The organism is Streptomyces sp. NPDC097617 (assembly GCF_044761485.1).
Lineage (GTDB): Bacteria > Actinomycetota > Actinomycetes > Streptomycetales > Streptomycetaceae > Streptomyces.
Window position 1 is genome coordinate 219,262 of sequence record NZ_JBIWCL010000007.1, and the last position, 55,694, is coordinate 274,955.

Annotated in this window: 53 protein-coding genes and 1 pseudogene (1 of these 54 running past the window's edge); 19 read left to right on the top strand and 35 right to left on the bottom strand. The window is 72.4% G+C overall.

The window, feature by feature from the left end; translation table 11 throughout:
• A protein-coding gene (locus ACIQZO_RS15135; RefSeq protein WP_403625547.1) for an HAD domain-containing protein crosses the window boundary here: on the top strand, positions 1–519 show its 3' portion. Its footprint begins 12 nt before the window's first position; only the last 519 of its 531 coding nucleotides appear in the window; its start codon lies beyond the left edge, outside the window; it ends in the stop codon at positions 517–519.
• Positions 520–539: 20 nt separating this feature from the next.
• Positions 540–932, top strand: a complete 393-nt coding sequence (locus tag ACIQZO_RS15140) for a hypothetical protein (RefSeq protein ID WP_403625550.1) — start codon at positions 540–542, stop codon at positions 930–932.
• Between the two features lie 67 nt (positions 933–999).
• Here the strand turns inward: ACIQZO_RS15140 and argH are convergent, their stop codons facing one another.
• Both argH and ACIQZO_RS15150 read right to left on the bottom strand, forming a co-directional pair.
• On the bottom strand, positions 1,000–2,427 hold the full coding sequence (argH, locus tag ACIQZO_RS15145) for an argininosuccinate lyase (RefSeq protein WP_403625553.1): 1,428 nt from the start codon (positions 2,425–2,427) through the stop codon (positions 1,000–1,002).
• Between the two features lie 83 nt (positions 2,428–2,510).
• The gene (locus ACIQZO_RS15150; protein WP_403625555.1) at positions 2,511–3,704 is read right to left on the bottom strand and encodes an argininosuccinate synthase; all 1,194 of its coding nucleotides are present in this window, start codon (positions 3,702–3,704) and stop codon (positions 2,511–2,513) included.
• 186 nt (positions 3,705–3,890) lie between these two features.
• On the opposite strand from ACIQZO_RS15150, the gene ACIQZO_RS15155 reads away from it, so the two are divergent.
• From ACIQZO_RS15155 to ACIQZO_RS15165, 3 genes are read left to right on the top strand one after another with little or no spacing between them, the layout of a single operon-like run.
• Positions 3,891–5,333, top strand: coding sequence for a hypothetical protein (locus ACIQZO_RS15155; protein WP_403625558.1), 1,443 nt, complete (start codon positions 3,891–3,893; stop codon positions 5,331–5,333).
• Between the two features lie 4 nt (positions 5,334–5,337).
• A complete protein-coding gene (locus tag ACIQZO_RS15160) occupies positions 5,338–5,919 on the top strand; it encodes a pyridoxamine 5'-phosphate oxidase family protein (RefSeq protein WP_403625561.1) in 582 nt (193 codons plus the stop codon).
• Between the two features lie 33 nt (positions 5,920–5,952).
• The gene (locus ACIQZO_RS15165) at positions 5,953–6,618 is read left to right on the top strand and encodes a L,D-transpeptidase (RefSeq protein ID WP_403625768.1); all 666 of its coding nucleotides are present in this window, start codon (positions 5,953–5,955) and stop codon (positions 6,616–6,618) included.
• Between the two features lie 47 nt (positions 6,619–6,665).
• On the opposite strand, the gene ACIQZO_RS15170 is transcribed toward ACIQZO_RS15165, so the two are convergent.
• The 7 genes from ACIQZO_RS15170 to ACIQZO_RS15200 form a co-directional block, all read right to left on the bottom strand.
• Positions 6,666–7,202: an arginine repressor gene (locus tag ACIQZO_RS15170; protein WP_030010023.1), complete on the bottom strand. Its 537-nt coding sequence runs from the start codon at positions 7,200–7,202 to the stop codon at positions 6,666–6,668.
• Positions 7,203–7,209: 7 nt separating this feature from the next.
• Positions 7,210–8,415, bottom strand: a complete 1,206-nt coding sequence (locus ACIQZO_RS15175; protein ID WP_403625565.1) for an acetylornithine transaminase — start codon at positions 8,413–8,415, stop codon at positions 7,210–7,212.
• A complete protein-coding gene (gene argB, locus ACIQZO_RS15180; RefSeq protein ID WP_403625568.1) occupies positions 8,412–9,356 on the bottom strand; it encodes an acetylglutamate kinase in 945 nt (314 codons plus the stop codon). The genes ACIQZO_RS15175 and argB overlap by 4 nt, the downstream gene beginning before the upstream one ends.
• Positions 9,353–10,510 (bottom strand): bifunctional glutamate N-acetyltransferase/amino-acid acetyltransferase ArgJ, encoded by a 1,158-nt coding sequence (argJ, locus tag ACIQZO_RS15185; RefSeq protein ID WP_403625571.1) that lies wholly within the window; start codon positions 10,508–10,510, stop codon positions 9,353–9,355. Before argJ ends, argB begins: the two co-directional genes overlap by 4 nt.
• The gene (gene argC / locus ACIQZO_RS15190) at positions 10,507–11,535 is read right to left on the bottom strand and encodes an N-acetyl-gamma-glutamyl-phosphate reductase (protein WP_403625574.1); all 1,029 of its coding nucleotides are present in this window, start codon (positions 11,533–11,535) and stop codon (positions 10,507–10,509) included. Before argC ends, argJ begins: the two co-directional genes overlap by 4 nt.
• A gap of 261 nt (positions 11,536–11,796) precedes the next feature.
• On the bottom strand, positions 11,797–12,372 hold the full coding sequence (locus ACIQZO_RS15195) for a histidine phosphatase family protein (protein ID WP_403625576.1): 576 nt from the start codon (positions 12,370–12,372) through the stop codon (positions 11,797–11,799).
• A 31-nt stretch (positions 12,373–12,403) separates the two neighbouring features.
• Entirely contained in the window at positions 12,404–13,849 is a 1,446-nt protein-coding gene (locus ACIQZO_RS15200) for a PLP-dependent aminotransferase family protein (RefSeq protein ID WP_403625579.1), read from the bottom strand.
• Here ACIQZO_RS15200 and ACIQZO_RS15205 point away from each other — a divergent pair.
• Positions 13,848–14,753, top strand: coding sequence for a DMT family transporter (locus ACIQZO_RS15205; protein WP_403625582.1), 906 nt, complete (start codon positions 13,848–13,850; stop codon positions 14,751–14,753). The genes ACIQZO_RS15200 and ACIQZO_RS15205 overlap by 2 nt on opposite strands.
• Before the next feature lie 57 nt (positions 14,754–14,810).
• The gene (locus tag ACIQZO_RS15210; protein WP_403625585.1) at positions 14,811–15,008 is read left to right on the top strand and encodes a DUF1918 domain-containing protein; all 198 of its coding nucleotides are present in this window, start codon (positions 14,811–14,813) and stop codon (positions 15,006–15,008) included.
• Position 15,009: 1 nt separating this feature from the next.
• On the opposite strand, the gene ACIQZO_RS15215 is transcribed toward ACIQZO_RS15210, so the two are convergent.
• Positions 15,010–16,254, bottom strand: a complete 1,245-nt coding sequence (locus ACIQZO_RS15215; RefSeq protein ID WP_403625588.1) for a glycoside hydrolase family 10 protein — start codon at positions 16,252–16,254, stop codon at positions 15,010–15,012.
• Positions 16,255–16,393: 139 nt separating this feature from the next.
• Between ACIQZO_RS15215 and ACIQZO_RS15220 the strand changes: the two genes are divergently transcribed.
• The gene (locus tag ACIQZO_RS15220; RefSeq protein ID WP_403625591.1) at positions 16,394–17,287 is read left to right on the top strand and encodes a 3-hydroxybutyryl-CoA dehydrogenase; all 894 of its coding nucleotides are present in this window, start codon (positions 16,394–16,396) and stop codon (positions 17,285–17,287) included.
• A 3-nt stretch (positions 17,288–17,290) separates the two neighbouring features.
• Here the strand turns inward: ACIQZO_RS15220 and ACIQZO_RS15225 are convergent, their stop codons facing one another.
• The 9 genes from ACIQZO_RS15225 to infC form a co-directional block, all read right to left on the bottom strand.
• Complete coding sequence (locus ACIQZO_RS15225) at positions 17,291–17,818, bottom strand: NUDIX hydrolase (RefSeq protein WP_237545486.1); 528 nt, start codon at positions 17,816–17,818, stop codon at positions 17,291–17,293.
• A 62-nt stretch (positions 17,819–17,880) separates the two neighbouring features.
• Positions 17,881–19,221 carry a transcriptional regulator gene (locus ACIQZO_RS15230; RefSeq protein WP_403625593.1) on the bottom strand — a complete coding sequence of 447 codons (1,341 nt, stop codon included), beginning with the start codon at positions 19,219–19,221 and terminating at the stop codon, positions 17,881–17,883.
• 413 nt (positions 19,222–19,634) lie between these two features.
• Positions 19,635–22,178, bottom strand: a complete 2,544-nt coding sequence (gene pheT, locus ACIQZO_RS15235; protein WP_403625596.1) for a phenylalanine--tRNA ligase subunit beta — start codon at positions 22,176–22,178, stop codon at positions 19,635–19,637.
• Positions 22,178–23,305 (bottom strand): phenylalanine--tRNA ligase subunit alpha, encoded by a 1,128-nt coding sequence (pheS, locus tag ACIQZO_RS15240; RefSeq protein WP_403625598.1) that lies wholly within the window; start codon positions 23,303–23,305, stop codon positions 22,178–22,180. The genes pheT and pheS overlap by 1 nt, the downstream gene beginning before the upstream one ends.
• A 151-nt stretch (positions 23,306–23,456) precedes the next feature.
• Positions 23,457–24,707 (bottom strand): ATP-binding protein, encoded by a 1,251-nt coding sequence (locus ACIQZO_RS15245; RefSeq protein WP_403625601.1) that lies wholly within the window; start codon positions 24,705–24,707, stop codon positions 23,457–23,459.
• Positions 24,708–24,762: 55 nt separating this feature from the next.
• Positions 24,763–25,623 (bottom strand): TrmH family RNA methyltransferase, encoded by an 861-nt coding sequence (locus ACIQZO_RS15250; RefSeq protein WP_403625604.1) that lies wholly within the window; start codon positions 25,621–25,623, stop codon positions 24,763–24,765.
• A gap of 153 nt (positions 25,624–25,776) precedes the next feature.
• On the bottom strand, positions 25,777–26,163 hold the full coding sequence (gene rplT, locus ACIQZO_RS15255; protein ID WP_007263143.1) for a 50S ribosomal protein L20: 387 nt from the start codon (positions 26,161–26,163) through the stop codon (positions 25,777–25,779).
• A gap of 102 nt (positions 26,164–26,265) precedes the next feature.
• A complete protein-coding gene (rpmI, locus tag ACIQZO_RS15260) occupies positions 26,266–26,460 on the bottom strand; it encodes a 50S ribosomal protein L35 (protein WP_030387121.1) in 195 nt (64 codons plus the stop codon).
• A 103-nt stretch (positions 26,461–26,563) separates the two neighbouring features.
• Entirely contained in the window at positions 26,564–27,313 is a 750-nt protein-coding gene (gene infC / locus ACIQZO_RS15265; RefSeq protein WP_403625608.1) for a translation initiation factor IF-3, read from the bottom strand.
• A 325-nt stretch (positions 27,314–27,638) separates the two neighbouring features.
• On the opposite strand from infC, the gene ACIQZO_RS15270 reads away from it, so the two are divergent.
• Positions 27,639–28,016, top strand: a complete 378-nt coding sequence (locus ACIQZO_RS15270) for a DUF1844 domain-containing protein (protein ID WP_403625611.1) — start codon at positions 27,639–27,641, stop codon at positions 28,014–28,016.
• A gap of 97 nt (positions 28,017–28,113) precedes the next feature.
• Here ACIQZO_RS15270 and ACIQZO_RS15275 read toward each other — a convergent pair whose 3' ends face one another.
• From ACIQZO_RS15275 to ACIQZO_RS15285, 3 genes are read right to left on the bottom strand one after another with little or no spacing between them, the layout of a single operon-like run.
• Positions 28,114–28,854: an SseB family protein gene (locus ACIQZO_RS15275; RefSeq protein WP_403625614.1), complete on the bottom strand. Its 741-nt coding sequence runs from the start codon at positions 28,852–28,854 to the stop codon at positions 28,114–28,116.
• 21 nt (positions 28,855–28,875) lie between these two features.
• The gene (gene mycP, locus ACIQZO_RS15280) at positions 28,876–30,096 is read right to left on the bottom strand and encodes a type VII secretion-associated serine protease mycosin (RefSeq protein ID WP_403625616.1); all 1,221 of its coding nucleotides are present in this window, start codon (positions 30,094–30,096) and stop codon (positions 28,876–28,878) included.
• Complete coding sequence (locus ACIQZO_RS15285; RefSeq protein ID WP_403625619.1) at positions 30,093–30,926, bottom strand: hypothetical protein; 834 nt, start codon at positions 30,924–30,926, stop codon at positions 30,093–30,095. The genes mycP and ACIQZO_RS15285 overlap by 4 nt, the downstream gene beginning before the upstream one ends.
• A 290-nt stretch (positions 30,927–31,216) precedes the next feature.
• Here ACIQZO_RS15285 and ACIQZO_RS15290 point away from each other — a divergent pair, with 290 nt between their 5' ends.
• Positions 31,217–32,419 carry an amino acid deaminase/aldolase gene (locus ACIQZO_RS15290; RefSeq protein WP_403625621.1) on the top strand — a complete coding sequence of 401 codons (1,203 nt, stop codon included), beginning with the start codon at positions 31,217–31,219 and terminating at the stop codon, positions 32,417–32,419.
• A 35-nt stretch (positions 32,420–32,454) separates the two neighbouring features.
• Here the strand turns inward: ACIQZO_RS15290 and ACIQZO_RS15295 are convergent, their stop codons facing one another.
• The 4 genes from ACIQZO_RS15295 to ACIQZO_RS15310 form a co-directional block, all read right to left on the bottom strand.
• Positions 32,455–33,732 (bottom strand): haloacid dehalogenase-like hydrolase, encoded by a 1,278-nt coding sequence (locus ACIQZO_RS15295; protein ID WP_403625624.1) that lies wholly within the window; start codon positions 33,730–33,732, stop codon positions 32,455–32,457.
• Between the two features lie 112 nt (positions 33,733–33,844).
• A complete protein-coding gene (locus tag ACIQZO_RS15300; protein WP_052877158.1) occupies positions 33,845–34,630 on the bottom strand; it encodes a 3-oxoacyl-ACP reductase in 786 nt (261 codons plus the stop codon).
• A 5-nt stretch (positions 34,631–34,635) separates the two neighbouring features.
• Positions 34,636–36,027, bottom strand: coding sequence for an aldehyde dehydrogenase family protein (locus ACIQZO_RS15305; RefSeq protein WP_403625627.1), 1,392 nt, complete (start codon positions 36,025–36,027; stop codon positions 34,636–34,638).
• Between the two features lie 26 nt (positions 36,028–36,053).
• Complete coding sequence (locus tag ACIQZO_RS15310; RefSeq protein WP_403625629.1) at positions 36,054–37,418, bottom strand: glutamine synthetase family protein; 1,365 nt, start codon at positions 37,416–37,418, stop codon at positions 36,054–36,056.
• Positions 37,419–37,495: 77 nt separating this feature from the next.
• Between ACIQZO_RS15310 and ACIQZO_RS15315 the strand changes: the two genes are divergently transcribed.
• From ACIQZO_RS15315 to ACIQZO_RS15330, 4 genes are all read left to right on the top strand, one after another.
• Entirely contained in the window at positions 37,496–38,242 is a 747-nt protein-coding gene (locus ACIQZO_RS15315) for a FadR/GntR family transcriptional regulator (RefSeq protein WP_403625632.1), read from the top strand.
• Positions 38,243–38,387: 145 nt separating this feature from the next.
• The gene (eat, locus tag ACIQZO_RS15320; protein WP_403625635.1) at positions 38,388–39,866 is read left to right on the top strand and encodes an ethanolamine permease; all 1,479 of its coding nucleotides are present in this window, start codon (positions 38,388–38,390) and stop codon (positions 39,864–39,866) included.
• A 45-nt stretch (positions 39,867–39,911) separates the two neighbouring features.
• Positions 39,912–40,619, top strand: coding sequence for a gamma-glutamyl-gamma-aminobutyrate hydrolase family protein (locus ACIQZO_RS15325; RefSeq protein ID WP_403625638.1), 708 nt, complete (start codon positions 39,912–39,914; stop codon positions 40,617–40,619).
• Positions 40,620–40,740: 121 nt separating this feature from the next.
• Complete coding sequence (locus ACIQZO_RS15330) at positions 40,741–41,553, top strand: hypothetical protein (protein WP_403625641.1); 813 nt, start codon at positions 40,741–40,743, stop codon at positions 41,551–41,553.
• A 37-nt stretch (positions 41,554–41,590) separates the two neighbouring features.
• On the opposite strand, the gene ACIQZO_RS15335 is transcribed toward ACIQZO_RS15330, so the two are convergent.
• Positions 41,591–41,941, bottom strand: coding sequence for a hypothetical protein (locus tag ACIQZO_RS15335; RefSeq protein WP_403625644.1), 351 nt, complete (start codon positions 41,939–41,941; stop codon positions 41,591–41,593).
• A 119-nt stretch (positions 41,942–42,060) separates the two neighbouring features.
• The gene (locus ACIQZO_RS15340; protein WP_403625647.1) at positions 42,061–42,984 is read right to left on the bottom strand and encodes a LysR family transcriptional regulator; all 924 of its coding nucleotides are present in this window, start codon (positions 42,982–42,984) and stop codon (positions 42,061–42,063) included.
• Positions 42,985–43,054: 70 nt separating this feature from the next.
• Between ACIQZO_RS15340 and ACIQZO_RS15345 the strand changes: the two genes are divergently transcribed.
• Positions 43,055–44,179, top strand: coding sequence for a TDT family transporter (locus tag ACIQZO_RS15345; protein WP_403625650.1), 1,125 nt, complete (start codon positions 43,055–43,057; stop codon positions 44,177–44,179).
• Here ACIQZO_RS15345 and ACIQZO_RS15350 read toward each other — a convergent pair.
• The 3 genes from ACIQZO_RS15350 to ACIQZO_RS15360 are packed head-to-tail and all read right to left on the bottom strand — an operon-like array spanning position 44,176 to position 46,232.
• Entirely contained in the window at positions 44,176–44,760 is a 585-nt protein-coding gene (locus ACIQZO_RS15350) for a signal protein (RefSeq protein WP_403625653.1), read from the bottom strand. The genes ACIQZO_RS15345 and ACIQZO_RS15350 overlap by 4 nt on opposite strands.
• A 36-nt stretch (positions 44,761–44,796) precedes the next feature.
• Positions 44,797–45,516, bottom strand: a complete 720-nt coding sequence (locus tag ACIQZO_RS15355) for a helical backbone metal receptor (RefSeq protein ID WP_403625655.1) — start codon at positions 45,514–45,516, stop codon at positions 44,797–44,799.
• A 5-nt stretch (positions 45,517–45,521) separates the two neighbouring features.
• Positions 45,522–46,232 carry a helix-turn-helix domain-containing protein gene (locus ACIQZO_RS15360; RefSeq protein ID WP_403625658.1) on the bottom strand — a complete coding sequence of 237 codons (711 nt, stop codon included), beginning with the start codon at positions 46,230–46,232 and terminating at the stop codon, positions 45,522–45,524.
• A gap of 166 nt (positions 46,233–46,398) precedes the next feature.
• On the opposite strand from ACIQZO_RS15360, the gene ACIQZO_RS15365 reads away from it, so the two are divergent.
• The 4 genes from ACIQZO_RS15365 (at position 46,399) to ACIQZO_RS15380 (ending at position 50,880) form a co-directional block, all read left to right on the top strand.
• A complete protein-coding gene (locus ACIQZO_RS15365; RefSeq protein WP_403625771.1) occupies positions 46,399–47,304 on the top strand; it encodes a 5'-3' exonuclease H3TH domain-containing protein in 906 nt (301 codons plus the stop codon).
• A gap of 48 nt (positions 47,305–47,352) precedes the next feature.
• A complete protein-coding gene (locus tag ACIQZO_RS15370) occupies positions 47,353–48,192 on the top strand; it encodes a siderophore-interacting protein (RefSeq protein WP_403625661.1) in 840 nt (279 codons plus the stop codon).
• A 149-nt stretch (positions 48,193–48,341) separates the two neighbouring features.
• Positions 48,342–49,889, top strand: coding sequence for a serine hydrolase (locus ACIQZO_RS15375; protein ID WP_403625664.1), 1,548 nt, complete (start codon positions 48,342–48,344; stop codon positions 49,887–49,889).
• 19 nt (positions 49,890–49,908) lie between these two features.
• Positions 49,909–50,880: a pseudouridine synthase gene (locus ACIQZO_RS15380; protein ID WP_403625667.1), complete on the top strand. Its 972-nt coding sequence runs from the start codon at positions 49,909–49,911 to the stop codon at positions 50,878–50,880.
• On the opposite strand, the gene ACIQZO_RS15385 is transcribed toward ACIQZO_RS15380, so the two are convergent.
• From ACIQZO_RS15385 to tatC, 4 genes and pseudogenes are all read right to left on the bottom strand, one after another.
• Entirely contained in the window at positions 50,877–51,533 is a 657-nt protein-coding gene (locus ACIQZO_RS15385; RefSeq protein WP_403625670.1) for a helix-turn-helix domain-containing protein, read from the bottom strand. The genes ACIQZO_RS15380 and ACIQZO_RS15385 overlap by 4 nt on opposite strands.
• Before the next feature lie 91 nt (positions 51,534–51,624).
• Positions 51,625–54,465, bottom strand: coding sequence for a DEAD/DEAH box helicase (locus tag ACIQZO_RS15390; protein WP_403625673.1), 2,841 nt, complete (start codon positions 54,463–54,465; stop codon positions 51,625–51,627).
• Positions 54,466–54,589: 124 nt separating this feature from the next.
• Positions 54,590–54,685 (bottom strand): annotated as a pseudogene (locus ACIQZO_RS15395) (sphingosine kinase); the annotation flags it as partial.
• Between the two features lie 36 nt (positions 54,686–54,721).
• Positions 54,722–55,687, bottom strand: coding sequence for a twin-arginine translocase subunit TatC (gene tatC, locus ACIQZO_RS15400; protein ID WP_403625676.1), 966 nt, complete (start codon positions 55,685–55,687; stop codon positions 54,722–54,724).
• Between the last annotated feature and the right edge of the window lie 7 nt (positions 55,688–55,694).

The window sequence follows — 55,694 nt, forward strand, 5'->3', positions numbered from 1 at the left end:
CTGCTGATCGACGTCGACGGCCCGCTTAACCCCTACGCGGCCAAGCCCCAGCGCCGCCCCGAGGGGTACGTCACCCACCGGATGCGCCCGACCGGCTGGACGGAGGCGGAGCGGGCCAAGCCGCTGCGGGTGTGGCTGAATCCCGGCCACGGGGCGGAGCTGCTCGCCCTCGCCGACGCCTACGAGCTGGTCTGGGCCACCACATGGAAGGACGAGGCCAATGAGTGGATAGGCCCGCACCTGGGGCTGCCGGGGCTCCCCTTCATCGACTGGCCGGTGATGCACGGCCGGGCCCCGCGCGGCACGTTCTGGAAGACCCAGTACATCCTCGACTACGCGGGCGCGCGGCCCTTCGCATGGATCGACGACGACATCACGGCCATGGACCGCGAGTACGTCGATCAGCGCCACCCGGCACGGACCCTGCTGCTGCGCATCGATGAGCAGATCGGGCTGGTCCGCGAGGATTTCGACACTCTGGCCACATGGGTCGCACCGCATTCCAATGAACACGGATAGTGATTTGATCATGACTACCCGTGTTCGCCGGGCTGGCACTGACGGTCGGCGGTGTCGTCGCCGTGTCCTCCGCAGCGGCCGAACCGGGTCGGGCACGGCAGGCCGCGGCGACCACCACCGCCCGGGCCAAGGTCAGTGCGAACGGCACGGTACTGGGCGGCTCCGGCATCACCGGGATCAACAGGTTCGGCATCGGCCGCTACAACATCAGCACCGCCGCCAACCTCGCCGAGTGCGCCCTGCTGGGCACGATCAACACCAACGGCGGGAGCGACCCCGGCCCGGGAAGCTCATCCATCCTGGTCGGCAAGGTGAACGCGACCACCCTCTTCATCCGTACCGCGACCCCGTCCCAGCCCGGCAGCCCCGCCGTGGACAGCGACCGGCCGTTCTCGGTCACCGTCGTCTGCTGATCCCGCACACGCCGCAGGGGCGGTGGGAGCCGGCACCGGCTCCCACCGCCCCTGCGGGCACGGCGGACTACTGCTTGTGGGCCGCCCACGCGTGCTGGATGACCAGGTCGGCCTTCAGTTCGGTGAGCTGGATCGCGACCGCCGACGGGGCGGTGCCGCCGCGGCCGTCGCGCGAAGCCAGGGCGCCCTTGACGTTGAGGACCGACCGGACCTGCGGGGTCAGGTGCTCGGAGATCTTCACGAACTGCTCGTCCGTCAACTGGTCGAGCTCGATGCCCTCCCCCTCGCAGACCTTGACGCACTCGCCGGCCACCTCGTGCGCCACCCGGAACGGCACACCCTGCTTGACCAGCCATTCGGCGATGTCGGTGGCGAGCGAGAAGCCCGCCGGGGCCAGCTCCTCCATCCGCTCCCGGTTGACCGTGAGGGTCGCCATCATGCCGGTGAAGGCCGGCAGCAGGACCTCGAGGGTGTCGCAGGAGTCGAAGACCGGCTCCTTGTCCTCCTGGAGGTCCCGGTTGTACGCCAGGGGCAGCGCCTTGAGGGTCGCGAGCAGGCCCGTCAGGTTGCCGATGAGCCGGCCGGACTTGCCGCGTGCCAGCTCCGCGATGTCCGGGTTCTTCTTCTGCGGCATGATCGACGACCCGGTCGAGAAGGCGTCGTGCAGGGTCACGAAGGAGAACTCCTTCGTGTTCCAGATGATGATCTCCTCCGCGATCCGGGACAGGTTGATCCCGATCATCGCGGTGATGAAGGCGAACTCGGCCACGAAGTCACGCGAGGCCGTGCCGTCGATCGAGTTGCCGACCGAGCCCCGCTCGAAGCCGAGGTCGGCCGCGACCTGCTCCGGGTCCAGGCCCAACGAGGAGCCGGCCAGGGCGCCCGAACCGTACGGGGAGACCGCGGTCCGGGTGTCCCACTGCCGCAGCCGCTCCGCGTCCCGGGACAGGGACTGCACATGGGCGAGGACGTGGTGGGCGAAGAGCACCGGCTGCGCGTGCTGGAGGTGGGTCCGGCCCGGCATCGCCACGTCGTGGTGGGTCTCGGCGAGGCCGACCAGCGCGTCCTGGAGGTCCGCGATCAGGCCGCCGATGATCCGGCCGTGGTCGCGCAGGTACATCCGGAAGAGGGTGGCCACCTGGTCGTTGCGGGACCGGCCGGCGCGCAGCTTGCCGCCGAGTTCGGCGCCGAGCCGCTCCAGCAGGCCGCGCTCCAGGGCCGTGTGCACGTCCTCGTCGGCGACGGTGCCGGTGAAGGAGCCGTCGGCGACATCGGCCTCCAGCCGGTCCAGTCCGGCGATCATGCGGTCCAGCTCTTCGGCCGTGAGCAGGCCGGCCTTGTGGAGCACGCGGGCGTGGGCGCGGGAGCCCGCGATGTCGTACGGCGCGAGACGCCAGTCGAAGTGGACCGACGCCGACAGCAGGGCCAGCGCCTCCGACGGACCGTCGGCGAACCGGCCGCCCCAGAGCCGGACGTCACCCTTGTTGCTGCTCACCACTACTGCTCCTCAAGGCTTCGGATGTACAACCGCCTCCCCGCCGCGGAGGTAACGGGGAGGCGGTCCGGACTGCGGGTCGATCAGGCGAGGTCGCGGCGGGCCGCGATCTTCGAGGAGAGACCGAAGATCTCGATGAAACCCTGGGCCTTGGACTGGTCGAAGGTGTCGCCCGAGTCGTAGGTCGCGAGGTTGAAGTCGTAGAGCGACTCGTCCGACTTACGGCCGGTGACGACGGCGCGGCCGCCGTGCAGGGTCATCCGGATGTCACCGGTGACGTGCTGGTTGGCCTCGTTGATGAAGCCGTCCAGCGCCCGCTTGAGCGGGGAGAACCACAGACCGTCGTAGACCATCTCGCCCCAGCGCTGCTCGACCTGCCGCTTGTAGCGGGCCAGCTCGCGCTCGACGGTGACGTTCTCCAGCTCCTGGTGGGCCGTGATCAGCGCGATCGCGCCCGGGGCCTCGTACACCTCACGGGACTTGATGCCCACGAGGCGGTCCTCGACGATGTCGATCCGGCCGATGCCGTGGGCTCCGGCGCGGTCGTTGAGCTGCTGGATCGCCTGGAGCACCGTGACGGGCTTGCCGTCGATGGCGACCGGGACACCCTCCTTGAAGGAGATGACGACCTCGTCGGCCTCGCGCGGCAGGGCCGGGTTCGAGGTGTACTCGTAGATGTCCTCGATCGGGGCGTTCCAGATGTCCTCCAGGAAGCCCGTCTCGACGGCGCGTCCGAAGACGTTCTGGTCGATGGAGTACGGGGACTTCTTGGTGGTGGCGATCGGGAGCTGCTTCTCTTCGCAGAACGCGATCGCCTTGTCCCGGGTCATCGCGTAGTCGCGGACCGGGGCGATGCACTTGAGGTCCGGGGCGAGGGCGACGATGCCCGCCTCGAAGCGGACCTGGTCGTTGCCCTTGCCGGTGCAGCCGTGGGCGACGGTCGTGGCGCCGTGCTTCTTGGCGGCGGCGACGAGGTGCTTGACGATGGCCGGCCGGGAGAGCGCCGAGACCAGCGGGTACCGGTCCATGTAGAGGGCGTTGGCCTTGATCGCCGGAAGGCAGTACTCGTTGGCGAACTCGTCCGAGGCGTCGGCGACCTCGGCCTCGACCGCACCGCAGTCGAGCGCGCGCTTGCGGATGACGTCCAGGTCCTCGCCGCCCTGGCCGACGTCCACGGCGACGGCGATGACCTCGGCGCCCGTCTCCTCGGCGATCCAGCCGATGGCGACGGAGGTGTCCAGGCCGCCCGAGTAGGCGAGTACGACGCGCTCGGTCACGGGTTTCTCCTTACGGTGCATTCAACGACAGGCATAACTATGCACTACTCCGTATGTTTCGTCAATCGACTCGGAGGGTGCTGCCCGCGCGCACCCCGCCTGGCGATCCTGACCTGCGGATATATGGGAGGCGGGTCGGCAGCCCGACTGCCTACGATCAGCCTCGACCACCACAGGGGAGGACGTATGGACACGGACACGAAGACCCGGCTCCCTTCACAGGGGAGCCCGGCGGCCGAGTGGATCGCCTTCGACCACGCGGTCCGGCGAACCACCCACTGGTCGTATACGAGCCCCCTCGAAACGCCGGAGGCCGTGCGGCTGTGCCACGCCAACGGCCGGACCCGCGAGGCGGCCCTGCGGGATCCGATGCCGCTGCTGCTGGAACTCGTCGCGATCCGGTGCGCGGACTGGGTGCCCGCGGTCCGAGAGCAGGCCCGGCGGGTCCTGGCCGCGGCCCTCGGCCGGGACCCCGCGGGCACCCTGCGGCGACTGACCCCGCTCGTCATGCGGCTCGGCCGGCGCGAGCAGGGCGCGTGGGTGCTGGAGCACTTCGAAGCCGTACTGAACGAGGACCGCGCCCTGCTCGGCGAGCTGCGCGAAAGCGCGGACCCGCCGACCCGGCGGTTCGCCGCGCGGCTGACCCTCGATGCCGGACTGCTGGACGTACGGGAGCTGGCCCGGCTGGCCGCCCACGAAGCGGATCCGCCGACGGGCCGGCTGTGGACGGACGCGGCGTTGGCCGCCCTGGCCGCCAACGGCCCGGACGACGAGGCGGTCGACGAGGCGGTCGACGAGGCGGTCGACGAGGCGGTCGACGAGGCGGTCGACGAGGCGGTCGACGAGGCGGTCGACGAGGCGGTCGACACCCTCCTCGGCGGGCGCGGCTCGATGGTGCGCGCCGCCGGGGTCACCGCCCTGCGCGGGGCCGGCCGGGCCGCCGAGGCCGCCGGCCACCTCGCCGACCGCTCCGCAATGGTCCGGGCCTGCGCCCGCCGGCTGGCCCGCCAGGCCGGCGGCGACCCGTACCGACTGTGCCGCGAGGCGCTGGCCGACCCCGCCAAGGTGAGCCCGTACGCGGTGACCGGCTTCGCGGAGTGCGCGCGCCGCGAGGACGCACCGGCGCTGCGCGCGCTGCTGGAGCACCCCGCCGGTCGGGTGCGGGCCGCCGCCGTGGGCGGGCTGCGGCTACTGGACGTCACGGACATCGCGCTGCTGCGGCCGCTGCTGGACGACCCGTCACCCGCGGTGGCCCGTGAGGTCGCCCGGAGCCTGAGCGCCTCCGCCGGACTGCTGCCCGCCGACTGGCTGGCGGCCCGTATCGCGCCCGAGCGGCCGTCACACACCCGCCGGGCCGCCCACCGGCTGCTGTTCGCCCGGGGCGGGGTCGCCGGACTGCGCGCCTCCGTACACCTGCTGGCGGACCACGACCCGGCCCTGCGCACGATCGCCGCGCAGCGGATCCGGAGCATGTGGTCCCCGTACCGGCCGCCGAACCTGCCGGAGCGGGACCCTGAGGTCGGCGCCCTGCTGGACCGGTGCTCGCACCTGTTCAGCGACTACGTCATGGGCCGGATGCGCTCCCGGCTCGGGCTTCCGGCCGGATCCGCCCCGGAAGGCGAATACTGAACCCATGGGAAAGCTCTACGAACGCATAGACGGCCGGCTGCGCAAGTTCATCGAGGAGCAGCCGATCTTCTTCACCGCGACCGCCCCGCTCACGGGTGACGGTCATGTCAACCTGTCCCCCAAGGGCCGCGCCGGAACGCTCGTCGTCATCGACGAGCAGACCCTGGCCTACCTGGACTTCGGGGGCAGCGGCGCCGAGACCATCGCCCACGTCCGGGAGAACGGCCGGATCACCCTGATGTGGTGCGCGTTCTCCGGGCCGCCCAACATCGTGCGCATCCACGGCGAGGGCGAGGCGGTCTTCCGCGACGATCCCCGCTGGGGCGAACTGATCGCCCTGTTCGGCGAGGCCGACGGGCCCTCGGCGCGCGCGGTCATCCTGGTACACGCCCGCCGGATCGCGGATGTCTGCGGGTACGCCGTCCCCCTGATGGAGTACCAGGGCGAGCGGACGCTGCACGCGGAGTACTTCGGCCGCAAGACGGACGAGGAGTTCGCCGCGTACTGCGAGAAGAAGGAGTTCATCGGATCGAGCGTCGACGGCCTGCCTGCGCTGCCGTTGCCCCTTCCGCCCCGTACCGTCTGACATGTGCTGCGTACCGCTGTAGTCACCGTCTCACTGATCGTCACGACCCTGCTCCCGCAGGGCCCCTCGTCCGAGCCCCTGCCCGACCGCCTCGCCGACACCGGCGGCGGAAGCCAGCTCATCACCGCTGTCGCGCCCGAGCCCGGATCCACCACCGGCCGGGTGATCTGGTGGGAGCGGTGGGCCGGGCGCTGGCACCGGTCCGGGAGCGCGCCCGCCCGTTTCGGCGCGAACGGCCTCACCGAGGGCGCGACGCGGACCCAGGGCACCAACACCACGCCCACGGGCCTGTACGAACTCCCCTACGCCTTCGGGATCCGGCGGGCGCCGGCCGGCACGGGCCCCGCGTACCGACGGGTGGGCGCCGACTCCTGGTGGTGCCAGGACAACGCCTCCGCCCAGTACAACCGCTGGGTCGAGCCGCTGCCCGCGGACTGCGCGCCGGGCGAGGCCGAGCACCTGGTGACGTACGAGAAGCAGTACGCGCACGCGCTGGTCATCGCCTTCAACTACGACCGGCCCGTGCGCGGCCGGGGCGCCGGGATCTTCCTGCACGTCAACGGCAAGGGGGCGACGGCCGGTTGCGTGTCCGTGCCCGAGCGGGCGATGCGGGCGATCCTGCGCTGGGCGGACCCGTCCCGCCGTCCGCACATCGCGATCGGCACGGAGTCCGGGGACCTGGCCGTGACCCGGTACTGAGCGGGGGCCGGCACGCACGGTCCCCGGACTCCGGGCCGGGGGACGGTCTAGCTCTCCTTCTGCGCCAGGCGCAGCAGGTGATCGGCGAGGGCCTGGCCGCCCGCCGGGTCCCGGCTGATCAGCATCAGCGTGTCGTCGCCCGCGATCGTGCCGAGGATCGCGCGCAGCTCGGCCTGGTCGATCGCCGAGGCGAGGAACTGCGCCGCGCCCGGCGGGGTGCGCAGGACCACGAGGTTCGCGGAGGCCTCCGCCGAGATCAGCAGCTCCCCGGAGAGGCGCCGCATGCGCTCCTCCTTCGCGGACTCGCCGAGGGGAGCCTGCGGGGTGCGGAAGCCGCCCTCGCTGGGTACCGCGTAGATCAGCTCGCCGCCGGTGTTGCGGATCTTCACCGCGCCCAGCTCGTCGAGGTCGCGCGAGAGCGTCGCCTGCGTGACGCTCAGCCCGTCGTCGGCGAGCAGCTTGGCCAGCTGGCTCTGGGAGCGGACCGGCTGCCGGTTGAGGATGTCCACGATCCGGCGGTGACGCGCGGTGCGGGTCTGCGGGACGGCCTGGCCGCCTTGCTCGTTGTCCTGCGCCTGACTCATCGTCGTCTCATTCTCCGGATCCGTCCCCGCCTGCTGCGTCAAGGATGCCGGGCAGGGCCCGGACGAACGCGTCCGCCTCGGCCTCGGTGAGTACGTACGGGGGCATCAGCCGTACGACGTCGGGGGCGGGCGCGTTGACCAGGAAGCCGGCGTCCTGAGCCGCCTGCTGCACCTGGGCGGCGAGCGGCTCGGTCAGCACGATACCCAGCAGTAGGCCCGAGCCCCGGACGTGGGAGACCAGGGCGTGGCCCGTGCTCTCGATCCCGGTGCGCAGCCGCTCGCCCCGGGCCTTGACCTGGTCGAGCAGCCCGCCCGTGGCGATCGTGTCGATGACGGCGAGGCCGGCGGCGCAGGCGACCGGGTTCCCGCCGAAGGTGGTGCCGTGCTGGCCCGGCCGGAGCAGGTCGCCGACGGGGCCGAAGGCGACCACCGCACCGATGGGCAGTCCGCCGCCCAGCCCCTTGGCGAGGGTGACGATATCGGGCTCGACGTCCTCGTGGGCCTGGTGCTCGAACCACTGGCCGCACCGGCCGATGCCGGTCTGGACCTCGTCGAGGACGAGGAGGGTGCCGGTGGCGCGGGTGATCTCGCGGGCGGCCGTCAGATAGCCGGCGGGGGGCACGACGACGCCGTTCTCGCCCTGGATGGGCTCGATGACGACGAGCGCGGTCTCCTCGGTGACGGCGGCCCGCAGGGCCTCCACGTCACCGAACGGGACGTGCGTGACATCGCCCGGCAGCGGCCGGAAGGGCTCCTGCTTCTTCGGCTGCCCGGTGAGCGCGAGGGCGCCCATGGTCCGGCCGTGGAAGCCGCCGTCGGTCGCGACCATGTGGGTCCGCCCGGTCAGCCGGCCGATCTTGAAGGCGGCTTCGATGGACTCGGCGCCCGAGTTGCAGAAGAAGACCTTGCCGGGGCGGCCGAACAGCTGGAGCAGCCGCTCGCCGAGCGCGACGACCGGCTCGGAGATGAAGAGGTTGGAGACGTGGCCGAGCGTGGAGATCTGCTCGGTCACGGCGGCCACGATCGCCGGGTGGGCGTGGCCGAGGGCGTTGACCGCGATGCCGCCGACGAAGTCGGTGTACTGCTTGCCGTCGGCGTCCCAGACCTGGGCGCCCTCGCCGCGTACGAGCGCCACCGCGGGGGTGCCGTAGTTGTCGGTCAGCGCGCCCTGCCAGCGAGCTCCGTACTCCTGGTTGCCGGTGCCCTTCGTCATTCTGCTCCCCCTGACTGGTGGTCGGGCACAACCATCGTGCCGATGCCGGAGTCCGTGAAGATCTCCAGCAGGATCGAGTGCTCGACCCGTCCGTCCAGCACACGGGCGGTGTTCACGCCGTTGCGCACGGCGTGCAGGCAGCCCTCCATCTTGGGCACCATGCCGCTGGACAGTTCGGGCAGCAGCTTCTCCAGCTCACTGACGGTGAGCTTGCTGATGACCTCGTCGCTGTTCGGCCAGTCCGCGTACAGCCCCTCGACGTCGGTGAGCACCATCAGCGTCTCGGCGCCGAGCGCGGCGGCGAGCGCCGCGGCCGCGGTGTCGGCGTTGACGTTGTAGACGTGGTGGTCGTCGGCGCTGCCCGCGATGGAGGAGATGACCGGGATCCGGCCGTCCTCCAGCAGGGCCTCGATCGCGCCGGTGTCGATGGAGGTGATCTCCCCGACCCGGCCGATGTCGATGACCTCGCCGTCGATCTCCGGGCTGTGCTTGGTCGCGATGATGGTGCGCGCGTCCTCGCCGGTCATACCGACGGCGAGCGGCCCGTGCTGGTTGAGCAGTCCGACCAGCTCGCGCTGGACGTGGCCCGCCAGCACCATCCGTACGACGTCCATGGCCTCCGGGGTCGTCACGCGCAGCCCGGCCTTGAACTCGCTGACCAGGCCCTGCTTGTCGAGCTGGGCGTTGATCTGCGGGCCGCCGCCGTGCACGACGACCGGCTTGAGGCCGGCCTGCCGCAGGAAGACCACGTCCTGGGCGAAGGCCGCCTTGAGGTCCTCGTCGATCATGGCGTTGCCGCCGAACTTGATGACGACGACCTTGCCGTTGTGGCGGGTGAGCCACGGCAGCGCCTCGATGAGGATCTGCGCCTTGGGCAGGGCGGTGTGCTTGCGGGCGGTGCCGCCGGCGGTGCCGGGCTGGCCGGCCTTCTCGTCGCTCATGAGGAGTACGCGCTGTTCTCGTGGACGTAGTCGGCGGTCAGGTCGTTGGCCCAGATGACGGCCGATTCGCTGCCGTTGGAGAGGTCGGCGGTGATGCGCACCTCGCGGTCCTTCATCGAGACCAGGTCGCGGTCCTCGCCCACCGATCCGTTCCTGCAGACCCAGACGCCGTTGATGGCGACATTCAGCCGGTCCGGGTCGAAGCCGGCCTTGGTGGTGCCGATCGCGGAGAGCACCCGGCCCCAGTTCGGGTCCTCGCCGTGGACGGCGCACTTGAGCAGGTTGTTCCGGGCGATGGAGCGGCCGACCTCGACCGCGTCGTCCTCGCTGGCCGCGCCGATGACCTCGATGCGGATGTCCTTGCTGGCGCCCTCGGCGTCGCCGATGAGCTGGCGGGCCAGGTCGTCGCAGACCTTACGCACGGCCTCGGCGAAGTCCTCGTACGCCGGCACCTGGCCGGAGGCTCCGGAGGCGAGCAGCAGCACCGTGTCGTTGGTGGACATGCAGCCGTCGGAGTCGACCCGGTCGAAGGTGGTGCGGGTGGCGGCCCGCAGCGCCTTGTCGAGGGTGGCGCTGTCCAGGTCCGCGTCGGTGGTGATGACGACGAGCATGGTGGCGAGCCCCGGGGCGAGCATGCCCGCGCCCTTGGCCATGCCGCCGACGGTCCAGCCGGCCTGGGAGACGGTGGCCGTCTTGTGGACGGTGTCGGTGGTCTTGATGGCGATGGCGGCGGCCTCGCCGCCGTCCTCGGACAGGGCTGCGGCCGCGCTCTCGATGCCGGGGAGCAGCTTGTCCATGGGGAGCGGGACGCCGATCAGGCCGGTGGAGGCGACCGCGATCTCGCCGGCGTTGAATTCGCCGCCGAGGACCCGCGCGGCCTTCTCCGCGGTGGCGTGGGTGTCCTGGAAGCCCTTGGGGCCGGTGCAGGCGTTGGCGCCGCCGGAGTTGAGGACGACCGCGCTGACGGCGGCGCCCCGCAGGACCTGCTCGGACCAGTGCACGGGTGCGGCCTTGACGCGGTTGGAGGTGAAGACGCCCGCCGCGGCCAGACGCGGCCCGTTGTTGACCACCAGGGCCAGGTCGGGGTTGCCGTTGGCCTTGATTCCGGCGGCGATGCCGGCTGCCGTGAATCCCTGTGCTGCCGTGACACTCACGGTGCGACTCCGATCGTGGAAAGTCCCAGGCTCTCGTGAAGCCCCAAGGCGATGTTCATGCTCTGCACCGCGCCGCCGGCGGTGCCCTTGGTCAGGTTGTCGATGGCGCTGACGGCGATGATCCGGCGGGCGGACTCGTCGTAGGCGACCTGGACGTGGACGGCGTTGGAACCGTGGACGGACTTGGTGGACGGCATCCGGCCCTCGGGCAGCAGGTGGACGAAGGGCTCGTCGGCGTAGGCCTTCTCGTAGGCGGCGCGCAGCGATTCGGCGGTGGTGCCGGGGAGCGCCTTGGCCGAGCACGTGGCGAGGATGCCGCGGGCCATGGGCACGAGGGTCGGCGTGAAGGAGACGGAGACCCGCTCTCCCGCGAGCGGGCTCAGGTTCTGGACCATCTCGGGCGTGTGGCGGTGTCCGCCGCCGACGCCGTAGGGGGTCACCGAGCCCATCACTTCGGCGCCGAGCAGGTGCGGCTTGAGGGCCTTGCCCGCGCCCGAGGTGCCGGTGGCGGCGACGATCACGGCCTCGGGCTCGGCGAGGCCGCCCTGGTAGGCGGGGAAGAGCGCGAGGGTGACGGCGGTGGGGAAGCAGCCGGGGACGGCGATGCGCTTGGTCCCTGCCAGTGCCTCGCGTGCGCCGGGCAGTTCGGGGAGCCCGTAGGGCCAGGTGCCGGCGTGCGGGGCGCCGTAGAAGGCGTCCCAGTCGGCGGAGTCCTCGAGCCGGTGGTCGGCGCCCATGTCGACGACGAGGACCTGGTCGCCGAGCTGGGCGGCGACGGCGGCGGACTGGCCGTGCGGCAGGGCGAGGAAGACCACATCGTGGCCGGCGAGGACCTCGGGAGTGGTGGCCTCCAGGGTGCGACCCGCCAGCGGTACGAGGTGGGGTTGCAGGGAACCGAGGAGCTGTCCGGCGTTGGAGTTGCCCGTCAGGGCGCCGATCTCCACCTCGGGGTGCGAGAGCAGGAGGCGCAGGGCTTCTCCACCCGCGTACCCGCTCGCTCCGGCCACCGCTACACGTACCACCATCGGACCCTCCTCATCGATGGCATGACTATACGTACTTACGCACGTTTATGCAATGTCCGGAGTCTCGACAGGAGGGGTGCGCGCAAGGGGCGGACGACTGCGGCGCCCCTGGAAGATGTCTAGCAGGAAAGCCCGCGCCCCGCGGGCGATTCGGACGCCCGCTTCGATATGCGGGCGCCTGCTTCGATATGCGGGCGACGGGCGGAGTGCCGCCGGGCCTCGGCGGTGCGTCCCGTCGACGAGACGGACCTGTGGCCGCTTCTACTCCGGGGCCTGCAGGGACAGGTGCCAGCTGCCGGACCAGCCGGTCAGGGTCATCGTCGACAGCGGCCGGACGTCCACGTTCCAATAGGTCAGCGGGGGCGCCTTCAGGGCGTACACCAGGGCCGCCCGGACCACCGAGGGCTCCGCCACCGCCACGATCGCGCCGCCGTCGTCGGCGGGGCGGGTGTCCAGCCAGCCGCCGATCCGGGAGATGAAGGCGAGCAGGGACTCGCCGCCGTGCGGGGCGGACCGCGGATCGCTGAGCCACAGGTCCACCGCCCCGGGCTCGTGGGCGGTCACCTCGGCCAGGGTCAGCCCCCGCCAGCGGCCCATGTCGCACTCGCGCAGCGCGGGCTGCGCCAGGGGCGCGTACCCGAGGGCCTCGCCCGTGGCACGGCTGCGCGGTGTCGGAGAGCAGTAGCGCAGCTCGGCCGCGCCCAGGGGTACGAGGCCCCGGGCGGCGGACTCGACCGAGCGCCAGCCGGCCCCGTCCAGCGGGCGGTCGTCGTCGAAGCGCTCGGCGAGCAGCGCGGAGCTACGGGCTGCGGCAACGAGCGAAACCCGAACATGCATGCGGCGATGGTGAGCCGCGTACCGCCTGCGGTCAAGCGTCCGGACCGAGGCCCTCCGCCAGGCCGGTGCGCAGCCGCTGGACCGCCTCGACCAGTTCGCCGGGGCCTGCGACCCCGGCGAAGCTCAGCCGGACGTGCGGTCCCGGGGGTTCGGCGCAGAAGTACGGGCGGCCCGGGGCCACCGCCACCCCGGCGCGCAGGGCCGACGCCGCGAAGGCCGTGTCGTCGCCGCCGCCGGCCGCCCGTACCCACAACTGGTATCCGCCGGACGGCAGATGCGGCAGCTCCAGGGTGGGCAGCTCCCGCCGCAGCGCGCCAGCGAGCACGTCGCGGCGGTGGCGCAGCTCGGCGGCCACCGTCCGCAGGTGGCGCGGCCAGGCCGGTGCGCCGACCAGTTCGAGGGCGGCTTCCTGGAGGGGCCGGGGCACGAAGAAGCTGTCCACGATCTGGATGGCACGCAGCCGGTCGACCACCGGGCCCCGAGCGGCCAGGGCGCCGACCCGCAGGCTGGGCGAGGTGGACTTGGTCAGTGACCGGACGTGCACCACCACCCCGTCCGCGTCCTCGGCGGCCAGGGTCGCAGGCAGCGGACCCGCGTCCTCGTGGGCCAGGGCCCGGGCGTAGTCGTCCTCGACCACGAAGGCCCCGGCGGCCCGCGCGATGCGCAGCACCTCGGCCCGCCGCCCCGGAGCCAGTACGGCCCCGGTCGGGTTCTGGAACAGCGGCTGGCATACGAACACCCGCGCCCCGGTCGCCTCGAAGGCGGCGGCCAGCAGCTCCGGCCGGACCCCCTCGGCGTCCACCGGTACCGGCACGGGCCGGCACCCGGAGGCCCGGGCGATGGCGAGCAGCCCGGGGTAGGTCGGGGACTCGACGAGGATCGGCGCCCCGGGCGGGGCGAGCGCCCGCAGGGCGGTGGCCAGCGCGCTCTGCCCGCCCGCGGTGACCAGCACGTCGGCGGCGACGAGCGCGCCGCCGATCTCCCGGGCGAACCAGTCGCGCAGTTCGGGGAGCCCCTCCAGGGGCGGCCGCCCCCAGGCTCCGGGCCGCCGCCCGGCCCGGGCCAGCGCGGCAGCCATGGCCCGCTCGGGCTGGAGGGAGGGGTGCAGATAGCCGCTGTTGAGCTCGATCACCCCGGGCGGCGGCGCGGCCAGCGAACCCAGGACTCCGGTGGCGTCGACGGAGCGCGGGACGATGTCCCCGGCCCCCTCGGCGCTGAGGGCGACCTCCTGCCAGGAGGTGTCGCCGGCCGCGGGGGCCGCCGTACGGGGGGCCGCGCGGAAGACTCCCGCGCCGGGCCGGGTGAGAACGAGGCCCTCGGCGGCGAGCTGGGCGAGGGCCCGGGAGACGGTGACCGGGCTGACCCGATAGCGCTCCACCAGGGCCCGGCTCGACGGGAGCTTTCCACCTACCGAGTAGCGGTCGAGCTCGGACCGCAGGGATTCAGCCAGCTCCGCCACACTGCTACGCTCATACATGACAGCACAGAATAGCGCTACTCTCCCGACCACGATAGCGGTCAACAACCCGGTGCGCCGGGGCACCGCTCTCGCCCTGCTCGGCGTCGTCGCCTTCTCGCTGACCTTCCCCGCCACCGCATGGGGTCTGGAGAGCTTCGGCCCGTGGTCCCTGGTCGCGCTGCGCAGTGCCCTCGCCGCCGCCATCGCCGGCGTCTTCCTGCTGGCCCGGCGGGTACCGCTGCCCGCCCGCGAGCACTGGGCGGGCCTCGCCGTGGTCGCCGCCGGGGTGGTCGTCGGGTTCCCGATGCTGACCACCCTCGCGCTGACGACCTCCACGACCTCGCACGCCGCCGTGGTGGTCGGCCTGCTGCCGCTCACCACCGCCGCCCTGTCCGCGCTGCGCACCGGGGTCCGCCCCTCGCGCGCCTTCTGGGCCGCGGCCCTCGCCGGGGCCGCCGTCGTACTCGCCTTCACCCTCGCGCAGAGCGGGGGCGCCCTCTCCGCCGGCGACGCCTACCTGTTCGGCGCCCTGCTGGTGTGCGCCGCCGGGTACACCGAGGGCGGCCGCCTCGCCCGGGTGCTGCCCGGCTGGCAGGTGATCGGCTGGGCGCTGGTCCTGTGCCTGCCGCTCAGCCTGGCGGGCTCCGCGATCGGGCTCGCGTACGAGCCGGTGCACCTCAGCGGCCACGGGCTCGCCGGGCTGGTCTGGGCCGCGGCCGGCTCCACCTTCCTCGGCCTGTACGTCTGGTACCGGGGCATGGCCGAGATCGGGGCACCGAGGGCCAGCCAGCTGCAGCTCGCGCAGCCGCTGCTGACCCTCGTCTGGTCGGTGGCCCTGCTGGGCGAGCACCTGTCCCCGGCCGCACCGGCCGCCGCCTGTGCGGTACTCGTCTGCATCGCCGTCACCCAACGGGTCAAATAGCCGCACGACGACCTAAACTGCTAGCACCGGATCGGACCGCCACCGAGGAGGTCAGTTATGCGCGCGACCGAGGGCGACCAGCTGGTGCAGCACGGCAGGATCGTCGGGCAACAGGACAAGGTGGGCGAGATCACCCAGGTTCTGGGCGAGAACGGAACCCCCCCGTACCGGGTCCGCTTCCAGGACGGACACGAGGCACTGATGGCTCCCGGACCCGACTGCACGGTCCGCCACCCGTCAGAACCCGCTCACTGAATCAGCGCGGGGACGCCGCCGACCGGTAGTGGTCGGCGACCACCCGGGCCATCGCCCCGTTGGGGTCCGCGACCACCTGCTTCGCGGAGAAGTAGGCGTGGCCGCGGACCTCCGGGTACCCGCGGGCGAACCGCAGGTGCTTCGACAGCTCCCCGGGATCGCGCCAGGCCTCGGTGGGGCTGTCGGCGTCGCAGCGGTACAGCGCCTCCCCCACGTACAGGTCCACCTCCGTACCGGCGACGGTCCGCGCCCACCAGGGCACGACGTCGGCGTAGTCGGCGGTCGGGTGCCCGATGTGCCAGTACGCCTGCGGCACGATGTAGTCGATCCAGCCCTCCTTGACCCACTTGCGGGTGTCCGCGTAGAGGTCGTCGTAGGTCCCGAGGCCCGCACGGGTCGGCGAACCGGCCGGGTCCCGGTCGGAGTTGCGCCAGACGGCGAACGGGCTGATCCCGAACCGGGGCGCCGGCCGGAGCGCCCGCAGCCGTACGGACATCTCGCGGACCAGGGTGTCGATGTTCGCGCGGCGCCAGGCGGCGCGCGAGGCGAAATCCGTCCCGTACTCCTCGAAGGCTTCGTCGTCGTCGAAGTACTCCCCCTCCGCCGGGTACGGGTAGAAGTAGTCGTCCCAGTGCACCGCGTCCAGCGGGTAGCGGGAGACGGCGTCGAACATGGCGTCCTGGACGAAGCGCCGCACCTCCGGCAGGCCCGGGTTGTAGTAGAGCTTGCCGCCGTACTCCACCGTCCAGCCGGGGTTGCGCCGCGCCGGGTGCGTGGACACCAGGCGGTCGAGGTCGGTGTGGTTGGCCACGCGGAACGGGTTGAACCAGGCGTGCAGCTCCAGCCCGCGGGCGTGCGCCTCCTTGACCGCCGTACCCAGCGGGTCCCAGCCCGGATCCACCCCCTGCTTCCCGGTCAGCCACTGGGACCAGGGCTCCAGCTTCGAGGGCCAGAACGCGTCCGCCGCCGGCCGCACCTGGAGGATCACCGCGCCGAGGCTCCGCCCGACGGCGGCGTCGAGCAGACCGAGCAGCTCCGTGCGCTGCCGCGCGGCGGAGAGACCGCTCTCGGAGGGCCAGTCCACATTGGACACGGAGGCGATCCACATGCCGCGGAAATCGACGGCTCCGGCCCGGTCCGGCTTCTTCGTGCGCCGGGCCGCCGCCTGCGCGGGCGGGCCCGTCGTGGCGGCGGCGATCACCCCCAGGGCTCCGGCCAGCAGCGCCCGTCGACCGATGTACGCCATGTGACATCTCCACTTCACTGAGTGACATTGCAGGATGTCAGCTCAGCATGCCCGCCCCGGCCCGCCGCCCGGCGCAAGGTCGGGAGTAACGTCGGGGGGCGTGGCGGGCGCCGGAATCGTACGGGGGACCCGCCCACGGATGAGCTGCGAAAGGCACGAAGTGACTGACCTCCCTTCCGACATCACACGGGTCGGCGTAGTGGGCTGTGGCCAGATGGGCGCGGGTATCGCCGAGGTGTGCGCCCGCAGTGGCCTTGAGGTCAAGGTCGCCGAGACCACCGGCGAAGCCCTGGAGATCGGCCGTACCCGGCTGCACAACTCCCTGACCAAGGCCGCCGAACGCGGCAAGATCAGCGAGGAGGAGCGGGACGCCACCCTGGCCCGCCTCACCTTCACCACCGACCTCGGCGAGTTCGCCGACCGCGACCTCGTCATCGAGGCCGTCGTCGAGAACGAGCAGGTCAAGACGGAGATCTTCCAGGTCCTCGACCAGGTGATCACCCGCCCGGACGCGATCCTGGCCTCCAACACCTCCTCGATCCCGCTGGTCAAGCTGGCCGTCGCGACCTCGCGCCCCGACCAGGTCATCGGCATCCACTTCTTCAACCCGGCCCCGGTGCAGCAGCTGGTCGAGCTGATCCCGGCGCTGACCACGGGCGAGGAGACGATCAAGCGCTCCGAGGCCCTGGTGCGGGACGTGCTGGGCAAGCACGCCATCCGCGCCCAGGACCGGTCGGGCTTCGTGGTGAACGCGCTGCTCATCCCGTACCTGCTGTCCGCGATCCGGATGTTCGAGTCGGGCATCGCGAGCCGCGAGGACATCGACAACGGGATGGAGCTGGGCTGCGCCCACCCGATGGGCCCGCTGAAGCTGGCGGACCTGATCGGCCTGGACACGGTGGCCTCGGTGGCGGACTCGATGTACGCGGAGTTCAAGGAGCCGCTGTACGCCGCTCCCCCGCTGCTGCAGCGCATGGTCGACGCCGGCCGTCTGGGACGCAAGTCGGGCGCGGGCTTCTACCCGTACGGCTGATCCCTACGGCTGTCCCAGCCGCAGGTGGTGCAGCAGGAGCAGCCCGGCCGCCATGTTGGCGGCCGGGATCTCCCCGCGCGCGATCATGTCCGGCACGAGTTTGAGCGGGACCCACTCCCGGCGCGAGGACTCGAAATCGTCCTCGGGATGGCCGATGTGGGTGGCTCCGTCCGCCCAGTAGAGGTGGTGGCGGGCATCGGTCAGCCCGTTGGACGGCTCGACGGTCATCAGGTGGTGGAGCGGGCCGGGCCGCCAGCCCGACTCCTCCTCCATCTCGCGGGCCGCCGCGACCGCGATGTCCTCGCCGTCCTCGACCACCCCGGCGGGCAGTTCCCAGCCCCAGCTGTCGGTGATGAAGCGGTGCCGCCAGAGCAGCAGCACCTCATTGGCCTCGTTGACGGCCGTGGCGACGGCGACCGGACGCAGCCGGATCACGAAGTGGTCCAGGTGCCGGCCGTCGGGGAGTTCCACATCGGCGAGGTTCACGTCGAACCAACGGTTCTTGTACACAGTCTGCTCACTCAGGTTCATCCACTGCACGGCAGTGCCACCTTCCTTTCGAGTAGGTGGCACTCATGGCAGCAGCTGACCGGTCACAGCGGAACGCGCAGCGCCCCGTCGATGAGCCGCGCGGTCTCTTCCGCGCCCGTACAACCGCTGGTCAGAAGCTGTTCGCGGACCGTCCGCAGCCGGTCGCGCAGCCGCAGCGACTCCATGCCCCTGGCCCGCTCGGTCATCTCGGCCGCGGACGCCGCGGCCCGGTCCGCCTCCCCCTGGCGCAGCTGGATCTCGCACAGCATCGCCAGCCGGTGCACCCGGCCGCGGTCGTGCGCGGGGGTGCCGACGGCGGCGGTCGCCTGGATCCGCGCGGCTTCCAGATCGCCCAGGCTGAGCAGCGCCTCGGCGACCTGGACGTTGACGAGCCCCGGCTGTACGTAGCCCGTCTCGTCCGGCTCGCTGCCCGGGCGGATCCGCTCGGCGGCCGCCTCCGCCTTGCGGATGCAGGCCAGCGCCGCCCGGGTGTCGCCGAGTTGGGCGTACGCCTTGGCCTGCATGGCGTGGAGGTCCGCGGCCAGCGCCGGTGTGGTGTGCCGCCCGGCGGCGCGCAGCGCGGCCTCGGCGAAGGCGACGGCCTGGCGGTACTCCCTCAGGTGCAGGGACTGGTTGACGATCAGCGCGATGACATAGGCCCCGAGCCCGCGGTCCCCGCTCGCCTTGGCCAGGCGCAGTGCCTGGTGGAAGTAGCGCTGGGCCAGCCCGTGGGCGTCCGAGTCGTAGGCGCAGATCCCCGCCACCGCCACCAGGGACCCCGTGGCCCGGTGCAGCCGGCGGCCGAGGTCGTCGGAGTAGCTCCCGCGCAGCATGGGCGCGGTCTCACTGCCGAGGAAGCGGACGATCCGGTCCCGGGTGGCCAGCCCGCCGGCCCGGCGGTACATCAACTCGTAGTGGGCGCGGGCCGACTTCAGAATCTCGATGTGCTCGGGCCCGATCGGGTTCGGGCCCTCGCGGGAGACATCGGCGTCCTCGGGCGGATTCTCCCATTCCCACACCGGGATCACCGCGGGCGTCCCGGTGACCGCCTCGGCGGCGAGCAGTTGGGGACGGGCCTGGCCGTCGGAACGCCACAGTGCGGCGGCCCGGTCCACGAACCCGCTGAGCGGCGAGGCGTGCAGCGGGACCGGCTGGTCCGCCGCGCCGAGCCCGACGTCGTCCAGCCCGAGGGGCCGTCGCAGCCTGCCGCCGAGCACCTCGCAGATCAGGTCGGGGACCTGGCCCCGGGGCCGCTGGCCCTTCAACCACCGCGTCACGGCGGTGTGTTCGTAGCGCAGGGCGAGTCCGCGGGTGCGGCCTGCCTGGTTCACGTACGCGGCGAGTCCGGCATGGGACATGCCCGCCTCGGCGAGGAGGGCCTCGAGCAGGACATTGGGCTGCATGGGCCGCTCCAAGGGCTCGTCACTCTCAGGCTAGTGGGTGCGTGGTTCACACGGGGTGTGAATCGAGTACGCGCATAAATGCGACGCGCACTCTGCCGCACGGCCCCCCGAAGGCGCTTCACTGAAGAGCCTCGCCAAGAGGTAGCTCGGGTCGTCGGCTCCCCCTCGTACAGTGCGACGACCCGTCACCGCGCCGCCCGTTCTGCTGTCTGCCCGACACTCCATGGCAGGCGGGCGGCGCGTTCCGGCTCCGCCGGCGCCCGGTTGGTCGCCGCGCCCCGGCAGGAACCGAGCCGGACGCGCGCCGAGCCCATCCACCGGGCCCGGCGCGCGGGCCCGGCGCCACGTTCTCACCCGAACGAGTGAGGGCCCCTCCGGTGGTCCGGAGGGGCCCTCACTGACGTACGAAGCGGCTACGCGCCCCGGAGCACCGCCCCGGTCCGCTCACCCGCGAGGGCCACCGCCGCGTCACGCGCGGCCGTGGACTCCTCGGCGGTCAGCGTCCGGTCGGCCGCGCGGAAGCGCAGCGCGTAGGCCAGGGACTTCTTGCCCTCGCCGACCTGCTCACCGGTGAACACGTCGAACAGCCGCAGCGATTCGAGGAGTTCGCCCGCGCCCTTGCGCAGGGCCGCCTCGACCGTGGCCGCCGGGACCGACGCGTCGACGATCAGCGCCACGTCCTGGGTCGCCACCGGGAAGGAGGAGATCCGGGGTGCCTGCAGGGCCTCGCCGCCGGCCGCCGCGAGGCGGTCCAGGTCGAGCTCCATGGCGCTGGTGCGGGCCGGCAGGCCCATCGCCTTGACCACGCGCGGGTGCAGCTCACCGGCATGCCCGATGACGTGCTCGACCCCGCCGACGGTGACGACGAGCTCGGCGCAGCGGCCCGGGTGCCAGGGGCCGTAGCGGCCCTGGCGGACGACCAGCTCGGCGCCCGCCTCGTCGGCGAGCGCGCGGGCGGCCTGGACCGCGTCCGCCCAGTCGGCCGGGCGGCCCTTGCCCCACCAGCCGGCCTGCTCGCGCGCACCGGCCAGCACGACCGCGGCGTACCGCGGCTGCGCGGGCAGGGCCGCGTTCAGGGTGGCGATCTCCTCGTCCGTGGGACGCCGGTCGACGGGCAGCCGTACGGCGACACCCGGCCGGTCGGCGGCACGGAAGACCGAACCGGTCTCGAAGAGCGCGAGGTCGTGGCTGCCCCGGCTGTCGTTGCGGCGCAGCGCGGCGAGCAGACCCGGCAGCAGCGTGGTGCGCAGCGCCGGCTCCTCGTCGGAGATCGGGTTGACCAGCTTGACGACCTGGCGGGCGACATCGTGCGCCGGGAGCTGGAGCTGGTCGAAGACGCCCTCACCGACGAACGGGTAGCTGAGCGCCTCGACGTAGCCCGAACCGGCCAGCGCGCGGCCGACCCGGCGGTGCAGCTGCTGCCGGGCGGTCAGACCGCGGCCGGAGGGAACCTGCGGGAGGGTCGACGGGAGGTTCCCGTAGCCCTCCAGCCGGATGACCTCTTCGGCGAGGTCGTTGGGCTCGGCGAGGTCGGGCCGCCACGACGGGACGGTGACGACGAGCTCGTCCTGGCCGTAGACGTCGCAGCCGATCTCCTGGAGGCGGCGCACGACGGTCTCGCGGCCGTACTCCATGCCCGCGACCCGGTCCGGGTGGTCCGCGCCCATCGCGATGGTGCGCGGGGCGCCCGGGGCGATGATCTGGGTGACGCCGGCCTCGGCGGTGCCGCCCGCGAGCAGCACGAGCAGGTCGACGGTCCGCTGTGCGGCCGCCGCGGCGGCCTGCGGGTCGACGCCCCGCTCGAAGCGCTTGGAGGCCTCCGAGGAGAGCTTCAGGCGGCGGGCGGTGCGCGAGATCGACACGGAGTCGAAGTGCGCGGCCTCGATGACGACGTCCGTGGTCCCCGTGACCTGGCCGGTCGCGCCAGAGGGATCAAAAGGCGTCGTGACGGAGTCGGCGATCTCCGTGTTGGCGCCGCCCATGACACCGGCGAGACCGATCGGTCCGCTGTTGTCGGTGATCACCAGGTCCTCGGCGTCCAGCGTGCGCGTGACGCCGTCGAGGGTGGTGAGCTTCTCGCCCTGCTCGGCACGGCGGACACCGATGGTGCCGTCGATGCTGGAGCGGTCGTAGGCGTGCAGCGGCTGGCCGAGCTCGAGCATCACGTAGTTGGTGATGTCCACGGCGAGCGAGATCGGGCGCATGCCCGCCTTCTGCAGGCGGCGGGTCAGCCAGATCGGGGAGCGCGCGTCGGGGTCGAGACCGGTCACCGTGCGGGCGGTGAAGCGACCGCAGCCGGCCGGGTCGTCGACCTTGACCGGGTAGCCGTACGAGTTCGGCGCGGGCACGTCGAGCAGCGCCGGGTCGCGCAGCGGCAGGCCGTAGGCGGTGGCCGCCTCGCGGGCGACACCGCGCAGGGACATGCAGTAGCCGCGGTCCGGGGTGATGTCGATGTCGAGGACCTCGTCGACGAGCTGGAGCAGCTCGATCGCATCGGTGCCGACCTCGTGCTCGTGCGGCAGCACGATGATGCCGTGCGTGCCGTCGTCGCCCATGCCCAGCTCCTCGCCGGAGCAGATCATGCCGTGCGAGGTGCGGCCGTAGGTCTTGCGCGCGGCGATCGCGAAGTCGCCGGGCAGGACCGCGCCCGGCAGGACCACGACGACCTTGTCGCCGACGGAGAAGTTGCGGGCGCCGCAGACGATCTCCTGCGGCTCGCCGGTGCCGTTGGCCGGGCCGACGTCGACCGTGCAGAAGCGGATCGGCTTGCGGAAGCCCTCCAGCTCCTCGATGGTCAGCACCCGGCCGACGACGAGCGGGCCCTTGAGGCCGCCGCCGAGCTGCTCGACGGTCTCGACCTCGAGGCCGGCGTCGACCAGCTTGGCCGCCACGTCGCGACCGGTTTCACCCGCGGGGAGGTCGACGTACTCCCGCAGCCAGGAAAGCGGGACGCGCATCAGATCTCACTCCCGAACGGCCGGGTGAAGCGAACGTCACCCTCGACCATGTCTCGCATGTCTTCGACGTTGTGGCGGAACATCAGCATCCGTTCGATGCCGAACCCGAAGGCGAACCCGCTGTACTTCTCGGGGTCCACACCGCAGGCGATGAGCACCTTGGGGTTGACCATGCCGCAGCCGCCGAGCTCGATCCAGCCCTCGCTGGAGCAGGTACGGCACGGGCGGTCGGGGTTGCCCACCGACTCGCCGCGGCACACGTAGCACTGCATGTCCATCTCTGCGGACGGCTCGGTGAAGGGGAAGAAGTGCGGGCGCAGCCGCGTGGTGGTGCCCTCGCCGAAGAGCTCCTGGACCATGTGGTCCATGGTGCCCTTGAGGTCCGCCATGGTCAGGCCCTCGTCCACGGCGAGCAGCTCGACCTGGTGGAAGACCGGGGTGTGCGTCGCGTCGAGCTCGTCGGTGCGGTACACCCGGCCCGGGCAGACGATGTAGACGGGCGGCTTGCGCTCCAGCAGCGAGCGCGCCTGCACCGGGGAGGTGTGGGTGCGCAGCACGACACCGGACTCGTCGCCCTCGGTGCCCTCGGGCCCCTGGACGAAGAAGGTGTCCTGCATCTGGCGCGCCGGGTGGTCGGGCGTGAAGTTGAGGGCGTCGAAGTTGAACCACTCCGCCTCCACCTCAGGCCCCTCGGCGACCTCGTACCCCATGCCCACGAAGATGTCCGCGATACGGTCCATCAGCGTGGTCAGGGGGTGCCGGGCGCCGGCGGGGACGCGGTCGTAGGGCAGTGTGACGTCCACGGCCTCCTCGACCAGCACCCGCTCGTCGCGCTCCGCCTCGAGCGCGACCGTGCGGGCCCCGAAGGCCTTGTTCACGGCGCCGCGGGCCTGGCCCACACGCTTGCCCGCCTCGGCCTTGGCCTGCGGGGGCAGCGCGCCGATCTCGCGGTTGGCGAGCGCCAGGGGCGAGCGGTCGCCCATGTGCGCGGTCTTCGCCTCACGCAGCGCGTCGAGGTCGCCGGCGGACGCGAAGGCGGCGAGCGCCTCGTCCCGCATGCGCTCGATCTCTTCCGGTTTCAGTGCCTCGACCTCGACAGGGTCGTACGACTTGTTCGGTGCCGACATCTCTTCCCGTACTTCCGATGGCTGGCTGGTGGGTCCCCGTACGGCGCGATCAGACCGATCGACACAGAGACACAAGGGTGCCAAAGGACGAGTCTAAAGGTCGCTGGGGGTGAAGGAGCCCGTGGGCCGCCTGCCGGGACTCTCTGCAGGGCTACTGCGTGAGGTACGCGGGGGCGCTCACGGGCAGGATAAATCGAAACTCGGCGCCGCCGCCGGGGCCGCGGCCGACCGTGATGGTCCCGCCGTGGGCCTCCACGATGCCCTTGACGATGTACAGGCCCAGGCCGGTGCCGCCGCGCTTGCTCCCCCGCCAGAAGCGGGTGAAGACGCGGCCCATCGACTCCTCGGGGATCCCGGGGCCTTCGTCGGACACGGTGACGGCGGTTCCCTTCTCATGCGGCGACACCCCGATGGTGACCGTTCCCTCTCCGTGGCGCACCGCATTTTCGAGGAGGTTGCCGAGAATCTGGTCGATCTTGTCCGGATCGGCCCACAGATCGGGGAGCGGGCGGCTGACGCTCAGGAGGAACCGCTCGGGTGCCTGCCCGTTCGCGGTGAGCGCCTGCACGTGGCGGCCGACGGCGGTGGCGATGTCCACCGGCTGCCGGCGCACCTCCAGGCGGCCGGAGTCGATGCGGGAGATGTCGAGCAGTTCGGCGATCAGGCGCGTGACCCGGTTGGCGTCGGCGTCGACGGTCTCCAGCATCAGGCGCTTCTGGTCGTCCGTGAACCGCTCCCACTTGGCGAGCAGGGTGGCCGTGAACCCCTTGACCGAGGTCAGCGGGGAGCGCAGCTCGTGGGCGACGGTGGCGATCAGCTCGGCGTGGCTGCGCTCGGTGCGGCGGCGGGCCTCGGTACCGCGCAGGGTGACCACGAGGCGGCGCACCGGGCCGGTGGGGTGCGTACGGATGTAGCTGGCGGAGACCAGCACCTCGCGGCCGCCCGGGAGCAGCAGGTTCCGCTCGGGCTGTCCGCGACGGGTGGCGAGGCCCCCGTACGGGTCGGTCAGCGCCCACCAGCGGCGGCCTTCGAGGTCCTCCAGCGGGAGCGCCCGGTCGATGCGCGTGCCGAGCGCCTGGGCGGGGTCGGTCGCCGTCATCCGGGCGGCGGCCCGGTTGAAGCAGATCACCCGCCCGGTGTCGTCGGCCACGACCAGCCCGTCGGGCAGGGTGTCGGGGTCGATCCCGAAGCCGGGACCCTCTGCGGCGAAGTCCCCGCCGCCCGCGACCGCCCCGCGGGACCCGGCCTGTGGAGGCACGGCGCGCAGGGCTTCGGAAGCGAGCGCCGCGGGCAGTGCGGGCGCGCCGTCGGCGGGCCCGGCCGTACGGACGGAGGGCCCGCCCTGCACCGGCGCACCGGCCGTCGTAGCGGCCCCCGGCGAACTGTTCGTACCGACGGTCATGTCCCCGTACCCCACATCTCCGAGTAGCGCAGTGGGCCCCCGGGCCGCCACATTACTAGCTGGGGGTCACGGAGCGGCACCCTCCGGGCGCCCGCTGTGCACGGGCGGACGCGTAGAGGCACACGGCGGCGGCCGTCGCCAGGTTCAGACTCTCGGCCTTTCCGTGGATCGGGACCCGTACGACGGCGTCCGCGAGGGCCCTGGTCTCCTCCGGCAGGCCCCAGGCCTCATTGCCGAAGACCCAGGCGGAGGGCCCGCCCATGGTGCCCGCGTCCAGTTCGCAGTCGAGGTCGTCCTCGCCCGCGCCGTCGGCCGCCAGGATCCGTACGCCGGCGGCCCGCAGGCCCTCGACGGCCTGCTCCACCGGAACGCCGACGGCGACCGGGAGATGGAAGAGGGAGCCCACGGAGGCCCGTACGGACTTGGGGTTGTAGAGGTCCACCGAGGCGTCGGTCAGCACCACCGCGTCGGCGCCGGCGGCGTCCGCGCAGCGCAGCACCGTACCGGCGTTGCCGGGGTCGCGGACGTGCGCGAGAACGGCGACCAGCTTGGGCTCGGCCCTCAGGATCTCCTCGAAGGGGGAGTCCAGGAAGTGGCAGACGCCGACCAGGCCCTGCGGGGTGACGGTCTGCGAGACCTCGGCCAGCACCTCGTCGGAGGCGTAGTGCACGCGGGCGCCCGCGTCCAGGGCGGCCTGGATGATCTCCGTGTAGCGCTCGGCGGCCTCGACGGTGGCGAACAGCTCGATCAAGGTCGACGCCCCCGTGGGACCGCGGTGCGCGACGGCCTCGCGGACGGCCTGCGGGCCCTCGGCGATGAAGCGGCGCTCCTTGGTGCGGAAGTTGCGCCGCGCCAGTCGCCTGGCGGCGGCCACCCGCGGGGATCGGGGGGAGATCAGCTCGTCGGGGTGACCCATGGTGTGTGCGGTTCTCTCTCGGGGTTCCGGGCGGACGGGGCGGGACGGCAGCGGGCGGCAGCCGGGCGGCGGGGCGGAAAGCACACGGACCCGCAGGCGAATGCCTGCGGGTCCGTGGGGGCCGGCCCTGTGCGAGCCCGGGCCGGCTAGCCCTTAGGCAGCGGCCTTGGGGGCGTTGACGTCGGCCGGAAGGGCCTTCTGCGCGACCTCGACCAGCGCGGCGAACGCGTTGGCGTCGTTGACGGCCAGCTCAGCGAGGATCTTGCGGTCCACCTCGATGTTGGCGGCCTTCAGACCCTGGATGAGGCGGTTGTAGGTCATGCCGTTCTGGCGGGCAGCGGCGTTGATGCGCTGGATCCACAGCTGACGGAAGTCGCCCTTGCGCTTCTTGCGGTCGTTGAAGTTGTAGACCAGCGAGTGGGTGACCTGCTCCTTGGCCTTGCGGTACAGGCGCGAACGCTGACCGCGGTAGCCGGAGGCCGCCTCGAGGATCGCCCGGCGCTTCTTGTGGGCGTTTACTGCCCGCTTGACGCGTGCCACTTTTTAACTCCTTGTAGCGGGGCCGTGGGTGTCTTCACACGGCCCGAATTCGATGGGGTCCCGGTCTTGACGTCCCGCTCCCGAACTGGGGAGCGGAGGACGTCACTTGCCGAGAAGCTTCTTGATCTTCGCGGCGTCGCCGGGGGCCATCTCCGCGGTGCCGGTCAGGCGGCGGGTGACACGGGACGACTTGTGCTCGAGCAGGTGGCGCTTGCCGGCGCGCTCACGGAGCACCTTGCCGGAGCCGGTGATCTTGAAGCGCTTCTTGGAACCGCTGTGCGTCTTGTTCTTCGGCATAGCGCCGTTATCTCCTCGTCGGTGGCGCTCCCGCCGGTCCTGTGGGGACCGGCTGACGGGAGCGTCATGTTGTGTCGGTGATCCGAGACGGGCTGCCTCGGAATCAGGCCTCGGCGTTCGCCTCGTCGGCCGGCGCCTCTTCGGCCGGCGCCTCTTCGGCGGCGGCTTCGGTGGCCTCGGCGGAGGCGACCTCGGTGGTGTCATCGACCTCGACGGCGGCGTCCTCGGAAGGAGCCTCGTCTTCGGTGTGGGCGACACCCTGACGCTCCGCCTTGCGGGCGGCCTGCGCCTCGCGGGCTTCGGCCATCGCCTCGGTCTTCTTCTTGTGCGGACCGAGGACCATGATCATGTTTCGGCCGTCCTGCTTCGGGTTCGACTCGATGAACCCGAGGTCCTCGACGTCCGAAGCGAGACGCTGCAGCAGTCGGTAGCCGAGTTCCGGCCTGGACTGCTCGCGACCACGGAACATGATCGTGATCTTGACCTTGTCGCCCTGCTTGAGGAACCGAACGACGTGACCCTTCTTGGTGTCATAGTCGTGCGGGTCGATCTTCGGCCGGAGCTTCATTTCCTTGATGACCGTGTGCGCCTGGTTCTTGCGCGCCTCACGGGCCTTCATGGCCGACTCGTACTTGAACTTGCCGTAGTCCATGAGCTTGCAGACCGGCGGGCGTGCGGACGCCGCGACCTCGACCAGGTCGAGGTCGTACTCCTGCGCGAGCTCAAGCGCCTTCGCAAGCGGCACGATGCCGACCTGCTCGCCGCTGGGACCGACAAGCCGTACCTCGGGAACGCGAATCCGGTCGTTGATGCGGGGCTCGGTGCTGATGGATCCTCCTCGGTAGCACCACACGACTGCCTGGCAGACAGCCGCTGACGTGTATTTCCGTCAGACCGACCACGGCGGGAGAATGAAAAAAGCCCCGCCGGGCACAGGCAGGGGCTCCAAAACAACCGGAACACCGTCGCGTGCGAACCGCGGGGCGTAAAATCGGGCAGCTTTCCATCGTCCGTACGGAACGATGGATACCGCCTGACCGGTGACCCGCCGCCCCGGAGGGCAGTCAGGTGGGAGAACGGAGCCTCCACTTGTGGGCCGGGCACAGAAGTGTCCGGCCGGTCGAAGTACATACTAGCACCCGTGCCGCAAGCCCGCCGCACGGCATATCGTGGGGCACATGACTGACGCGACACCCCCCACCGAACCCACTGCCGACGGCGCCCCCGACTACGACACCATGACCCGCGACATCGCGGACGTGCCCGCCGTCGAGGTGATCACCACGGTGGCCGTGCACCTGCTGAGCGCCGCGGCGGTCAACCTGGGCCTGGACAAGCCGGACTCCGAGCACAAGGACCTCGACGAGGCCCGCAAGCTGATCACGGCCCTGGCCGGCCTGGTCGCCGCGAGCGCCACCGAGATCAGCTCCTTCCACGCGGCCCCGCTGCGGGACGGCCTCAAGTCGCTCCAGCTGGCCTTCCGCGAGGCCTCGATCGTGCCGGACGAGCCGGGCCAGGGGCCGGGCGAGAAGTTCACGGGTCCCGTCTTCGGCTGATCCGTCCCGCTTCGGCGGCCCCGACGACGACAACGGCCGGCGCACTCCCCGGGGAGTGCGCCGGCCGTTGTCGTACCGGGGACCGCGGACCGTCCGGTCAGCGGGCGAAGAGGGGCTCGCCGGGCGGGGCCGGAGCGTCCGACGGCAGCAGCGCCAGGTCCAGCCCGCGCACCAGCCGGGCCCGCAGGGTGGTGTCCGCCGCCAGCGCCTCGGCGACGCGACGGGCCGCCGCGGGCGCCTGCGCGCCTTCGGCCAGCACGATCGCCAGGGTGCCGTCGCAGTCCGCGCCGCCCGGGCCGAGGTGGGCGCGCAGCACGGCCGGCTCCGCGGACACCGCGGCCCGTACGGCCTCCCGTACGGCGGGATCGGCCAGCGGGCCCGCGTCGGTGCGGCCCTCGGCGAGGGCGAGCAGCGCGGAGCCGGTGAGCTGGTAGGTGACGGGGCCGGCCAGGTCCAGGACCACGGTGTCGGCCTTCTCGTGCGCGGCGGCCGCCAGCGCCTGGTGAAGCGGGACGGCCACCGGCCGGGCCGCGGGGTCCCAGAGCGCGAGCGAGGCGATCGAGGTGAAGGCGGGCAGGGCCCGCCGGTCGCCCGCCCGCAGGGTCGGGACGGCCATGTCACTGGTCTTCTCGCGCTTCAGGCCCGTCTCCGGGTCGGTCTCCACCTCGCCGAGGACCGCGACCACCGGGACCAGCAGACGGGCGCCCTTGAGCGCGGCCAGCACTTCCGGCTCGTTCGCCCGGTCCTCGGACCAGGCGGCCAGGGCCGCGGTCAGCCGGGGATCGGCGGAGCCGTCGTCGTCGGAGAAGCCCGGGTCGGGAATGTTCTTGTTCGCCATGTTCGCCACAGTTACCCGACCCTACTGTGCCGGGTGCGGCGGTTCCTTGAGGGGCCCGCGGTCCCGGCCGCGGGTGACCCGCCGCGGGCGCCGCGCCAGTACGGCGGCCGAGACGAGCAGCACCGCTCCCGCGAGCGCCGCCGCCGGGGCGCCCAGCCGGGCTCCGCGCTCGGGCGGGCGGACCGGTTCGGGACCGGGGCCGAAGTACGTGCTGCCGGCGGCCGCGGGCGCGGGCACCGCGGCCTCCGGGCGCATCGCCTCGGCGGCCTGGAGGGCGGCGACGGGATCGACCAGACCGTACCCGCGGGCGTCGTCGCGCCCGCCGGCCGGGGAGTCGGCGGCGGTCGCCTCCAGCAGCTTCTTGACCTGGGCCGGGGACAGGTCCGGGTGCGCGGCCCGGACGAGTGCCACGGCGCCGGAGACGAAGGCCGCCGCGGCACTGGTGCCCCAGCCCTCGTAGTACGAGCGATCGGGGTCGGCGATCACGACGTCCACGCCGGGGGCGCTGACGGTCGCGTACCAGTTGCGGGTGGAGAACTTGGCCTTCTTGCCGCGGCGGTCGACGGCGGTGACGGCGATGACCCCGGGATAGGCGGCCGGGTAGGAGACGCGGTCGCCGGACTCCCCGCCGTTGCCCGCGGAGGCGACGACTACCACGCCCTTGGCGAGGGCGTACTGGACGGCCTCGTCCTCGCCCGCCTCGTGGTGGGCGGAGTCGCTGTCGTCGCCGAGGGACAGGTTGATCACGTCGGCGCCGTGGTCCGCGGCCCAGCGGATGCCCTCGGCGAGGGCGCCGCCCTTGCTGTCGCGTGCCTTGGCGCGGCCCGGGTCGCCCTCTTCGAGGATCACCCGGACCGGCAGGATCCGTGCCTGCGGGGCGACACCGAGGACGCCCTGGCCGCGACTGGGACCGTGGCCGTGCCCGGCGATGATGCTCGCCATGGCGGTGCCGTGCCGGGCCCAGGCGCGGTCGCCGGGGCCGGCGCCCATGCCGATGAGGTCGGTGCCCGCGAGGACCTGTCCGGCGAGGTCGGGGTGGGATTCGTCGACGCCGGTGTCGAGGACGGCGACGGTCACTCCGTCGCCCCGGGTGGTGCCCCAGGCCTCCTCGGCACGCAGCGAGAGCAGGCCCCACTGTCGGTCGCGGATGGTGTCGGCGGCGGCGGGGGCCGCGGTGGACACCAGGAGGGTCGCTGCGGCGAGCAGGGCGGCGGCCGCCTGCCCGAACGCCCGGTGGATCATCGGGTGGGCTCCGGGGTGCGGGTGGCGTGTGAGGCGGGCGGTGCGGGTGACGCGGGCAGTGCGGGCGGTGCGGCGAGGAAGGCCACGCCGTGCCCGATGCGGTCGGCGACCGCCCGGGCCTCGTGGCCGAGGCCGGCCTGGGCGGCGGCCCCCGTGGCCTCCTTCCTCATCAGGTCCTCGGCGGGGCGGGGGCCGTCCGTGGGGCGACCGTCGGCGAAGGCGGAGACGGCGTAGACGACGACGGGTGCCTCCGCGGGTACGGACACGGCCCAGGCGGCACGCTGTGCGTCGGTGAACCCGTACGCGGGCGGGGCGGGGAACCGGCCCTTGAGGGAGGTCATGGTGCGGGCGTCGGCGGGGGTGAAGACCATGCCGACGGTGACCAGGGAGCTGCGGGTGGCGTCGGTGTAGGTGGCGCGGAGCACGCGGGTGCAGCCGGTGGCGGCCAGCAGGGCCTGCCAGTCGGGGGCGAGGGCGGCCGGGCACTCGGCGTCGGGGGCGAGCGCGATGCGGGTCCAGGTGCGGTTGGCTCCGCCGGGGCCCGCGGAAGGTCCGGTCAGGACGGGCGGGAGGAGGCTGTCGACGGGAGCGGCGCGCCACAGCGACTCGGCCTGGCGGTAGGCGGCGTCGGCGGGGAGGGGACGGCCGGCGGCGCGGTGCTCGACCCAGGTGGTGAGTGCGGCCCCGCCGACGAGGCCGCCGCCGAGCAGTACGCAGAGCGCGGCGGCGAGGACCCGGACGGGGTGGCGGCGCGCGTGCGCGGGCGTGTGGACGGGCTGGGGCGGTTCCGGCTCGCCCGGGATGGCGGTCCGCGGTGTCGTCGTGGTCATCCGGCGGCTCCGCCCCCCGTTCCGTACGGCTGCCTCCCCTTACTCTACGGCGTCACCGCCCCACCCCGAACGCCCGCCTCCGTCCCCACCACACCCCGATCAAGCCCCACCGCACCCCCATCAAGCCCCGCCGCACCCCATCAAGCCCGCCGGCGATTGAGGTGCGGGGTCCGGGGCGCAGCCCCGTTCCCTGAGCCGCATCCGACCCGTCGGCCGCACCACCCCCCGCCCCGCCGGCGATTGGGGCGCGGCACTACCCACCGGTAGAGACCTCTGGCAAGCTGCCGCCCATGAACTCCGCCGCCACCGACCGCGCCCGGTACGACCGGGCGACCGCGCACCTGGACGCGCCGCTGGCCATCGTGGATCTCGACGCCTTCGACGCCAACGCCGACGATCTCGTCCGCCGCGCCGCCGGCAAGCCGGTCCGGGTCGCGAGCAAGTCGGTCCGGTGTCGCGCGCTGCTGGAACGGGTGCTCGCCCGGCCCGGGTTCGCCGGAATCATGTCGTACACGCTCGCCGAGTCGCTCTGGCTGGCCCGGTCCGGGTTCGAGGACGTGCTCCTCGCCTACCCCTCCGCCGACCGGGCCGGCTTCGGCGAGCTGGCGAACGACGCCAAGTTGGCCGGCGCCGTCACGGTGATGGTGGACGACCTCGCGCAGCTGGAGCTGATCGACGCGGCCCGGGACGGCGGCGCCGAGGAGGTCCGGGTGTGCCTGGAACTGGACACGGCCCTGCAACTGCTCGGCGGCCGGGTGCGGATCGGGGCCCGCCGGTCCCCGCTGCGCGAGCCCGCCCAGCTGGCCGCCCTGGCCCGGGCGGTGGCCGCGCGGCCCGGGTTCCGGGTCGTGGGGCTGATGGCGTACGAGGGTCATGTCGCCGGTGTCGGGGACGCGCTGGCCGGTCGGCCGCTGCGGTCCCGGGCGATCCGGTTGATGCAGGGCGCGGCCCGCAAGGAGCTGGCGGCGCGGCGGGCCGAGGTGGTGCGGGCCGTGCGGGCCGTCGTACCGGACCTGGAGTTCGTCAACGGCGGCGGGACCGGCAGCGTGCAGCAGACGGCCGCCGAGGACGCGGTGACCGAGATCGCCGCGGGTTCGGGCCTGTACGTGCCGCGGCTCTTCGACAACTACACGTCGTTCAGCGGGCGTCCGGCGGCCCTGTTCGCCCAGCCGGTGGTGCGCAGGCCCGGGGTGGGGGTGGTGACCGTGCTCGGCGGCGGCTATCCGGCCTCCGGCGCGGCCGGGCCGGACCGGCTGCCGGTTCCGTACCTGCCCGAGGGCTTGCGCTACGACCCCCAGGAGGGGGCGGGCGAGGTGCAGACCCCGCTGCTGGGGAGCCCGGCCGACGATCTGCTGATCGGCGACCGGGTCTGGTTCCGCCATGCGAAGGCGGGCGAGCTGTGCGAGCGGTTCGACACCCTGCACCTGATCGAGGGCGATCGGGTCACCGTCAGCGTGCCGACCTACCGGGGCGAGGGGCAGACTTTCCTCTAGCGCGCGAGGTCGGTGCGCGAAGCCGGTCCACGGAGTCAATACACGGAGTCGCTCTGGTCGGGGACGACGCTGCGGTCTCCCCGCAGGACCGGCCCCTTGGTGCCGTCGTGGTCGACGTAGCCGCTCGTCGCGCACGGGTAGGGGTCCGTCTTCCGCTGCTTCGGTTCGATGAACATGGGGTTGACGATCCAGCGGCCGTCGCTGTTGTCGTACGCCCGGCACATCAGTTCGTTCTTGTTGCGGTTCACGACGAGCCGCAGGGCGGTGGCGTCGCGCAGGAACGAGATGTCGGTGTCGGAGTCCCCTGCGGCGAAGACCTGGCGGCGGGCGGCGGGCTGGACGTTCTCGGCGGCGGCGCCTCGGACGCCGAAGACCTCCTTGTTGATCCAGCAGCGCTTGCCGTCGATGTAGGTGATCATCGTGTCGGCGCCGTCCCGGACGGATCCGCAGCCCTGGAGGTGGGGGGTGAACTTCCCGCCGCGGGTGGTGGTGTTGCGGATGCCGATGACACGGTCGGCCTCGATGCCGACGCCCTGGGCCCAGACCTCGACGACCGGCTGCGGGGAGGCCGAGCTGATCCACACGTCGAAGCCGGCCTTCTTGAGGCCCTTGACCAGGTCCTTCTGCTGTTCGTAGTAGCGGACCCAGCCGGTGGCGGTGGTCGTGGTGCCGACCCGCTGCGTGGCGCCGACGGGTGCGGCGAGGTTCTCGGTGCGGGCGGCGGCGGCGAAGCCGCGGATCTCCCGGGCGGTCCAGCCCTGCATCAGCTGGGGCAGCCAGGAGTACGAGGGTTCGGTGGTGCGGCGGTCCCAGCCGGCGAAGGCGGCGGCGCCGGTGCGGGTCTCGGCAGTGCCGTAGACGGCGTTGATCTCATCCGCACAGGCGGCTCCGGCGGGGGTGCCGGTGGGCAGCGGGGCGCCGGACCGGGCCAGGGCTCCGCAGGCTTCGGCCAGGGCACTGGTCGCGGCGGGGGTGAGGAAGCGGCTGGTGGTGGACCAGTCCCCGGCGGCGGGCTGGCGGATCCGGCCGTGGCGCAGGAGCCAGAACATGGTGGCGTCGCCGACGTCGTTCTTGACGACGGTGTTGTCCCAGTCGAAGACGGCGACGGGCTTGCCGCGGCCGGGCCGGTGGGGGGAGCAGCTGCCGTACCGGTCGATGAGCTCCTGGAGGCGGGCCTGGTTGTCCCCGTACCAGCCGGAGCCGATGGTGACCCGGGGACAGGTCCGGTGCGCTGCCGCGGCCGGCGGGGCCAGTACGAGGCCGGATCCGGTGACCGCCACGAGGGCCAGGGGGGCTGCCCATTTTCTCCGCATGCTGCTCCTTCGAGTTACCTGCATGCCGACCCTTCGAGGATCGGGACAGCCCTGAGGGACCGGCCGGGCACCTCGTGGTGCCCGGCCGGCCGGGGTGCGCCGGTCGCGGGGCCTACAGCGGGGTCACGTACGCGCCGGAGATCCCGCCGTCGACGAGGAAGTCGGTGGCGTTGATGAAGGAGGAGTCGTCGCTGGCGAGGAAGGCCACGGCGGCGGCGATCTCGGTGGGCTCGGCGAAGCGGCCCAGCGGGATGTGGACGAGGCGGCGGGCGGCGCGCTCGGGGTCCTTGGCGAACAGCTCCTGCAGCAGCGGGGTGTTGACGGGCCCCGGGCACAGGGCGTTGACGCGGATGCCCTCGCGGGCGAACTGGACACCGAGCTCGCGGGACATGGCGAGGACGCCGCCCTTGGAGGCCGTGTAGGAGATCTGGGAGGTGGCGGCACCCATGATGGCGACGAAGGAGGCGGTGTTGATGATGGAGCCGCGGCCCTGGCGCTGCATGTAGGGCAGGGCGGCCTTGCAGCACAGGTAGACGGAGGTGAGGTTGACGTCCTGGACGCGCTTCCAGGCCTCCAGGCCCGTGGTCAGGATGGAGTCGTCGTCCGGGGGCGAGATGCCCGCGTTGTTGAAGGCGATGTCCACGGAGCCGTAGGTGTCGAAGGCCGTCTTGAAGAGCGCCTCGACCTCCTCGGGGCTGGTGACGTCGACCTTGACGAAGGTGCCGCCGACCTCCTCGGCCGCGGCCTTGCCGGCGGTCTCGTCGATGTCGCCGCAGACGATGTTGGCGCCCTCGGAGGCGAGGCGGCGGGCGGTGGCGAGGCCGATGCCGCTGCCGGCTCCGGTGATGACGGCGGTACGGCCGACCAGGCGGCGGCAGATGATCTCTTCGTTGGACATGGGGTTCAGGCCTCCGTGCTGATGAAGACGTTCTTGGTCTCGGTGAAAGCGGTGAGGGCGTCGGGTCCGAGCTCGCGGCCGAGCCCGGACTGCTTGTAGCCGCCGAAGGGCGTCCAGTAGCGGACACTGCTGTGCGAGTTGACGGACAGGTTGCCGGCGGCGACGGCGCGCGAGACGCGCAGCGCGCGTCCGATGTCGCGGGTCCACAGGGAGCCGGAGAGGCCGTACTCGGTCGCGTTGGCCAGGCGTACGGCGTCCTCCTCGTCCTCGAAGGGCAGGAGGACGGCGACCGGACCGAAGACCTCCTCTGCGGCGACGGGCGCGGTGGGGGCGACGTCCGTGATGAGGGTGGGCGGGTACCAGAAGCCGGGGCCCTCGGGGGCGGTGCCGCGGACGGCGGTGAGGTCGTCGGTGACGAAGGACCGTACGCGGTCCAGCTGGGTCCGTGAGATCAGCGGGCCCATCTGCGTCTTCTCATCGAGCGGGTCGCCCACGGCGACGGCCGCGATACCGGGGGCGACGAGCTCCAGGAAGCGGTCGTAGACGGAGCGCTGTACGAGGATCCGGGTGCGGGCGCAGCAGTCCTGGCCGGTGTTGTCGAGGAAGGCCATGGGGGCGGCGGCCGCGGCGGCTTCGAGGTCGGCGTCGGCAAAGACGATGTTGGGGCTCTTGCCGCCGAGTTCGAGGGTGACGCGCTTCACCCGGGCGGCGCACTTGGCCATGATCTGCTTGCCGACGCGGGTGGACCCGGTGAAGACGATCTTCGCGACGCCGGGGTGTTCGACGAGCGCGTCGCCCGCCACGTCCCCGTGGCCGGGGAGCACCTGGAAGAGGTGCTCGGGGATCCCGGCTTCGAGGGCGAGTTCGGCGAGGCGCAGCGCAGTGAGCGGGGTGGTCTCGGCGGGCTTGAGGATGACGGCGTTGCCGGCTGCGAGGGCCGGGGCCAGGCCCCAGGCGGCGATCGGCATGGGGAAGTTCCAGGGGGCGATCACGCCGATGACGCCGAGGGGTTCGAGGAAGGTGACGTCGATGCCGCCGGCGACGGGGATCTGGCGGCCGGAGAGTCGTTCCACTCCCCCGGCGGCGAAGTCGAGGAGGTCGCGTACGTTGCCGGCTTCCCAGCGGGCGTTGCCGATGGTGTGGCCGGCTTCGCGGACCTCCAGCCGGGCCAGTTCCTCGATGTGGCCGTCGACGACCGTGGCGAAGCGGCGCAGCAGCCGCGCCCGGTCGGCGGGGGCGGCCGCCGCCCAGGCGCGCTGGGCTGCGGCGGCCCGGGCGACGGCGGCGTCGACGTCGTCCCGTGTGGCGGCCGGGACGACGGCGACAGTTTCCTCGGTGGCCGGATTGAGCACTCTCAGATTCAACGGGGCCGGCGCATCGGACACGTGGTGCCTCACAGTTTCGGTTCGGTGGCGTGCGGTGGCTACAGGCGTTCGAAGGAGCGGCGCAGCTCCCAGTCGGTGACGGCCGAGTCGTAGGCGTCGAGCTCCACGCGGGCCATGTTCCGGTAGTGCGCGACCACTTCGGGGCCGAAGGCGGCCTTGGCGATCTCGCTGTTCTCCCAGAGCTCGGCGGCCTCGCGCAGGGTGGCGGGGACGTGGGCGTAGTCGGCGGTGTACGCGTTGCCGCCGCACGCCTCGGGGAGCTCCAGGCGGTTCTCGATGCCGTAGAGGCCGGCGGCGACCAGGCCGGCCACGGCGAGGTACGGGTTGACGTCGCCGCCGGGGAGGCGGTTCTCGAAGCGCATGGAGCGGCCGTGGCCGACGACGCGCAGCGCGCAGGTCCGGTTGTCCACGCCCCAGGCGACGGCGGTCGGCGCGAAGGATCCCGGCCGGAAACGCTTGTACGAGTTGATGTTGGGGGCGTAGAGAAGGGAGAAGTCGCGCAGTGCGGCCAGCTGGCCGGCCAGGAAGTGCCGCATCACCGGTGACATTCCGCCCGGCCCGTCACCGGCCATCGCGTTGCGTCCGTCGGCGTCGGCCAGCGAGAGGTGGATATGGCAGGAGTTGCCCTCGCGCTCGTCGAACTTGGCCATGAAGGTGAGCGAGACACCTTCCTGGGAGGCGATCTCTTTGGCTCCGGTCTTGTAGACGGAGTGCTGGTCGCAGGTGGTGAGCGCCTCGTCGTAGCGGAAGGCGATCTCGTGCTGGCCGAGGTTGCACTCCCCCTTGGCCGACTCGACGATCAGGCCCGCGGCCTGCATCTCGTTGCGGATCCGGCGCAGCAGGGGTTCGATGCGGCCGGTCCCGAGGACGGAGTAGTCGATGTTGTACTGGTTGGCCGGGGTCAGGTCGCGGTAGCCCGAGTTCCAGGCCTGCTCGTAGGTGTCCTGGAAGACCATGAACTCCAGCTCGGTGCCTACCATCGCGGTGTACCCGGCCTCGGCGAGGCGCTCCAGCTGGCGGCGCAGGATCTGCCGGGGGGCGGCGACGACGGGCGAGCCGTCGTTCCAGGCGAGGTCGGCGAGGAGGAAGGCGCTGCCGGGGTTCCAGGGGATGCGGCGCAGGGTGGCGAGGTCGGGGTGCATGGCGAAGTCGCCGTAGCCCCGGTCCCAGGAGGACATCTCGTAGCCGTCGACCGTGTTCATGTCGGTATCGACGGCGAGGAGGTAGTTGCAGCCCTCGGTACCGTGCTCGAGGACCTCGTCGAGGAAGAACTGTGCGGCGAACCGCTTGCCCTGGAGCCGCCCCTGCATGTCGGGGAAGGCCAGGACGACTGTGTCGATCTCACCACTGGCGACGAGGGAGCGGAGCTCCTCGGGCGCGAGCGGCGGCTTGCGGTCTACCACTGGAATCTCTCCTTCGGTGAGCCGAGGAGCCCTAAGGTATTGAATAGAACCATTGCTTGGGAAGGGGAGGGGCCAAGATGACCGATACGGCGAGCGAGGGCGACGCCCTCGCGCGACTGAATCCCGTGCTGCGCCAGGTGCGGGCGGGCAACGGTTTCGAGGAGGCGCTGGAGCAGATCCTCCAGGTGGTCCGACTGGGCCTGGTGCCGGGCGGGGAGCGCCTGCCGCCCGAGCGCGAGCTGGCGGAGCGGATGGGGATCAGCCGGGTCACCCTGCGCGAGGTGCTGAAGGTGCTGCAGGACCAGGGCCTGGTGGAGGCCCGGCGGGGGCGGTACGGCGGCACGTTCGTGCTGTCCCGCCCCGACACCCCGGCCGGGGGCGCCGAGGAGGAGCTGCGCCGGCGCGTCGCGGGCGTGGACATCGAGGACGCCCTGCGGTTCCGCGAGGTCCTGGAGGTGGGAGCGGCCGGCCTGTGCGCCTCCCAGGGGCTGACCGACGAGGGCACCGAACGCCTGCTGCGCGCCCTGGCCGCCACCCACGACGCCCCGCTCGCCGACTACCGCCGCCAGGACACGCTCTTCCACCTCACCCTGTGCGAGCTGGCCGGATCCGCCACCCTGACGGCCCAGTACGCGGCCGTCCGGGCGAGCGTGAACGACCTGCTGGACTGCATCCCGCTGCTCGTACGCAACCTCGAGCACTCCCAGCAGCAGCACAGCACGCTCGTCGAGGCGGTGCTCGAGGGCGACGCGGCCGGGGCCCGGGAGACCATGCGCGAGCACTGCTGCGGCACGGCGGCGCTGCTGCGGGGCTTCCTGACCTGAGCCGCCGCGGGGCAGCCGAGGAGGGCGGCCGGGAAGGCCGCCGGGAGGGTTTCGTAACTTCTGTTTAACGCAGAGGTCTTGCGCACTCCACTCCACTAAGGCAAAGGTACGCCCCACAACCATTGCCCTGAGGCAGGAGCGCACGATGGCCGACGACATCGAGGCACGGCTGAGCGCCGTACCCGCACCCACCACATCCCCCGACGGCGGGGACGGCCCCGACGAGTACCTGGCGCGCCGGACGCTGCGCCGCGGCAGCGCCGGCTGGCTGCTCCTCACCGGCCTCGGCGTCGCCTACGTCGTCTCCGGGGACTTCTCCGGCTGGAACGTCGGCCTCGACAAGGGCGGTTTCGGCGGTCTCGCCATCGCCACCGTCCTCATGGGCGCGATGTACGCCTGTCTGGTCTTCTCGCTCGCCGAGCTGTCCACGATCCTGCCGACGGCCGGCGGCGGCTACGGCTTCGCCCGCCGCGCGCTGGGCCCGTGGGGCGGCTTCCTCACCGGTACGGCCATCCTCATCGAGTACATCCTGGCCCCGGCCGCGATCGTCATCTTCATCGGCGACTACGTCGAGTCCCTCGGCCTCTTCGGCCTCACCTCCAGCTGGCCGGTCTACCTCGGCTGCTTCGTGATCTTCATCGGCGTCCACCTCTGGGGCGTCGGCGAGGCGCTGCGCTTCAGCCTCGTCGTGACCGCGATCGCCGTCGCCGCGCTGCTGATCTTCGCGGTGGGGGCCCTCACCGAGTTCGACGCCTCCGGCCTCAACGACATCCCGGTCGACGCCGAGGCCTTCGGCTCCAACTCCTGGCTGCCGCTGGGCGTGCTGGGCATCTGGGCGGCGTTCCCCTTCGGCATGTGGTTCTTCCTCGGTGTGGAGGGCGTACCCCTGGCGGCCGAGGAGGCCAAGGACCCGGTCCGCTCCATGCCGAAGGCCCTCTCCATCTCCATGGGCATCCTCGCCCTGCTCGCCCTGATCACCTTCTTCGCCGCGACCGGCGCACAGGGCGCCGATGCCGTCAAGGCCGCCGGCAACCCGCTGGTCGTGGCCCTGGAAGGGGACGGCGGCCCGACCGCGCTGAGCCGCTTCGTGAACTACGCGGGCCTGGCCGGCCTGGTGGCCTCGTTCTTCTCCCTCATCTACGCGGGCTCGCGCCAGCTCTTCGCCCTCTCCCGGGCCGGCTACCTGCCCCGCTTCCTCTCGCTCACCTCGAAGCGCAAGGCCCCGTACCTGGGTCTGATCATTCCCGGCGCCATCGGCTTCGCCCTGGCCGCGGCCACCGGCGACGGGGCCCGCATGCTCAACATCGCGGTGTTCGGCGCCACCATCTCCTACGCCCTGATGGCGCTGTCGCACATCGTGCTGCGCCGCCGGGAGCCGAACCTGGAGCGCCCGTACCGCACCCCGGGCGGCATCCTGACCTCCTCGGTGGCCTTCGTACTCGCCCTGTCGGCCCTGGTCGCCACCTTCCTGGTGGACAAGGACGCCGCGTTCATCGCGCTCGCCGTGTACGCCGTCGCCCTGGCCTACTTCGCGATCTACAGTCGGCACCACCTGGTGGCCTCGGCCCCGGAGGAGGAGTTCGCGGCTCTGGCGGAAGCCGAGGCGGAGCTGAGCCGTGACTGAAACCCTGTTCCTGCCCTGCTCTGCCCCCCGCTGGAGGTAACGAACGTGCCCAGGCCGCTCATCGGCATCACCACCTACGTCGAGGACTCCACCCGCTACGGGGTGTGGGACCTCCCGACATCCCTCGTACCGACCGGGTACTACGAACTCGTCCAGGCGGCGGGCGGCGCGGCCGTGCTGCTCCCGCCGGACGAACCCGGGACGGCGGCGGAGGTGCTGAGCCGGGTGGACGGCCTGGTCGTCGCGGGCGGCCCGGATCTGGACCCGGTGCACTACGGCGCCGCGCGCGACTCCCGTACGGGCGCCCCCGCCACGGTCCGCGACCACTGGGAGCTGGCACTGATCGCGGCGGCGCTGGAGGCGGACCTGCCCGTCCTCGGTATCTGCCGGGGCATGCAGGCCCTCAACGTGGCTCTGGGCGGCACGCTCATCCAGCACATCGACGGCCACTTCGAGACCCCGGGCGCCATGTCCTGGCACCCGGTCCGCCCGGTCCCGGGCACCCGGTACGCGGACCTGGTCCCGCAGGAGGCGCAGGTCCCGACCTACCACCACCAGGCCGTCGACCGGCTGGGCCGCGGCCTGGTCGTCTCGGCGCACGCCGTCGACGGCACGGTGGAGGCGATCGAACTGCACGACCCCGACCGGTGGGTGCTGGGCGTCCAGTGGCACCCGGAGCGGGACGCGGACACCCGGGTGATGTCCGCGCTGATCGAAGCGGCCGCGGTCCGCACCGCGGTACCGGTGGGCTGATCGGCCACCGGTCGCGGGGCCCCCGCACCTTCCCCGGCGCCGGGGCCCCGCGACCGGCCCCTCCCGCCTCCCCGCCCGCGCACGAATGGCCCTGCGGCCATCGGGCGCGCACGCTGGATGGGTGAGCACCGAGGCACACGGCAAGGCGGCGACCGGGCCGGTGGCCGGGTTCCTGGAGAACCCGGTCGTGGGCATGGCGCCGTGGATCATCTTCTCGCTGCTGGTCGGCCCGGGACGGTTCGAGCTCGCGGTCGGACTGGCCCTGGCCGTGTCGGTCGCCCTGACCGTGCTGAGCCACCTGGTCAACCGCGGCAGCTCCTGGAAGCTTCTGGAACTGGCCGACATCGTCTTCTTCGCCACCATGGCCGTGATCGGGGTCCTGGCGAGCGAGGGGACCTTGAACTGGCTGGAGACGTACGCCGGCGAAGTCGCCAACATCGCGCTGGCGGTGATCGCCTTCGGCTCGATGGCGGTCCGAACGCCGTTCACCCTCCAGTACGCCCGCGAACAGGTCGATCCGTCGCTCTGGCACACCCGCGGCTTCCTGCGGACCAACTACATGATCACGGGGGCCTGGGGCATCGCCTTCCTCGTGGCGGCCGCCGCCGGGGCCTACGGAGACCTGGTCCTGCACAACCCGGACAACATCTGGACCGGCTGGGTCATCCAGATCCTGGCGATCGTCGCCGCAGTGAAGTTCACCGTCTGGTACCCGGAGGTGGCCCGGGCCAGAGGAGTCCGTGAGGCCGCCGGCCTACCCCCCGAACCCACACCGTGGGCCGGCTTCCTGGTGCCGCTGGCGGGTCTGCTCGTACCGATAGGCATTGCCGTCCTGATCTTCGACAACATGTGGTGGCTGGGCGTCGCCCTGATCGTGGTGGGCTCGCTCCTGACGAAGTCCCTCCAGTCCCGGGCGACCCAGGAGCCCACCTGACGGCGGACTCCCAGGATCCGGCCGGCCGTCCCGCCCGTCAGCGGCTGAAGACGACCGAGCGGAGCTTCAGCCGCTCCGAGCCGTACCCCGTGCGGGGCCGAAGCGTGAAGGAATCACCCTCGCAGCCGGGCTCGGTGAACACCGTCGCCGTCGCGTCGGTCCTGTTGCGCGGCGAGTGCGCCGGGCTGCTGGCACCGGGGTCTGCGACCTCCGGCAGAGTGAGGCACTCCTCACCCGGCGGGTCGTCGAGCACCACCCGCAGCGGGGTGCCGTCGAGCCCGGTGACCGTGTACTGGAACTGCCCCTCCGCGGCCGAGGCAGACGTCGGGATCGTGAGCAGCAGGGTGACGGCGCCGAAGGCGGCGACGGCGGCATGGCGAAGGCGCATCTGGTTTCTCCTCGGGAGAGCGGCAAACGTGCAGGAGCCACCTTTGCGCGTCTCGCACCTCGGTCACCGTCCACTGGGCGCCGAATCGATCCCTCCTCCCCCGGACGGACCAGACCCCCCTAGATGCGGCGGTGGGTCAGGGACAGCAGGTCGCGGGCAGGGCCCGCCGGGCGGGAGCCGGTCGGCCAGACCGCCCGCAGGGCCCGGTCGAGGGCCGCGTCCGGCACCGGGACCTCCACCAGCCGCCGCGCGCCCAGTTCGTCCCCGACCGCCAGCGCCGACAGTACGCACGGGCCCGCACCGCTCAGCGCCGCCGCCTTCACCGCGGTGGTCGACGCCAGTTCCAGCAGCGGTGCGGCCACCCCGCCGGCCGAGGCCAGCGCGGCGTCCAGGACCTGCCGCGTCCCGGATCCCCGCTCGCGCAGGATCAGCGGTGTCGAGGCCAGTTCGGCCGCTTCCACCCCGCGCGCCCGACGCGCCCACGGGTGGCTCGGGGCCACCGCCACCACCAGGCGGTCCTGCGCGATCACCGCCGAGTCCAGCCCCTCGGGCACGGTCAGCCCTTCCACGAAGCCGAGGTCAGCCTCGTGCGCGAGGACCCGTTCGGCGACGACCGCCGAGTTCCCGGCGTGCAGGGACACCGCCGTGTCCGGCCGCTGCCCGCGCAGGGCGATCAGCCAGCCCGGCAGCAGGTACTCCGCGATGGTCATGCTGGCGGCCACCCGCAGCCGCGAGTCCCGCCGCCCCCTCAGCGCCTGCGCCCCCGCGTCGAAGGCCTCCGCCGCCTCCACCACCCGCCGGGCCCAGTCCGTGACGAGTGCGCCCTCGGCCGTCAGCGTGGAGCCGCGCGGGGAGCGGTCCACCAGGGCCACGCCGAGGCGGGTCTCCATCGCCCGGATGCGGCTGCTCGCCGCGGGCTGGGTGATGCCGAGGCGCCGGGCCGCGCCGCTGAGGCTGCCGACCCGCGCGACCGCGAGCAGCAGTTCCAGCGCGCCCAGGTCCGGTACCCGGTGTGCCAGCGGAACCCACTCGTCATTGCCCATAACATCAGTTTATGGCCTCATAGGGAGATGGCCTCTGCCGCCCCGCCCTCACCGGCGCGAGGCTGGATCCATGGCCACCACCCTCGTGCGACCCCGCACCCACCTCACCCCCGCGGTCCGGGCCCACAAGGCTCCCGCGCTGCGGCACCTCGGCCCCAACTGGTACGCCTGCGTCATGGGCACCGCGATCGTCGCCAACGCCGGCGCGACCCTCCCGTACCAGCTCCCCGGCCAGCGCGTGGCCTGCCAGCTCGTCTGGGCGCTGTCCGCCGCCGTCCTCGCCGTACTGCTCACGGCCCGCGCCGGGCACTGGCTCCACCACCGCGACCAGGCCCGCGCCCACCTCCTCGACCCGGCCGTCGCCCCCTTCTACGGCTGCCTCTCGATGGCGCTGCTGGCCGTCGGCGGCGGCACCCTCATCGTCGGCAAGGACATCATCGGGACCGGCGCCGCCGTCGCCGTGGACGCCGTGCTGTTCACCGCCGGTACCGCGATCGGCCTGGTCATGGCTGTGGTCGTGCCCTACCTGATGGTCGTACGGCACAAGGTCGAGCCCGGGCAGGCCACTCCCGTCTGGCTGCTCCCCCTGGTCGCCCCCATGGTCTCCGCCGCCCTGGGCCCGCTGCTGATACCCCACCTCCCCGCCGGCCAGCCCCGCGAGACCTTGCTGCTCGCCTGCTACGCCATGTTCGGCATCAGCCTGCTCGCCACCCTGCTGATGCTCCCCCTGATCTTCGGACGGCTGCTGGTGGGCGGCCCGCTGCCGCTGGTCCTGACCCCCACCCTGTTCCTGGTCCTGGGCCCCCTCGGCCAGTCGACCACCGCCGTGAACCAGCTCGCCGACGTCGCCCCCCGGTCCATCGACGGCACCTACGCGGGCGCGCTCGGCGCCTTCGCCGTCGTCTACGGAGTCCCCGTGATGGGCTTCGCCCTGCTGTGGCTGGCCCTGGCGGTGGCCATGCTGGTCCGCGCGGCCCGGGGCGGCATGGGCTTCGCCATGACCTGGTGGGCCCTGACCTTCCCGGTCGGCACCTGCGTCACCGGGGCCACGGCCCTGGCCCACCACACCGGCCTGACCGCCTTCGCCTGGCTCGCCGCCGCCCTCTTCCTGGCGCTGCTGACCGCCTGGCTGCTGGCCGCCGCCCACACCCTGCGCGGCCTCGTCACCGGCGCGCTGCTCCCCCGTGGCGCCTAACCGACCTGGAGCTCGTAGGTGACCGACAGGGAGAACGATCCCGCCGAGCCCTCGATGGTCAGGGTGTCCTTGTCCCAGACCGGTCCCAGCCGCACCCACAGCCCGCAGCCGTGCGTGCTCACCGTGCCCGCCTCCCTGGTCACCGGGTTGCCCTCGACCCCCTCGATCCGGATGGGGACGGGCTCCATGCGCTCCAGCATCACCTCGGCCCCGCCCCATCTGACGGTGCCCTTCGCCTCGGCCAGCCGCGCCGCGCATTCGGCCTTCGTACCGGTGAAGTTGAGCACCGGGAAGACCACCGGCCGCCCCTTCGGGATCGAGCACCGGCGCTCGGCCTTGCCGCCGAAGGTCCCCGCGAGGTACCAGGCGTCGGCCGGCTGCTTCTCGGCGCAGAAGCTGCCGTCCGTATCGGCCACCGGATTGGAGCCGGCCGGGCTGGAGGCGGCCCAGCTCCACCAGCGGCTCTGGAGTTCGCCGGTACTGAGCTCGGCCATGCCGGGCGGCGGCCGGCGGGGGTCGTCCTGCGTCTCAGGGGCGGCGCAGGCCGCGGCCAGCAGGGCCGTCGCCGCGAGCAGTATCAATGATCTTCCTCTACGCATCCCGGGAGGATACGACGCTCAGTGCGCCGCCTGCAGAGCCTTCGCCAGTACCCGCGGGGCCTCGGCCAGCGAGGGGCCGTACCAGGTCAGATGGCGGCCGCAGACCAGGGCGGCGGGCAGGCCCGGGAAGGCCTGCGGGCCATCCTCGGCCGTGAAGCGGTACGGCTCGTCCGGGAGCACCACCAGATCACAGCCCGCGGCCGCGAGCTCCTCCACCGGCACCCGGGGATACCGCTCCGGATGCCCGGCGTAGACGTTGCGGACCCCGAGCCGCGCCAGCAGGTCCCCCGCGAAGGTGTCGCGGCCCAGCACCATCCACGGCCGCCGCCAGATCGGCACGAAAGCGGTGCGGACATCCACCGGCTCGACCCGGGCCCACGCCCGCTCCGCGTCCGCCAGCCACCCCGGCCGCGCCAGACCCAGTGCCCCCACGAGCACGCGGTCCAGCTCCCGCAGCGCCTGCGGCAGGTCCCGGACCTCGGTGACCAGTACCTCCACCCCGGCCGCGCGCAGCGCCGCCAGGTCGGGGGCCCGGTTCTCCTCCTCGTTGGCGATGACCAGGTCCGGCCTGAGCTCCGCGATCCGCCGCACGTCGGGGTTCTTCGTCCCGCCGATCCGCACCGCCCCGCCGAGGTCCCCGGGGTGGGTGCACCAGTCGGTGACCCCGACCAGTGCGCCCGGCGCGCTCACGGCCACCGCCTCGGTCAGCGAGGGCACGAGCGAGACGATCCGCCGCACGCCGCTCAGTGTCCCGGCGACGGGGGCTCGGAGGTGGCGTGGATGTGCTCGCCCACCGCGACCACCAGGATCCGGGTCTCCTCGGTGACCGCCCGCCAGCGGTGGCGCACTCCGCCGGACAGGAACAGCGCGTCCCCGCTCTCCAGCCGGTAGGCACGCCCCTCCGCCTCGACCTGACAGGCGCCCTCGACCACGTACATCAGTTCGTCGTTGCGGTGCTGGTACTCGCGTCCGGCGTCCTGGTCCCCGGTGAACTCCATCGCGTGCAGCTGGTGGTGCCCGCGCACGAGGGGCCGTACGCCCGGCATCGGGGTGAGCCCGGAGGCGTCACCTGCCCGTACGAGGTCCACCGTGCGCGCGGTGTCGGAGGCGGCCAGCAGCTCGACGGCCGTGGTCTCCAGCGCGTCCGCGACCCGCTCCAGGGACCGCATGCTGGGCCGGGCCCGCTCGTTCTCTATCTGACTCAGGAAGGGCACCGACAGGCCGCTGCGCGCGGACACGGCAGCGAGCGTGAGGTGCAGCGCGCGGCGCCGCTTGCGCACGGCCACGCCCACCCGGAGCGGCTCCTTGCCGTCCTTGTCCCTGCCCTTGTCGTCCCTGTCGTTCAGCTTGCCGTTCAGGCCGTCCGTACGTGCCGTGCTGTCCGTGCCATCGGTGCCGTCGGTGCCGTCCCTGTCGTTCATGTCGGGGCTGCCCTCCCCCTGTCTGTCGCACATCGGTGTGCTGTAAGCACCTTACGCAGCAACCGCCTCCGGTTTCGCGTGCACGGGTCTTCCCGTACCCGTGCGATCACGGTCCGTCGCGGTGCGGGGTGTCCCGGCGGGCGAGACATCCGCCGGGGCTCGTTGCGGCATCATCGACTCCGTGACGACACGACGCCTGATGCTCCTGGACACCGCCTCCCTCTACTACCGCGCCTACTTCGGTGTGCCGGACTCGGTGAAGGCCCCCGACGGCACCCCGGTCAACGCCGTGCGCGGCCTGCTCGACTTCATCGGCCGCCTCGTCCAGGACCACCGGCCGGACGATCTGGTGGCCTGCATGGACGCCGACTGGCGGCCGCACTGGCGGGTGGAGCTGATCCCCTCGTACAAGGCCCACCGGGTGGCCGAGGAGACCGCGACCGGTCCCGACGTCGAGGAGACCCCGGACACCCTCGCCCCCCAGGTCCCGATCATCGAGGCGGCGCTGGACGCCTTCGGCATCGCCCGGGTGGGCGTCGCCGGGTACGAGGCGGACGACGTGATCGGAACGCTAACCGCCCGCGCTCGAGGACCGGTGGACATCGTCACGGGCGACCGCGACCTCTACCAGCTGGTGGACGACGCCCGGCAGCGCCGGGTCCTGTACCCCCTCAAGGGCGTGGGCACCCTCCAGGTGACGGACGAGGCGTGGCTGCGCGAGAAGTACGGGGTGGACGGCCCCGGTTACGCGGACCTGGCGCTGCTGCGCGGCGACCCGAGCGACGGGCTGCCGGGCGTCCCCGGCATCGGCGAGAAGACGGCCGCCAAACTCCTCGACGCCTACGGCACCCTGGCCGGGATCATCGCGGCGATCGACGACCCGAAGTCGAAGCTGACCCCCACCCAGCGCAAGCGGCTCGACGAGTCCCGGCCGTATCTGGCGGTGGCCCCCAAGGTGGTCCAGGTGGCCTCGGACGTCCCGCTGCCGGCCTTCGATCCGGCCCTTCCGGCGGCCCCGGCGCAGCCCGAACTGGTGGAAGCACTAGCCCATCGGTGGGGTCTGGGGGGCGCTGTCGCTCGCCTGAGCAGCGTGCTGCGCCGCTGAGGTGATAACTTAGGTAAGGCTAAGTTTCATGGAGTCAGGGGAGTCACCGTGGCAGAAGGACGCGCCCGCACCGTCGGCACCGCCGTCGTCGTACGCACCGAGCGGCTGTCGCCGCATATGGTGCGGCTCGTACTGGGCGGGGAGGGCCTCCGGGAGTTCGGCGTGGGCGACTACGCCGACCAGTACGTCAAGCTGCTGTTCGCGCCGGTGGGCATTACCTACCCCGCACCGTGGGACCTCGAACGGATCCGCACCGACTTTCCCCGGGCGCAGTGGCCGCGCCAGCGCGCCTACACGGTCCGCTGCTGGGATCCCGTCCACCTGGAACTGACCCTCGACTTCGTCGTCCACGGCGACGAGGGCCTCGCCGGCCCCTGGGCGGCGCGTGTGCAGCCGGGTGAGCTCGTACGCTTCCTCGGCCCGGGCGGCGCCTACGCCCCGGAGCCGGCGGCCGACTGGCACCTCCTGGTCGGCGACGAGAGCGCCCTGCCCGCGATCGCCGCCGCGATGGAGCGGATGCCGGCGGGCGCGCGGGTCCACGCCATCGTGGAGATCGACGGCCCGGACGACGAGCTGAAGATCGCCACCCCGGACGGCATCGTCCCGATCTGGCTGCACCGCGGCGACCGCCCGGTCGGCGAGGCGCTGGTGGAGGCGGTCACCTCCCTGGAGTTCCCCTCCTCCGACGTGCACGCGTTCGTCCACGGCGAGGCCGGATTCGTGAAGGACCTCCGCCGCCACCTCCGCATGGAGCGCGGCATCCCGCGCGAACGCCTGTCGATCTCGGGCTACTGGCGCCTGGGCGAGACGGACGAGGGCTGGCGCGCGATCAAGCGCGACTGGAACGCGTCGGTGGAGGCCGAACAGGAACACCGCGCCGCTGCCTAAAGGTTTCGTCGGCGTTCGAGGCGCTGCTCCAGCCTCGCCGGCGTTCGAGGCGGGGGTCCGGGGGGCAGCGCCCCCGGCAACGGCGCCGCACGCGCACCCGGCGGCATCGGCGCCGCGCGCTCCGCGGCTCCCGGCGGGATAATGGGCCCATGCGTACGCGCCACGCGCTCGGGGCGGCAGGCGCCGCGGTCCTTCTTACCGCGGCGGCGGCCGTGCCCGCGGCCACCGCCGCGCCCAGCCCACCCCCCGCCCCGAAGCCCCAGATCACGGACGCCGCCGTCGACAAGGCCGTCGCCCGCCTCGACCGCACCGTCGAGGACATGATGCGCCGCACCGGCGTCCCCGGTGTGTCCGTGGCCGTGGTCCACGACGACAAGGTCGTCCACATCAAGGGCTACGGGCTCCGCAGGACCGGCGAGAGTGCCAGAATCGGCCCCGACACCGTGTTCCAGCTCGCCTCGGTGTCCAAACCCGTCTCCTCCACGGTCGTGGCCGGCGCCCTCACCGACCCCCAGAAGTGGGACGACCGAACCGTCCTGCCCGGGTTCTCCCTGAAGGACCCCTGGGTCACCGGCCATGTCACCACCGCCGACCTGTTCTCCCACCGCAGCGGCCTTCCCGACCACGCCGGAGACCTCCTCGAAGACCTCGGCTACGACCAGGCGTACATCCTCGACCACCTGCGGCTGGAGCCCCTCGACCCGTTCCGGGCGAGCTACGCCTACACCAACTTCGGTCTCACTGCGGCCGCCGAGGCCGTGGCCCGCGCCAAGGGCACCAGCTGGCAGAAGCTCAGCGCCGACACCCTCTTCAAGCCCGCCGGCATGACCCGTACGAGCACCGAGTTCTCCGCATTCATCAACTCCCCCGACCACGCCTCCACCCACGTCAAGAACGCCGACGGCACCTGGAGCCCTCGCTTCGTCCGCGACCCGGACGCCCAGGCCCCGGCCGGCGGTGTCAGCTCCACCGCCACCGACATGGCCCGCTGGCTGCGGCTGCAACTGGCGGGCGGCACCCTCGACGGGAAGCGGATCATCCCCGCCGACGCCCTCGCCCGGACCCACCTGCCCGAGATCGTGTCCCAGCCGACCAACGCCGTCGGCACCACCAGCTTCTACGGCCTCGGCTGGAACGTCGGCTACGACGGCGCCGGCCGCGTACGCCTGAGCCACTCCGGCGGCTTCGAACTCGGAGCCAACACCAACGTCACCATGCTCCCGCTGGAGCGGCTCGGCATCGTCGTCCTGACCAACGGCGCCCCGGTGGGCCTGCCCGACGCCGTGGCCCTGGACTTCTTCGACTATGCCGAGCACGGCAAGGTCACCACCGACTGGCTCCCGCTGACCGCCTCCGCCTACGCCGCGGCCCTCGCACCCCCGGGCGCGCCGACCACCGACTACGCCCACCCGCCCACCGCGGCGCAGCCGGCCCGGAACAGCGCCGCGTACACCGGGACCTACGACAACCCCTACTACGGCAAGGCCACCGTGACCGCCGACGACAACGGCGCGCTCACCCTCGCCCTCGGCCCGAAGCCCTTGCGCTTCCCGCTCACCCACTACGACGGCGACACCTTCAGCTTCGTGACGGCGGGCGAGAACGCCGTCGGCCGTACCGGGGTGACCTTCGCCGACGGCACCCTGCGCGTCGAGTACCTCGACACCGAGCACCTGGGCACTTTCACCCGGCAGTAGCCGCATAGCCTGTCCCCCGATGAGACGCCGAGCCCAGCCACCCCCCTCGCCCCTCCCCCAGCGCGCCGGGATCGACCCGGTCCGGCTGCGGCTGCCGCCCGACCCGGAAGGGGCCTGGCCGGATCTCGGCGACTACCTCGCCGCGCGCTACGCCGGCACCCGCGGCGCCGAGTCGATGGCGCACCTGCTGGACGCGGGCCGGGTACATGGCGCCGAAGGGCAGGTGATGGGCGCGCAGGACCCGTACGAGCCGGGCGCCTACCTGTGGTTCCACCGGGACATGGCGCCGGAGCCGCGGGTGCCCTTCCCGATCGCCGTCGTCCACCGGGACACGCACCTGCTGGTTGTGGACAAGCCGCACTTCCTGGCGACCACCCCGCGCGGCAGCCACGTCACCGAAACCGCCCTGGCCCGGCTCCGTGACGAGCTGGAGCTGCCCGAGCTCAGCCCGGCGCACCGGCTGGACCGGCTGACGGCGGGACTGGTGATGTTCAGCGTCCGGCCCGAGGACCGCGGGGCCTACCAGCTCCTCTTCCAGCGGCGCGAGGTGCACAAGGAATACGAGGCGCTCGCGCCCCACGACCCGGAGCTCGCCCGCACCCTCCCCCGCACACTCCGCAGCCGGATCGAGAAGGCCCGCGGGGTCATGGCGGCGGTCGAGGTGCCGGGCGGCGAGCCCAATGCCGAGAGCCTCGTCGAGTGCGTCGGGGCCCGTGAGGGGCTGGCCCGCTACCGGCTGACCCCGCGCACCGGCCGTACGCACCAGCTGCGGGTCCACATGAACAGCCTGGGCCTGCCCATCCTGGGCGACCCGGTGTACCCGCGGGTCACGGACCCGGCCCCGGACGACTACCGCAGGCCCCTGCAACTCCTGGCCCGGGTGCTCGCGTTCACCGACCCGGTGACCGGCACCGCGCACCGCTTCGAGAGCCGCCGCACCCTCCGCGCCTGGGACGACCGGGCGGGCTGGGAGGAAGGAACGGGCGGCTAGTCCCCGGGGCCGGCGCCCGCGATCCGCAGCGCTGCGTCGGCGGTGGCCTCGGCGAAGGCCACCACCGGGCGCGCCGGATCCGCGCGGTGGACCAGCATGACGCCCTCGATGAGGCCGAAGACCAGGTCGCCTCGGAGCGTCAGCCCCGCCCGGTCCCCGGCCAGTTCGGCGCCGGCCCGGGTCCCGTCGAGCAACACCCGGTAGGCGTGCTTGAGTTCTCCGCGCATCCGGCGGAACCGCGCGAAGCGCGAGCCGCCCACCTCGGGCAGCAGGTAGAGCGCCCCCAGGTTGTACGGCCCCCCGCACAGCAGCAGTACATCAGAGCGGCACAGCTCCCACAGCCTCCGCGCGGCGGGCCGCCCGCCATCGGCGAGCAGCTGCCGGGCCAGCACCAGCGAGGGTGCGACGGTGGACTCCAGCAGCTCGGCGAGGAGTTCCTCCTTGCCGCCGAAGTAGTGGTACATCGTGGCCTGACGCATCCCGGCCCGTTCGGCGACGGCCCGCGTGGTGGTCGCCGCGTAGCCCTGGGCGGTGAACAACTCGGCCGCCGCGCCGAGGAGTTCCTCGCGCGGCGGCCGGCCGCTGTCCGGTCTCAGCCGGTCGGCACGTGGCCGACCGACCCGTTTCGGACCATCGTCCGCTCCCCCACTCATAGGATCGATCGTCGCACGGCGCACGCCGTTTCGATCATGGCAAGAAATCAGATCAAGCCGCCTCCGCTTTCGGAGGAAGCCCCAAAACCGCCTAGCCGACCGAGCTGTAGGCCACTACACCCCGAAGCAACGCGTCCACGGCCTTGCGGGCATTGCGCGCCACCGTGCTCCCGCTGTCGCCGGAGGCTGCCGGAGCCGCCGCCGCGACCTGCCCGAGCACGTCGATGACCTGCTTGCACCAGCGCACGAAGTCACCGGCCGGCATCTCCGCCTCGCGCAGCACCTCGTCGAGGCTCTTGTCGGAGGCCCACTGGTACGCCGCCCACGCGAAGCCGAGGTCCGGCTCGCGCTGGCCCACGCCCTCCGCCTGGTTGATGCCGTGCTCCTCCTCCAGCGCATCGAGCCGGCCCCAGATGCGGACCATCTCGCCCAGCGCTTCCTTCGCCGCGCCGCCCGGCACCTTCGGGGCGACCGCGTCGTCGGACTGCCGTGCCTCGAAGACCAGCGCCGAGACGCAGGCGGCCAGTTCGGCAGGGCTCAGGCCCTCCCACACCTTGGCCCGCAGGCATTCGGAGGCCAGCAGGTCCAGCTCCCCGTACAGCCGGGCGAGCCGCTTGCCGTGCACGGTGACCTCGTCCTCGCGCAGGTAGTCCAGCTCCGTCAGCAGCGCGTGGATCCGGTCGAAGGTGCGGGCGATGGTGTTCGTCCGGCCCTCGATCCGCCGCTCCAGCTGCTGGGTGTCCCGCTTGAGCCGGTAGTAGCGCTCCGCCCAACGGGCGTGGTCCTCGCGCTCGTCGCAGCCGTGGCAGGGGTGCGCCCGCAGCTCACTGCGCAGCCGGGCGATCTCTCGGTCGTCGGCGGCCGCGGCCCGGCCGCGGGCCTGCCGCTCGGGTGTGATGTGCCCGGCTTTGGTCCGCAGCTGGGAGGCCAGGTCCCGACGGGACTGCGGCGAGCGCGCGTTGAAGGTCTTGGGGATCCGCATCCGGTCGAGGGCCTCGACCGGAACGGGGAAGTCGATCGCGGCGAGCCGCTTGACCTGCCGCTCGGCGGTGAGCACCAGCGGGCGCGGGCCCTCGGCGTACTCGTGCCCTCGGTGCCCGTTGACCCGCCCGGCCGGCACGCCCGGGTCCAGGACCAGCGCGAGCCCGGCGAACTTGCCCGTCGGCACGTGGATGATGTCGCCCGGCTTGAGCTTCTCCAGCGAACTGGCCGCCTGCACACGGCGCTGCGCCGCGCCCTGCTTGGCCAGGTCCGTCTCACGGTCCTTGAGGTCGCGGCGCAGCTGCGCGTACTCCTCGAAGTTCCCCAGGTGGCAGGTCATGCCCTCCTGGTAGCCCTCCAGGCCCTCCTCGTTGCGCTGCACCTGCCGGGAGATCCCGACGACCGATCGGTCGGCCTGGAACTGCGCGAAGGAGGTCTCCAGCAGCTCGCGCGAGCGGTGCCGCCCGAACTGGCTGACCAGGTTCACGGCCATGTTGTAGGACGGCTTGAAGCTGGAGCGCAGCGGATACGTACGGGTGCCGGCGAGCCCGGCGAGCCCCGCCGGGTCCATACCGCGCTGCCAGAGCACCACCGCGTGGCCCTCGACGTCGATGCCGCGCCGCCCGGCCCGGCCGGTCAGCTGCGTGTACTCGCCGGGGGTGATGTCGGCGTGCTGCTCGCCGTTCCACTTGACCAGCTTCTCCAGGATGACCGTGCGGGCGGGCATGTTGATGCCCAGCGCCAGGGTCTCCGTGGCGAAGACGGCCTTGACCAGGCCGCGGACGAAGAGCTCCTCCACGACCTCCTTGAAGGTGGGCAGCATGCCCGCGTGGTGCGCGGCGATGCCGCGCTCCAGCCCTTCGAGCCACTCGTAGTACCCGAGGACGTGCAGGTCCTCGGTGGGGATGGAGGAGGTCCGCGCCTCGACGATCTCGCGGACCCTGAGGCGCCCGGCTTCGTCGTTGAGCCGCAGGCCCGCGAACAGGCACTGCTGGACGGCGGCCTCGCAACCGGCTCGGCTGAAGATGAAGTTGATGGCGGGCAGCAGCCCGTCGTTGTCGAGGCGGGCGATCACCTCGGGGCGGGACGGGGTCCAGATGCGGCCGCGGGAGCGCCGCTCGCGCTCGCGGTCGGCCTCACGGACCATCTTTCCGCGCCGCCGGTCCTTCGGACTGTAGGAGCGGCTGTTCTCCTCGCGCGCCAGGCGCAGCAGGTCGGGATTGACCTCCCGGCGCGCGGAGCCGCGGCCGCCGTGATCGGACTCCTCCTCGAAGAGGTCGTGGATCCGGCGGCCGGCCATGACGTGCTGCCACAGCGGTACGGGCCGCTCCTCGGAGACGATCACCTCGGTGTCCCCGCGCACGGTGTCCAGCCAGTCGCCGAACTCCTCGGCGTTGGACACGGTGGCCGACAGGGAGACCAGGGTCACCGACTCGGGAAGGTGGATGATCACTTCTTCCCAGACGGCCCCGCGGAACCGGTCGGAGAGGTAGTGGACCTCGTCCATCACGACGTAGCCGAGGCCGCGCAGCGACTGGGAGCCCGCGTAGAGCATGTTGCGGAGCACCTCGGTGGTCATCACGACCACCGGCGCCTCGGAGTTGACGCTGTTGTCGCCCGTCAGCAGGCCCACCTTGTCGGCGCCGTAGCGCTTGACGAGGTCGGCGAACTTCTGGTTCGACAGCGCCTTGATCGGCGTCGTGTAGAAGCACTTGCGGCCCTGTTGGAGGGCCAGGTGCACGGCGAACTCGCCGACGATGGTCTTGCCCGAGCCGGTAGGAGCGGCGACGAGAACGCCTTTGCCGGCCTCCAGCGCCTTGCAGGCCTCGACCTGATAAGGGTCCAGATCGAATTCGTACATCTCGCGGAAGGGGGCCAGGGCAGTGGCCTCTTCGGCGGCGCGGATCCGGGCAGCGGCGTACCGCTCGGCGGGTGAGAGTTCTTCGGTCATCTTGTTCTCGAGCCTACCCGCCACCTCCGACAACAGTCGCGATCATTTAAGTGAGCAGCCGGGCGGCCCGCGGGACGCACTCGGCGGTCACCGGCAGCCTTCCCAGCGGCCCGCCGTCCGCGTACGCCGCCCGGACAGCCGAAGCGGCCGGCTGCGCGGCGTGCGCGCCCCGGCCGCGTCCGGCGGTGGGATTGACGAAGAGGGTGATCTCGTGGCTCATCCGGCGCAATGCCCGACCGGTCCCCCGGGGCACCTGTCAGGTGGCGTCGTCGTAACCGTTGATCCGCTGGCGTTCGCCGTCGGCCTGCTCGGGCAGGGCCGCGGGGGCCGGGACCGATTCCAGTCGGCCGATCGGCGCCGGGGTGAGGTCCAGCTCGGAGGCCTCGTCGTCGCTCAGCCCCGCGTCGGGGTCGTTGCGCCGGCGCCTGCGGTCGTTGAGGAGACAGAGACCCAGGGCCGCGAAGTAGAGGGCCACGATGGGCAGGGCAAGCGCGAGCATGGTCGGCGGGTCACCGGTGGGGGTGGCGAAGGCGGCGAAGATCGTGATGCCGAGGACCATGCCCCGCCACCAGCTCGCCAGCCGCTTGCCGGTGAGCACACCGGTGAAGTTCAGCAGGATCAGCAGCAGCGGCAGCTCGAAGGCCAGGCCGAACACGAGCACCATGCGGGTGACCAGGTCGAGGTAGTCGTCGACCGGCAGCAGGTTGCGCGCGTGGTCGGGCGTGAACTCGAGCATGATCGTCGCGGTCTGCGGGAGGATCTTGTACGCGAGCACCGCGCCGGTCAGGAACAGAGGCGCTCCGACCGCGACGAAACTGCGCGCGTACTTCTTCTCGTGGTTGTGCAGCCCGGGCGCGGCGAACGCCCACAGCTGGTACAGCCACACCGGTGCGGAGAGCACCACACCGGCCATCAGCGAGACCTTCAGGGCGATCGAGAACGCCGAGATGAGGCCGTTCACAGTCATGTCGGCGCAGGGGCGGCCGTTGCGCTGGGTCACCACACCGTTGGTGCAGCCGACGGAGTCGAGCATCGGCTTCAACAGGAAGTTGATGATGTCCCGGTAGAAGAAGGCGGCGACGATCGTGATCACCAGGATCGCGATCACCGACTTCAGCAGGCGGTTCCGCAGTTCACGCAGGTGCTCGACGAGAGGCATGCGCCCTTCGGCGTCCTTTGCCTGTCGTTCCTTCTTCTCCTGCTTGCGGGCAGAGTTGAGCAACCCACGT

Coding starts and splice junctions, on each gene's coding strand:
- ACIQZO_RS15295 (WP_403625624.1), bottom strand. CDS start 33,732: ATGCGGAGAAAATGGGCAGCCCCCCTGGCCCTCGTGGCGGTCACCGGA.
- ACIQZO_RS15315 (WP_403625632.1), top strand. CDS start 37,496: ATGACCGATACGGCGAGCGAGGGCGACGCCCTCGCGCGACTGAATCCC.
- ACIQZO_RS15390 (WP_403625673.1), bottom strand. CDS start 54,465: ATGACCGAAGAACTCTCACCCGCCGAGCGGTACGCCGCTGCCCGGATC.
- ACIQZO_RS15250 (WP_403625604.1), bottom strand. CDS start 25,623: ATGGGTCACCCCGACGAGCTGATCTCCCCCCGATCCCCGCGGGTGGCC.
- ACIQZO_RS15285 (WP_403625619.1), bottom strand. CDS start 30,926: ATGACCACGACGACACCGCGGACCGCCATCCCGGGCGAGCCGGAACCG.
- ACIQZO_RS15360 (WP_403625658.1), bottom strand. CDS start 46,232: ATGTGCGACAGACAGGGGGAGGGCAGCCCCGACATGAACGACAGGGAC.
- ACIQZO_RS15300 (WP_052877158.1), bottom strand. CDS start 34,630: ATGTCCAACGAAGAGATCATCTGCCGCCGCCTGGTCGGCCGTACCGCC.
- ACIQZO_RS15215 (WP_403625588.1), bottom strand. CDS start 16,254: ATGGCGTACATCGGTCGACGGGCGCTGCTGGCCGGAGCCCTGGGGGTG.
- rpmI (WP_030387121.1), bottom strand. CDS start 26,460: ATGCCGAAGAACAAGACGCACAGCGGTTCCAAGAAGCGCTTCAAGATC.
- ACIQZO_RS15205 (WP_403625582.1), top strand. CDS start 13,848: ATGACAGCACAGAATAGCGCTACTCTCCCGACCACGATAGCGGTCAAC.
- ACIQZO_RS15155 (WP_403625558.1), top strand. CDS start 3,891: ATGGACACGGACACGAAGACCCGGCTCCCTTCACAGGGGAGCCCGGCG.
- ACIQZO_RS15230 (WP_403625593.1), bottom strand. CDS start 19,221: ATGCAGCCCAATGTCCTGCTCGAGGCCCTCCTCGCCGAGGCGGGCATG.
- ACIQZO_RS15335 (WP_403625644.1), bottom strand. CDS start 41,941: ATGCGCCTTCGCCATGCCGCCGTCGCCGCCTTCGGCGCCGTCACCCTG.
- ACIQZO_RS15160 (WP_403625561.1), top strand. CDS start 5,338: ATGGGAAAGCTCTACGAACGCATAGACGGCCGGCTGCGCAAGTTCATC.
- ACIQZO_RS15270 (WP_403625611.1), top strand. CDS start 27,639: ATGACTGACGCGACACCCCCCACCGAACCCACTGCCGACGGCGCCCCC.
- ACIQZO_RS15375 (WP_403625664.1), top strand. CDS start 48,342: ATGCGTACGCGCCACGCGCTCGGGGCGGCAGGCGCCGCGGTCCTTCTT.
- ACIQZO_RS15170 (WP_030010023.1), bottom strand. CDS start 7,202: ATGAGTCAGGCGCAGGACAACGAGCAAGGCGGCCAGGCCGTCCCGCAG.
- ACIQZO_RS15245 (WP_403625601.1), bottom strand. CDS start 24,707: ATGACCGTCGGTACGAACAGTTCGCCGGGGGCCGCTACGACGGCCGGT.
- eat (WP_403625635.1), top strand. CDS start 38,388: ATGGCCGACGACATCGAGGCACGGCTGAGCGCCGTACCCGCACCCACC.
- mycP (WP_403625616.1), bottom strand. CDS start 30,096: ATGATCCACCGGGCGTTCGGGCAGGCGGCCGCCGCCCTGCTCGCCGCA.
- ACIQZO_RS15200 (WP_403625579.1), bottom strand. CDS start 13,849: ATGTATGAGCGTAGCAGTGTGGCGGAGCTGGCTGAATCCCTGCGGTCC.
- pheS (WP_403625598.1), bottom strand. CDS start 23,305: ATGTCGGCACCGAACAAGTCGTACGACCCTGTCGAGGTCGAGGCACTG.
- ACIQZO_RS15345 (WP_403625650.1), top strand. CDS start 43,055: ATGGCCACCACCCTCGTGCGACCCCGCACCCACCTCACCCCCGCGGTC.
- ACIQZO_RS15340 (WP_403625647.1), bottom strand. CDS start 42,984: ATGGGCAATGACGAGTGGGTTCCGCTGGCACACCGGGTACCGGACCTG.
- ACIQZO_RS15365 (WP_403625771.1), top strand. CDS start 46,399: ATGCTCCTGGACACCGCCTCCCTCTACTACCGCGCCTACTTCGGTGTG.
- argB (WP_403625568.1), bottom strand. CDS start 9,356: ATGAGCGACGAGAAGGCCGGCCAGCCCGGCACCGCCGGCGGCACCGCC.
- ACIQZO_RS15210 (WP_403625585.1), top strand. CDS start 14,811: ATGCGCGCGACCGAGGGCGACCAGCTGGTGCAGCACGGCAGGATCGTC.
- ACIQZO_RS15290 (WP_403625621.1), top strand. CDS start 31,217: ATGAACTCCGCCGCCACCGACCGCGCCCGGTACGACCGGGCGACCGCG.
- ACIQZO_RS15385 (WP_403625670.1), bottom strand. CDS start 51,533: ATGAGTGGGGGAGCGGACGATGGTCCGAAACGGGTCGGTCGGCCACGT.
- ACIQZO_RS15275 (WP_403625614.1), bottom strand. CDS start 28,854: ATGGCGAACAAGAACATTCCCGACCCGGGCTTCTCCGACGACGACGGC.
- pheT (WP_403625596.1), bottom strand. CDS start 22,178: ATGCGCGTCCCGCTTTCCTGGCTGCGGGAGTACGTCGACCTCCCCGCG.
- argC (WP_403625574.1), bottom strand. CDS start 11,535: ATGGTGGTACGTGTAGCGGTGGCCGGAGCGAGCGGGTACGCGGGTGGA.
- ACIQZO_RS15220 (WP_403625591.1), top strand. CDS start 16,394: ATGAGCTGCGAAAGGCACGAAGTGACTGACCTCCCTTCCGACATCACA.
- ACIQZO_RS15175 (WP_403625565.1), bottom strand. CDS start 8,415: ATGACGAAGGGCACCGGCAACCAGGAGTACGGAGCTCGCTGGCAGGGC.
- ACIQZO_RS15195 (WP_403625576.1), bottom strand. CDS start 12,372: ATGCATGTTCGGGTTTCGCTCGTTGCCGCAGCCCGTAGCTCCGCGCTG.
- ACIQZO_RS15225 (WP_237545486.1), bottom strand. CDS start 17,818: ATGAACCTGAGTGAGCAGACTGTGTACAAGAACCGTTGGTTCGACGTG.
- ACIQZO_RS15380 (WP_403625667.1), top strand. CDS start 49,909: ATGAGACGCCGAGCCCAGCCACCCCCCTCGCCCCTCCCCCAGCGCGCC.